Source organism: Aeromonas sp. s6 (assembly GCF_040907815.1).
In the GTDB taxonomy this organism is placed as follows: domain Bacteria; phylum Pseudomonadota; class Gammaproteobacteria; order Enterobacterales; family Aeromonadaceae; genus Aeromonas; species Aeromonas caviae.
The window spans coordinates 1-41,737 of the sequence record NZ_JBFOCN010000097.1 but is presented as its reverse complement, the minus strand read 5'-3'; the positions used below and the strand labels follow the sequence as shown (position 1 = coordinate 41,737).

The following is a 41,737-nucleotide window of genomic DNA, read 5'->3' as shown; positions in this document are numbered from 1 at the left end:
GGTCACTTCATCAGACATTGATATCAAAAATTGTTTTTGATGCTCGATGCTGTGAGTGCCCACACAGATTGCTTGATTCAAATTGTTAAAGAGCGACGCAGATTTTGGCTGCTGCGGGAGTGGCATTCTACTCAACCGCCTTCTCGAGTCAAGCCTTATTTTACGAGGCTTTTCGAGGCTACCGACCGGCTTGTTTGCGTTGCCGCTTGCCCTGTCGATGGAGGCGCATTATAGGGAGCGAATTCGTTCTGGCAACCCCTCCTCTGCAATAAAATTGCAAAAATCGGCACTTTTTTAGTTATTCATATCCAAGCACAGCTTTTATACAAACTTATCCACAGAAACCGGTGTCGTCTTGCTAGAATGGCCGAAAACAAGGAGGCCAAGATGGACTTGCGACTGAGACCCTACAAGGGAAAATGCCCGCAACTGGGCAAACGGGTGTATGTAGACCCCTGCGCAACACTGGTGGGCGATATCGAACTGGCCGATGATGCCAGCATCTGGCCCATGGTGGCCGCCAGAGGGGACGTCAACCATATCCGCATCGGCGCCCGCAGCAATATTCAGGACGGCACTGTGCTGCACCTGACTCGCAAGAGCGCCAGCAACCCGACCGGCTATCCGTTGCTGATCGGTGAAGATGTCACTGTGGGTCACAAGGCGATGCTTCACGGCTGCACCATAGGCGACCGGGTGCTGGTCGGCATGGGTGCCATTCTGCTTGATGGCGTCGTGGTTGAAGATGATGTGATGATCGGCGCAGGTTCGCTGGTGCCACCGGGCAAGCGACTCGAGTCGGGCTTTCTATATATAGGGAATCCCGTCAAACAGGCTCGCCCGCTCAAGCCCGCCGAGATCGCCTTCCTCAAGACCTCGGCCGATAACTATGTACTGCTCAAGGACGAGTATCTGCAAGAAGCCTGATACCCCGCCACCACAAACAGGAAGCCCGGCATAATGCCGGGCTTCGCTTCTTATTATAGCTATATAGCCGTGCAGAACGGCTGACCAGAAATCAGTGGGCCTGATCCCAGTTGTCACCGGTACCCGCTTCCACCACCAGCGGCACATCCAGTTCGGCCGCACCCGACATCTTCTCCTTGATGAGGGCGATGTACTCTTCCAGCTTCTCTTCGCGGATCTCGAACACCAGTTCATCGTGTACCTGCATCAGCATGCGGATCGACTCATCTTCAATCCCGCGGATCCAACCATCCACGTTGATCATGGCGCGCTTGATGATATCGGCGGCCGTGCCCTGCATAGGCGCGTTGATGGCGGCCCGCTCGGCTGCCTTGCGCAGACCGGCGTTGCGGGACTTGATATCCGGCAGATAGAGGCGACGGCCGAACAGGGTCTCGACATACCCCTGAGCTTCCGCCTGCTGGCGGGTACGCTCCATGTACTCCAGCACACCCGGGTAGCGTTCGAAGTAGAGATCCATGTACTTCTGCGCTTCGGCGCGACCAATCCCCAGCTGCTTGGCCAGACCGAAGGCACTCATGCCATAGATGAGACCAAAGTTGATCGCCTTGGCACTGCGGCGCATGTCGCTGGTCACCGCATCAAGCGCGACCCCGAACACCTCGGCGGCGGTCGCCTTGTGGATGTCCTTGCCCTCGGCGAAGGCGGTCAGCAACCCCTTGTCACCGGAGAGGTGGGCCATGATGCGCAGCTCGATCTGGGAGTAGTCCGCCGCCACCAGCTTGTAACCGGCGCACGGAATGAAGGCCTGCCGAATGCGGCGCCCCTGTTCGTTGCGTACCGGAATGTTCTGCAGGTTGGGATCGGTGGACGAGAGCCGACCGGTCGCCGCCACCGCCTGATGATAGGAGGTGTGCACCCGCCCGGTCTGGGGCTTGATCATCAGCGGCAGCTTGTCGGTGTAGGTGGACTTGAGCTTGGCCAGCCCACGGTGCTCCATCAGCAGTTGCGGCAGCTCATAGGTCTCCGCCAGCTCGGCCAGCACCTCTTCCGCAGTGGATGGCGCTCCCTTGGGGGTCTTTTTGATGATCGGCAGCCCCAGCTTGGTGAAGAGGATTTCACCCAGCTGCTTGGGCGAGGAGAGATTGAACTCCTGCCCGGCCAGCTCGTGGGCCTGCTTCTCCAGCTCTGCCAGACGCACTTCGATCTCCTGGCTCTGCTGATGCAGCAGCTTGGGCTCGATGGTGGTACCGAGTCGCTCCATCCGCGCCAGAACCGGCAGCAGCGGCAATTCGATCTCGCTGAATACCTTGGCAAGTCCCGGCTCGGCAGAGAGCTTGCCCCACAGCGCCTGATGCAGACGTAGGGTGATGTCGGCATCTTCCGCCGCGTAAGGAGCAGCCTGCTCCAGTTCGATCTGGTTGAAGGTGAGCTGCTTGACCCCCTTGCCAGCAATGTCCTCGAACGAGATGGTCTCGACGTTCAGATATCTGCGAGCCAGGGAATCCATGTCGTGGCGGCTGGCGGTAGAGTTGAGCACATAGGACTCGAGCATGGTGTCGTAGGCGATACCCTGCAGCTCGATGCCGTGATTGAGCAGCACGTTGCGATCGTACTTGAGGTTCTGCCCTACCTTGAGACGGGTCGGATCTTCCAGCAGCGGTTTGAGCTTGCCGAGTACCACGGCCTCGGTCAGCTGCACCGGCGCCCCCAGATAGTCGTGGCCGAAGGGCACATAAGCCGCCTTGCCCGGTTCGATGGCAAAGGAGACGCCAACGACACGCGCCTCCATATAGTCGAGACTGGTGGTCTCGGTATCGAAGGCAAACAGCGGCGCCGCCTGCAACCGTGCCAGCCACTCATCGAATTCGGCCTCATCCAGGATGCAGCGATAATCGGTTTCGATGGCGGCTACCGGGGCGGCGTCTTCCTCATCACCTGCGGCTTCGCTCTCCTCGCCACCAGACTCCAGCTCTTTGATCAGATTGCGCAGCTCATACTCGCGATAGACCGCCAGCAGGGCCTCCTTGTCGATGGGGCCAAGCTGCAGCTCTTCCAGACTCTGCTCCAGGACCACGTCGGTTTTGATGGTGGCCAGCACATAGGAAAGGCGCACCTGCTCTTCCTGCTCGCGGAACTTGTCGGCAAACGCCTTGGAGCCGCGGAAGCCGAGCGCCGCCACCTTGTCGAGGTTGGCGGCAATCTCGTCGATGCTGCCTATCCCCTGCAACAGGGCCAGTGCGGTCTTCTCGCCGACACCGGTCATGCCGGGAATGTTGTCCACCTTGTCCCCCATCAGCGCCAGGTAATCGATGATGAGCTCGGGCGGTACGCCGAACTTCTCGATCACCCCTTCCCGATCGGTCTTCACATCCTTCATGGTGTCGATCAGGGTGACATGGTCGGAGACCAGCTGCGCCATGTCCTTGTCGCCGGTGCTGATGAGCACAGGCAGCTGTTTCTCGGTCGCCTGACGGGCCAGGGTGCCGATCACGTCGTCGGCCTCCACCCCTTCGACCATCAGGAAGGGGAAACCCATTGCCTTGATCATCTGGTGGATAGGAGCGACCTGGCTGCGCAGATCGTCCGGCATGCTGGCGCGTGTTGCTTTGTATTCGGGATAGATGTCGTCACGGAAGGTCTTGCCCTTGGCGTCGAACACCACGGCCACGTGGCAGTCGGGGTACTGCTTGCGAAGGCTGCGCATCATGTTGGCCATGACACGGACGGCGCCGCTAGGCAAGCCGGTCGAGGTGCGCAGATCGGCCTGCTGCGAGGCAAAGAAGGCGCGGTAAAGATATGAAGAGCCGTCGACCAGAATAAGAGGATTGCTAGAGGCCATGAAAATCGTCCTGCCAAGAATAAACAGCCGCTAGGATGCCACAGGGCCCGCACCACACCAAGGGGACTCCCACCATCACCCCGGCGCACCGGTGGGGCACATTGCTGTGGATAACTCTGTGCTCAAAAATGGCACCATTGCATCACGGCCGTGACAAAGCTGTGGATTAAAACAAAAAATATCTTTTAAAACATTACGTTGAGATCATGAAAACTCAACATGACACACTCATCATGATCTCGATCAATGTGGAAAAAAATTCAAGGGGGGTACTGAGGCAGGATCCAAAACGAAACAATCCTAGCACAGGGAGATGACTTGACCAGCGGAGGTCGAACGATAACCATACAAAAGTACAACAATCTACCCTGGCTCACATTTTCAACAACGAGGAGTCTGTCATGAAAAAAGTGGCCGTGATCTTGAGTGGTTGTGGCGTGTTTGACGGCGCCGAAATCCACGAGGCCGTCATCAGCCTGCTGGCGCTGGCCCGTCAGGGGGCATCCGTTCAATGCTTCGCCCCCAATGTCCCTCAGCTTCATGTCATCAATCACCTGACCGGCGAGGTCAGCGAGGGAGAGAGCCGCAACGTGCTGGTCGAGGCGGCCCGCATCTGCCGCGGCCAGATCAGGGATGTGGCTGAACTGGATGCAGCCGACTTCGACGCCCTGCTGGTGCCGGGCGGCTTCGGCGCCGCCAAGAACCTGTGTGACTTCGCCATCAAGGGCGCAGAGTGCCGCATCCAGCCGGATGTGCTGAAGGCCTGCCAGAGCTTTGCCAGAGCCGGCAAACCGGCCGCCTACATCTGCATCGCACCGGCCATGATCCCGCTCATCTATGGGGCAGGCACCCTGGCCACCATTGGCAACGACGAGGGCGCCGCCAACGCCATCGAAGCCATGGGTGGCAGTCATCTCGACTGCCCGGTGAGCGAGTTCGTGGTGGATCAGGAGCGCAAGGTCATCTCCACTCCTGCCTACATGCTGGCCAACAATATTGTGGAGGCGGCGGACGGCATCGAGAAGACCGTCAAACAGCTGCTGGCACTCTGATTGCCCGGCAGACCAAAACAAGCGGGCCGCTCAAGGAGCGGCCCGCTTTCATTCCGGTCAATCTAGACGGGATCAGATGGCATCGCCCATCTGGTCCATCTTGCCCAGCAGGGCACGCAGACGCTCTTGCCAGGCAACGTGCTCGTTGCGCAGTTGGTGGTTTTCGTCTTGCAGCTTGCTGTTCTGCTCTTTCAGCTCGTCCAGCTCCATCTTCAGCAAGGAGATGTTGTCGACGGCGGATTGTACTTTGGATTCGAGTTGCTCAAGGACTTCTAGTGACATATGCATACCTGTATGTTCAATTGCGATGCCCCACAGAGGGCGATTCAAGCGCGTGGAGCCAGCATACCCTGATGCGCTCGGCACAAACAAGCCAGCACGTTGCAAAATGCGCCCTGCGGCCCGGTATTGCTTAAATATGCGTCGGTTTTTCTCGCAGGCAGCAGGAACCTCGATCCCGGGCGTCCGCCGTGGCACAACCCGCCCTCCTGCCGATGCCGTCATCAGCCATGCAAGGCGATGAAGCCCCCCATCATCAGACAGGCCACGGCGTACATCAACAGGCCGTAGAGCAGGTTCCAGCGCAGCAGCAGCCCGGCGCTCAGGTTGTAGCGGGACGCCAGCGCCAGATTGGAGCCGGAGAGCGGGCTCGTCCCGGTCGCCAGCCCCCACCCCATGAGGAAGCACATGCCAAGCAGGCTGGGATCCGGTGCCAGCGGCCAGAGCAGCGGCGCCACCCCCGAGATGCTGATGAGAGGATGCACGCCCACTATGGCCACCAGGAAGATCAGCAGCAGGGTCAGACAGGCTTCCAGCCAGCCGAAGTGGTTGAACAGCGGCAGGCCGTGGCCACTGCCAAAGTCCAGTACTGACAGCGCGCTGTTGATGCCAGCCGCCAGCAGGCCGGCCCCCAGAAACAGCACAAGCTGGCCACCGATGGCCGGGAAGCGCTCAACCACCTGGCGCTTGAGAGCAGCCCCTCGCCCCGCTTGCGGCATGAACAGCAAGGCCAGCAAGGGCGCCACCAGGGCGATCACCGCCAGAATGCTGAGTCCGGGCCAGAAACGGTGGATCACCAGCACCAGCAGTGCCAGGGTCACCGGTAGCCCCAAGGTCTGGAGCCGCAGCGGATAACCTTCAAAGGTCTCCACGCCGAGTCGCTCTACCTGCCAGGCCGTCAGCCCCATGGCCAGCAAAGCCGCCAGTATGCCAAAAGGCAGTATGCTGCCCAGTTGCAGACCCGGTGCATAGGTGAGGGCAACTGCCATGGCGACGAAGAAGGGGGACCAAAATGCAGCCGCACAGAAGATCCGGCTCAGCACCATGACCTGACGCCGCTCCAGCGTCCCGTTGCGCTCCAGCCGATCGCCGATGATGAAGAGCACCGAAAGATTGATGACGGCCCCCAGCAGATTGAGGCTGGCCATGGTGCTCCACAGCCCCTTGCGACCGGACCAGGAGGCGGTGCCGGTCAAGAGGCCGGAGGTAGCCAGATTGAGGGTGCTCACTGCGGCAAACATGGTCAGCATGTTGATGTTCGGCAAGAGCCAGTCACCTGGGCTGAGGCTGGCCCCCCGCCACCAGGAAAAGAGCAGCAGCAGGAGCGCCGCGCCGTAGAGGGCCAGCGCCTGGCGCCGTGCGGCACCCACCAGCCAGGGCCAGGTGAGCAGGGAGGCGGCCCAGGCCGCGATGGCGGCGGGCCAGGGGGAGAAGTCCAGATAAAGGTGCAGCAGGTTGAGCAGCCACATCCCCAGGATCAGAAAGCCTGACCAGCGCTTGACCATACAACGGCCTCGGTCAGGGGATCAGAGGCACTGATCCATGTCCAGGGAAGGTTTGTCGCACTCGGGGCGGCCCACAATCCTGGCGGGCACGCCAGCGACCGTGGTGTGAGGCGGCACCGGGTTGATCACCACGCTGCCGGCACCGATCTTGGCGCCGACGCCCACCTCGATGTTGCCGAGGACCTTGGCCCCCGCCCCTATCATCACCCCTTCCCGGATTTTGGGGTGACGATCGCCACTCTCCTTGCCGGTCCCTCCCAGAGTCACACTCTGAAGGATGGAGACGTCGTTCTCGATGACGGCGGTTTCCCCGACCACGATACCGGTGGCATGGTCAAACATGATGCCCTTGCCGATGCGGGCGGCCGGGTGTACATCCACGCCGAACACCACGGAGATCTGGTTTTGCAGATAGAGCGCCAGGGCACGGCGTCCCTGACGCCACAGCCAGTTGGCCACCCGATACCCCTGAAGAGCATGGAATCCCTTGAGGTAGAGCAGCGGGGTGGAGAAGAGGTCGACCGCCGGGTCGCGATCCTGCACCGCGCAGATGTCGGCGGCCACTGCGGCCAGCAGCTCGGGCTCGCTGCGCAGGGCCAGCTCGATCACTTCCCGCAAGGCGATGGCAGGCATGGTGGTGCTGTCGAGCTTGTTGGCGAGCTGGAAGCTCAGCGCCGAGCGCAAATCCCGGTGATTGAGAATGGTGGAATGAAAGAAGCTGGCCAGCATGGGCTCCTGGGCCGCCATGCTCTGCGCTTCCTGCTGAATTTTTTGCCAGGTTCTGGCAACCAGATCATCCATGTTGCAGCCTACTGTTGTTCAGGGTGAGTGCTTTGTCGTTCTTTTGTCAGCGCCGAGATGGGGTCCATGTGAATGATCACATCCATCCGCTCGAAGGCCTGGCGGACGGCCAGTTCAGCCTCGTCGGCTATCTGATGGGCCCTGACCAGAGGCAGTTGATCATCGAGTTCCAGATGCAACTGCACGAAACGGGTCGGCCCGGATTGGCGGGTACGCAGGTCATGTACGCCATGCACCCCCTCTACGGCGCAGCAGAGGGCCATTATTCTCGCTTGTTCCTCCTCTGGCAACTGACGATCGAGCAGGGCCTGCACCGATTCGTAGCCGATATGGACAGCCCCCCACACCAGGAACAGACCGATCAGAATGGCAAACAGGCCGTCGGCCCAGTACCACCCCTGCCCCGCCAGCACCAGTGCCACCAGCACGCCGCCATTGAGCAGCAGGTCGGAACGGTAGTGCAGCATGTCGGCCTTGATGGCCACACTGTTGGTCTTGCGGATGACAAGGCTCTGGAAGCTCACCAGCAACAGGGTCAACACGATGGAGCCGACGCTGACCCAGATCCCCGCCTCCAGGCGCACCACGGGCACCTGATTCAGCATCGACGAGATGCCGTGCATCACCAGCAGCAGGGCGGACCCCGAGATGAAGGCCGACTGCACCAGACCCGCCAGGGACTCCGCCTTGCCGTGGCCGAAGCGATGCTCTTCGTCGGCAGGGGCCAGCGCATAACGGATGGCCAGCAGATTGATGAGAGAGGCGCTGATGTCCATGAAGGAATCGGTCAGGGATGCCAGCAGGCTGGATGAATCCGTCATCAGCCAGGCGATCAGTTTGCCCAGGATGAGCAGGGTGGCGGTGGTCACAGCGGCCATGCTGGCCAGGGTGACCCAGCGGGAATAGTGTTGGTGGCTCAAAACCGGCTTTCCTCCGACGCGTAAAAACTTATTATACCCTGACCCGGACGTCAGTTTGGCGTGCAAAATCAACAGAGTGACTCCCAGATGAACAAAATACTCCTGGTCGACGACGATCTCGAACTGACCCAGCTGCTCACCGAAATCCTGACCCTGGAGGGGTTTGAGGTCACCGTCGCCGAGGATGGGGAAGAGGGATTGCTGCGACTGGCAGAACAGGCTTTCGACCTGGTGCTGCTGGACGTCATGATGCCCAGACTCAACGGTTTCGCGATGCTGACCCGGCTGCGCAAGACCCACGACACCCCGGTGTTGATGCTGACCGCCCGTGGCGACAGCCAGGATCGGGTCAACGGGCTGGAGGCCGGTGCCGACGACTATCTCGCCAAGCCGTTCGACGACAGGGAGCTGCTGGCCCGGGTGCGCGCCATCCTGCGTCGAACCCAGAGCCAGGCTCCCCAGCGCGGAGCCCCGGACGAGCTGAGATTCATGGATCTGGTGCTGCAGCCCGGCCTGCAACAGGCTCGCTGCGACGATCAGTTGCTGGAGCTCACCGCCACCGAGTTCGGCCTGCTGGAGTGCCTGCTGCGCAATCCGGGCCAGATCGTCAGCAAAGGCCTGCTCTCCGAGCAGGTGCTGGGCAAGAAGCTCGAACCCTTCGATCGGGCCATCGACATGCACCTGAGCAACCTGCGCAAGAAGCTGCCGGAGCGGGCTGACGGCCAGCCCCGCTTCAAGACGGTGCGGGGACGAGGCTACCTGTGGCTGGAGCAGGCATGAAATCGGCCCGCACCTTCAACGGCCTTTCCACCCAGATCTTCCTCTGGTTCTGGTTCATCCTGCTACTGGTCGTGGCCGCGGTGGTGATCCTCCCCACCCTGGACCCCCGCAACATCATCCCGCTGCCGGCCCACGAGATCACCCGTCTCAACAACAACCTGGCGGCGCTGCAACGGGGCGCGGATCCCGAGCAGGATTTCGATCTGGCCAAGGCCATCGATGCCGCGGGCCTCTTGCCGGTGGACAACATCTATCTACGCGATGCCAAGGGGCAGATGCAGTCCAGCACCCGGCTGAGCAAGTTCGTGATCCGTTTCATGCTCGACTCGGACAACCCGGCCAAGCCCATGCTGGGCAGCGAACACCAGCGCGCCATCGCCGGCCCCTTCCAGATGGTCCATCACGGCCAGACCTATCACGTCTATTTCGGTCTGAACGTCGAAAACTCCTACCTGTTCCTCTTCATCCAGATCCTGGATCACCCCATCCAGATCCTGGGCATCGCCATGCTGGTCAGCACCCCGCTCTGTCTGTTGCTCGCCTGGCGCCTGACCCGCCCCATACTGCAGTTGCAGCAGTCGGTCTCCCAACTCGCCCAGGGCAACCTGGAAATACAGATCCCCAACCTGGGGCGGCGCGACGAGATAGGCCAGCTGGCCGAACATGTCAGTCGCATGGTCGATACCCTCAAGGACATGATCCAGAAGCAGAAGCAGCTGCTCTCCGACATATCCCACGAGCTGCGCAGCCCCCTGACCCGCATCCAGCTCGCACAGGCGCTGATCCGCCGCAAGCAGGGGGACAGCGCCGAGCTGGCGCGCATCGAAGGGGAGATAGCCCGGCTCGACAAGCTGATAGGGGATCTGCTGGATCTGTCGCGGGTGCAGCAACATGTGGAAGCGCCGGTGACACTGCCCCTGGCGGAGCTGCTGGAGCCCATCCTGGACGATGCCATGTTCGAGGCAAACCAGAACGGCAAACAGCTCAGGCTCCCTTCCCTGCCCGCCGAATCCCTCACCATGTGGCCGGAGCTGCTGGCGCGCGCCCTGGAAAATCCCCTGCGCAACGCCCTCAAGTATGCCCGCGAGTTCATCAAGGTGGACTGGTACCGGGAGGGACGGGAATGGGTGATGACCATACGGGATGACGGCCCTGGCGTGCCGGTGGAGCAGCAGCCCCGGTTGTTCCTGCCCTTCTTTCGGGTGGACGATGCCCGCAACGCCAAGACCGGGGGCACTGGTCTCGGCCTTGCCATCGCCGCCGAGGCGATCCAGCGTCATGGGGGGACCATCCGGGCCAGCAGCAATCAGCCGACCGGACTGGTCATCACCATCCGTCTGCCCATGCCCTGACCTCCCCCTTTTCATCGGCACGGGTGCTGGGTATGCTGGCGCCCGTTTCGCACCAGCCCAGGATCCTTCCATGCTCGATATCGTGCTCTACCAACCGGAAATCCCCCCCAACACCGGCAACATCATTCGCCTCTGCGCCAATACCGGCTACCGGTTGCACCTGATAGAGCCCCTGGGGTTCGAGTGGGATGACAAGCGGGTCAAGCGGGCCGGGCTCGACTATCACGAGTTTGCCGACGTCAAGCGCTGGCCTGACTATGAGGCGTTTCTGGCGGCCGTCGCCCCCCAACGGGTCTTTGCCTGCACCACCAAGGGACGCACCGCCCACTCGGCGGCCCGGTTTGCCCCCGGTGACGCCCTGCTGTTCGGGCCCGAGAGCCGAGGCCTGCCTATGGAGATCATCGAGGGCCTGCCATTCGAGCAGCGGCTGCGCATTCCCATGCTGCCCCAGAGCCGCAGCATGAATCTGGCCAACGCCGTCGCGGTGTTCGTCTACGAGAGCTGGCGACAGTTCGACTATTCAGGCTCGCTCTGACCGCTGACGATATTGGCAAGGCGGCCAGGATTCAGACTGACTGCGCCGTCCCCTGCCCCGCCAGCAGCCGTCCATCACGCTCCAGTCGCCAGCAGAGCCAGCCCAGCGTCAGGCCACGACCGGCCATCAGGGCACTCATGGCGGCCCACAGGGCCGCCACACCCCATCCCTGGCAGAGCCACCAGATGGGAAAGAAGCCGGCAAACACCGCCACCAGCATGCTGTTGCGCATCTCCCGGGCCCGGGTGGCGCCGATAAAAACCCCGTCCAGCAGGAAGCACCAGACAGCCAGCAGCGGCATGGCCACCAGCCAGGGGAGCTGACGTTGCGCCTCGGCGATCACCGCCGGTATGTCGGTAATGTGGCGGATGAGCCAGTGGCCCCCCAGGGCAAACGAGAGGGTGAATGCCAGGGCGATCAGCAGCGCCCAGCCCAGATTGAGGACGATGGCCTCCCGCAGCAGCGGCCTATCACGCCGCCCGATGGCGCGCCCTACCATGGCTTCCACCGCATAGGCAAATCCATCCAGCCCGTAGGAAATCAGCATCAGGAAATTGAGCAGCACCGCATTGGCGGCCACCGCCACATCCCCCAGCCTGGCCCCCTGCAGAGTCATGAACACGAAGCAGAGTTGCAGACAGAGGGAGCGGATGAAAATATCCCGGTTCAGGGCGAGCAGCCGCAGCAGGGCCGGCCACTGGCGCCAGCGCTGCCAGGCGTTGTGCCACACCCCGGGGTCAAGTCGGCGCAGATGCCGGCTCACCAGCCAGAACCCCACCCCGAGCGCGCTGTAATCCGCCAGCAGGGACGCTGCGGCCACCCCTTTCACCTGCCAGCCCAATCCCAGCACGAACCAGGCATCCAGCACCATGTTGACGAGATTACCCAGGATCAGCAGCAGCATGGGACTGCGTGCATCCTGCATGCCCAGCAACCACCCCATGATGACCAGATTGCACAAGGCCGCCGGGGCGCTCCAGATCCGCACCGATACATACTGACCGGCATAGGTCTGTACCTCGGAAGAGGCGCCACCGAGGGCGATGATGGCAGGCAGGAACGGCAACAACAGGAGCAACAGCACCATGCCCAGTCCGATCGCCAAGCCCAGGGCCCGCGCCAGGGTGTCGAGCTGCCCTTCGGCATGGGCTGCCCCCTGAGCCTGGGCAGTCAGCCCTGTGGTGGACATGCGCAGGAAGCCAAGCAGCCAGAACAGCAGATTGATGAAGGTCGCACCGACCGACACGCCCCCCAGAAACCAGGCCTGGCCAAGATGACCGATCACCCAGGTGTCCACCAGCCCCAGCAAGGGCGTGGTGACGTTGGAGAACACCATGGGCAGGGCCAGGGCGAAGACGGCTCTGTGGCGGCGAGGATCCTTCAGCCAGGCGGGAATCAGCATGGTACGCGCCGGGATCACTCGCCAGCCAGCCGCACGATGCGCGCGAAGTCGGCCACCATGGCCTGCATGTCCACGTGGGGCACCTCACCCGGTGCCACTTTGGGTCGGAAGGTGGCCACCAGCTTCCCCTCGGGGTTGATCAGCACGATGGAGGCGGAGTGGTCGATCAGGTAGTCCTTGCGATCCCCTTCCACGATGGAATAGACCAGCCCCAGATTGCGGACCAGAGGAAAGAGGGCACTGTGAGGTGCTGTCGCCGCCTTGAACTCGGGCTCGAAGAAGGCGGTATAGCTTTTCAGGCGGGCGCTGTCATCCCGCTGGGGATCCGCCGAGATGAATACCACCTGGCTAGTGGGGGCTATCTTCTTCAACGCCGGATAGACGCTGCGCAGATCCGCCAGCGTGGTCGGACAGACATCCGGGCAGTAGGTGTAGCCGATGAACAGAAAGCTCCAGTGTCCCGTCAGGTTGGCAGGGGTAAAGGGCTGTGCATCCGCATCCGTGAGGGTAAACGGGTTGATGTCTCGCCCCGCCGGGTAGTAATCGGCCTGTTCCGGCACCGCGGGCTGACTCCAGTAATAAGCCGCCGCAATGGCGCCGATGAACAGCAACAGCAGCAGGTAAAAGCGTGGTTTAACCATATAAAACAAAGCCTTGCTTATGTTAGAAGCCCTAGGGGCAAAACCGGTAGGGGTCATTGTAACCCGCCCGCCCCCGCCGCTGGCTAGTCTTGCATCCCGGCGGGAAAGCGTCTGAGCCATGGATCAGCCGCATCGGCGCCAAAACAAGAGCCCCGCTCTGGCGGGGCTCTTGTCTGTACAGGAAGAGGGATCAGGGCCGCAGCCTGTGCTGCGGCTGGGCACGTCTCAGGGGGACGCGCAGCGGGATGACGGGGGCAGTCCAGGGCTCATCCGGCAATCCGATGTCGTGATGACGGCGAAACAGACGAACCAGGCGGACAATCTTGTCTTTGGGGCACCCAAGCCAGATGGTCCAACCATCTCCCTTGTGATAGACCCAGAGCGCATAGAACCATGTCATCCGACTGCCCTTGATGAATCGGGTGATGGAAGATGCGGGCGCTGCGGCCGGCACCGGATCCCACGGCGAGCTTGAAGCCATACCTGTCCTCCTTGCTCAACAGGTCACGCTGACGGGTCTCTTTGTCCCCAACGACGAACCAACCACGGCAGCGTACTGACTGTACGAGTCCCCAGTCTGAGGCGACTCTCCCTTCTGCGCACCGACCCGGCGATCATGCATCCCTGCCATGGCGTACTGCCCGGTGCGACTCCCCCTTCCCTGATCACCGACCATGACAGGGGCCTTATCAAAGGATATATCCGAAATGCATGTCGTGCGGCGAGACTATGTGCACAGGAAGGAGAAGCGAAAAGGTGGGGAGGGAGATGCCATCGGCAGATGAAAATGAAGAGGCCTCCCGCAGGAGGCCTCTTCATCGCATCGGATGCTTACATCCAGTCGGCGTTGCGGATCACGCCGACCGCCAGGCCCTCTATGGTGAGGTGCTGACTGGCGAGATCCACCTCGATGGGGGAGAGCTCTTCGTTTTCCGGCAGCAGCCACACCTGGCTGCCCTTGCGCTGGAAGCGCTTGACGGTGACGTCCTCGTCCAGACGTGCTACCACGACCTGGCCGTTACGTACCTCCTGGGTCTTGTGTACCGCCAGCAGGTCCCCGTCCATGATGCCGATGTTCTTCATGCTCATGCCCTGCACCCGCAGCAGGAAGTCTGCCCGCGGGTGGAACAGCGCGGGATCCACCTGGTAATGGCTCTCGATGTGTTCCTGAGCCAGGATGGGTTCCCCGGCCGCCACCTTGCCGATCAGTGGCAGGCCGTTTTCTTCAGGCTGCACGTCCTCTTCTTCGAGCAGCAGACGAATGCCGCGGGACGTACCCGGCATGATCTCGATGACCCCTTTTTTGGCCAGGGCCTTCAGATGTTCTTCGGCCGCGTTGGCCGACTTGAAGCCAAGCTTCTGGGCAATCTCGGCGCGAGTCGGCGGCATGCCGGTCTCGTTCATGTTCGCCTTGATGAGCTCGAGTACTTCAGCCTGGCGAGGGGTAAGGGGTTTCATAGCATGGGCACCTGTCTTTTTATACAGCACACTGGCAGTATATACAGTGCTGGGGCCAAGGCAAGGCGCAACTGGCATTTGTCGCGACCCGACGCACATTTGTCCCTCCCCCCGCCCTGAAGTGCCGACTCATCGTACCTCTCGGCGACAAGCAGTCGGTGATTTGCTATGCTCACGCCGCATTTTTTTGGAGAGCAGACGCACATGTCCCTTGGACAGAAGATATCCAGAGCCATCCTGCAATGGCCGGTCAGCGGCTTGGTCAATCACAAGAGCCTGCCGGAAAATCCCATCACCGAGCTCAAGCTGGATCCGGCCAGACCCATCGTCTACGCCCTGAAGACCAGCTCGATCACCGACCTGATGACCCTGCAACAGTGCTGCGAGGATCTCGGCCTGCCCGGCCCCTTCACGCCGCTGGAGCTGAACGGTCAACTGCTGCCACGCTACGTCTGTCTGGATCGTCCGCCTCCCCTGTTCGGCACGCGCAACAATCCACTTCCCTTCCTGCAGGAGTTCCACCAGTTGCTGGACCTGCACAAGCAGGATCCGGCGCTGGACATCCAGGTAGTACCCGTCACCCTGTTCTGGGGCCGCGCCCCGGGCCGGGAAGGCGAGGAGGCCTCCGGCTGGAACATCATCAGCAGCCTGGCGCCAAACCGCCTGAAGAAGGCGCTGATCGTGATCCTGAAAGGGCGCGAGAACCTGGTGCGCTTCTCCCCGCCCCTCTCCCTGCGCTACATGGCGGACAAGCACGGCACCGACGAGGCCATCGCCCACAAGCTGGCGCGGGTGGCCCGCACCCACTTCAGCCGCCAACAGCTGGCCGCCACCGGACCCAAGTTGCCGAACCGCAACCTGCTGTTCAAGCAACTGCTGGATTCGAGCGTGATCCAGCAGGCCATCGAGGAGGAGGCCAGACGGGAAGGGATCAGCCTGGAGAAGGCGCAAAAGCGTGCCCACGGCTACATGGACGAGATCGCCTCCAATTTCTCCTATCGGTTGATCCGCCTCGGCGAGAGCTTCCTCGGCTGGCTGTGGAACAAGCTCTATCGCGGCCTCTCGGTCAACGGAGCAGAGCAGGTGCGTCAGCTGGCCCAGGAAGGGCACGAGATCGTCTACGTCCCCTGCCATCGCAGCCACATGGACTACCTGCTGCTCTCCTACGTCATCTACCACCAGGGCATGGTACCGCCCCACATCGCGGCGGGCATCAACCTCAACTTCTGGCCGGCGGGCCCCATCTTCCGCCACGGCGGCGCCTTCTTCATCCGCCGCACCTTCAAGGGCAATCCGCTCTACAGCACGGTATTTCGGGAGTACCTCAACCTGCTGTTCGCCAAGGGCTACTCGGTGGAGTTCTTCACCGAGGGCGGGCGTTCGCGTACCGGTCGCCTGCTGCCCCCCAAGACCGGCATGCTGGCCATGACCCTGCAGGCCATGATGCGCGGGCTGGACAGACCGGTAACTCTGGTGCCCGTCTACCTCGGCTACGAGCACGTGATGGAGGTGAACACCTACCACAACGAGCTCAAGGGCAGCCGCAAGGAGAAGGAGAGCTTCCTGCAGGTGCTCGGCATCCTGCGCAAGCTGCGCAACTACGGCCGCGGCTTCGTCAACTTCGGCGAGCCGCTGACCCTCAACAGCTACCTCGGCGAACATGTGCCCACCTGGAAGGAGAGCATCGGCCGGGAGGAGCGTCCCGAGTGGATGGCCTCCACCGTCAACCAGCTGGCCGAGCTGCTGATGACCCGCATCAACGATGCCGCCGCCGTCAACGGCTTGACCCTGAGTGCCCTGGCCCTGCTGGCCGCCGAGCGCCACGCCCTGACCCGGGACGAACTCCAGGCCCAGCTCAACACCTATCTGGACCTGCTCAAGCAGGTTCCCTACAGCCCGCACAGCACCATGCCGGACGAGGACGCCAGGACCCTGCTGGAGCAGGCGATGGAGCTCAACAAGTTCGAGGTGAGCGAGGACAAGCTGGGCCAGATCATCAGCCTGGAGCGCTATCAGGCGATCCTGCTCACCTACTACCGCAACAACATACTGCACCTGTTCGCCATGCCCTCCCTGGTGGCGGCCCTGATCGAGCGGTGCGAGGGGATCTCCCGCAGCGAGATCGTCGCCCGCTGTGTCGACATCTACCCCCTGCTCAAGACCGAACTCTTCCTGCGCTATGAAGAGGAGGAGCTGCCGGAACTGATCGATGCCCTGCTGGCCGAGCTGTTACGCCAGCAACTGGTCGAGGCACGCGACGGCGGCTACTGGGTCAACCCCGGCAACCAGATGCGCCTGCTGCTCTTGGCCGAAAGCATTCAGGAGACCCTGCAACGCTACGCCATCGTGCTGACCCGCATGCTGGCCCAACCCCACATCGAGGCGGAGCAACTGGAAGCGGACGGCCTGATGATGGCGGAGCGCCTCGGCACCCTGCACGGCATCAACGCCCCCGAGTTCTTCGACCAGAAGCTGTTCAGCACCCTGATCCACACCCTGCGCAGCGAAGGCTATCTGGATCCGGGCTGCAAACCGGATCTCGGCCGCTTCCAGGCATTGGCCGACAACATAGTGCCGCTGCTTAGCAACAAGATCCGCCGCACCATCCAGGCGGGCAACCGGCTCTGAGGCGTCGACACCCAACAAAAAGGCCGCATCATGCGGCCTTTTTTCATCAAGGAAGGGGGCGGGTTAGAGGTAGTGAACCATCACCCCGAGCAGCACCAGCGCCCCCACATAGTTGTTGTTGAGAAACGCCTGGAAACAGGCCTCACGCTGCCGCTCCCGGATCAGTCGCTGCTGGTAGACGAACAGCGCCGCCGCCCCCAGCAGTCCCCAGTAATAACCGGATCCCAACCCCATCAGCTGCCCGACCCCCAGCAGGATCAGCAGGGTCGCCAGTTGCAGCGCGCCGATGATCCGCTTGTCGTGGCGACCGAACAGGATGGCGCTCGATTTCAGGCCGAGCTTGAGGTCGTCATCCCTGTCCACCATGGCGTACTCGGTGTCATAGGCAATGGTCCACAGCAGGTTGGCAAGAAACAACAGCCAGGCTTCCGGCGGCAGGGTATTGGCCTGGGCCGCATAGGCCATGGGAATGGACCAGGAGAAGGCCATGCCGAGCACCAGCTGGGGGATGGGGATGAAGCGCTTCATGAAGGGGTAGCAGACCGCCAGCAGCAGACCGGCAAAGGACAGGCTGATGGTGAGCGGGTTCAACGTCAGCACCAGGGCGAACGAGAGAAGCGCCAGCACAGCGAACAGCACCAGCACTTCCCGCTCGGCGACCCGCCCCATGGGCAGCGGTCGCCCGGCGGTGCGTTTCACATGACCATCGAAGTTGCGATCCGCATAGTCATTGATGACACAGCCGGCGGAGCGCATCAGAAAAACGCCCACCACGAACACGGTCAGGATCCAGGGGTCAGGCAGGCCACCAGCCGCCAGACAGAGCGCCCACAGGGTCGGCCACAGCAGCAGCAGGGTACCGATGGGCTTGTCGATGCGGGCCAACTGCGCATAGGCCAGTCCCCGCTCCTTGGTTAACAGCTTCACTCCAGCTCCTTATCCGATGGCAACGAATGAGACGATAGCGAGGGCAGGAAAAGTTCATGGACCAGCAGTGGCCATTGCCCCAGAAACAGGCGGGAACGACGCCCCCAGACGGTGGCGGCCGGACACCAGGGATTGCTCGCTATCTCGAAACAGGCCAGTTGCAGGTGATCCCGCCGCGCCGGTGCCTCACCGAAAATGCGCTCTCCCAGCGGCTGCTCTCCCAGATCCTGCAAACCGCCCCCCTGCAAGGCCGCTTCGGCAAACAAGGTCCAGCCCAGCACGGCCGGCCCATGATCGCCGTGCAGGATCACCTCGCGGCACATGCCCACGGGGGCCGACACCGCCACCAGCGCCTGCTCGTCCACCGTCAGCGACACGGCGCGATTGCCGAGCAGTTGCACCGAGAGGTGATGATTGTAACGACGCAGGCGCCGGGTCATGGAATCGGTCTCCAGCAACCAGGGACGCAGCGCCTCGGGCAGTTCGCACTCTGCAGGCGCCTGCCACGGGACGAGCTGGACGAGGGGAACAGTCAACTCGGACTTCACAGCTTCACCATCCGGAGATTTCCGTTGTCAGGTTAAAAACCGGTTTATTATCCGTAAATCAATGGCGAATTGTAAGAACATCCGTGCTTGACGGCCCCGATGGCAGCATCAAAAATGGGGCATCCGTCGCTGCCGAGCCATCCAGATGAAGATCTTCAGAATTCTGCTGCTGTCCCTGGGGTGTACCCTCTTGAATACACAGGCCTTCGCCAATGAGGAAGAGGCCACCGATCCCGCCTCCTCCGCCGTCCAGCCGGGATTCGCCTATCACGCTCTGGATCCGGACATCATCACCAACTACCTTGGCGACGGCAAAACCCTCGGCTATGTACGGGTGACGGTAGAGCTGATGGCCACGGACGCTGCCGACCTCAAGTTGCTGGAGCAGCACGACCCCCTGATCCGCGACGCCATCATCCGGCTGATTGGCAGCAAGACGGGCGCACAGATCAAGTCCTTGGTGAACCGGGAAGAGCTGCGCAAGGAGTGTGAGGCCAAGGTCAACGAACTGCTGGTCAAGGAGACGGGCAAGAAGGCGGTCCGCGAGCTCATCTTCACCAAATACCTGTACCAGTAACCACACCGGGAGGGGTCCTGCCCCTCTCACCCGTTGCATTCACTGTCGAGGACGTCATGGGTCACAAGACGCTGTGTGAGTGGCGCCGTCACGAGATCCCCGCCGATCTCAAGACGCTGCGCAAGATTGTGCGCAAACCCAAATTCGTGTGTGGCAAGTGTGCCCGCAGCGCCAATGACAAGGATTACCTGTGCCAGCCGCTGCGGCTGAAGCATAAAGAAGGGTAGGTACCTCTTCTCACGAAGAGGTTCACGCAATATTTCAGAAGAGAGAGGAAGGCTGATTTATTGATCAGTCCAGCCATGGCGACCCTGTTCAAACAGGCGACGGGCCTGCACGTCGTTGGGACAGACGCCGCGATACTCCTCTCCCGACCGTCCTGCCAGATAGAGATGCTCGGGTCGGCAATACCAGGCCAGCCCCTTCTGGCGACCCAGCTCCCAAAGGGCAACGTCCACTTTTTCCCCGCACTGGGTCTGGTGAAAAGCCACCCGATCGCCAGCAAAACCGAGCTTGCCGTCCGCCTCTCCCACGTCGCTCCACACCTTCTCGCAAGGGTCGTCGGAGTTGGAAACACAGCCCCCGAGCAGGGCGGCACAAAACATGATGACGAGTGAGCGCATATTCATCCTTGGCGTCGTTGGAATCGTTGTTGAGCCGCTGCCTGCCTCGTACAGCGTCATTTGAGCAGTTCATTCTAACCAGCCCGCCCCGTTCTCACCAAGGGCTGCCCCCCTCGCCACACAAAAAATCGGGCGGGCACCAGGCCCGCCCTCAGGCGTTACAGGGAGTCACTGATCGTCGAGAGGGTCATAGTCCTGCCAGCTCTCGTCATCCAGCTCCTCCAGCTCGTCTTCCCAGGATTCCGGCTCCCAGTCATCATCGAGATCGAAATCAGGCGTCTGCGTACCCATGCTCATTCTCCTTGGATAGTGCACCGGCCTACAAAGTCTATCCAGAATAATGGGGCTCGCCAGTGGTTCCGATCAGAGCTTCACCAGGGTGCAGCCAGCCACCTGGAGTCATGGCTCCGGTGACATCCACGCTCTGCTCCAACCCGGTGACAGACCGGGCGAACACGTCGGCTGGCAGTTCCCGCGCAGGGCGACGGGGCACCGACCTGGTCTTCGGTCACAACGCCTTGAACATGCTTGCCTCGCCCTGTCGTGGCATCGCTCCTCAGGTGCTCTGACGCTTTTGCAATTGAAAATCCAGGGCGAGGCTCATGCCGGCCACCTCCTCTCCCGCCAGTTGGCGCAGGATCAGCTCCGCCGCCTCCCTGCCCATCTGGTGATAGGGGATCCTGACCGAAGTCAGCGCAGGATGACAGGCGCGCGCCACATCCAGATCGTCGAAACCGGCGATGGCGAGCTTGCCCGGCACGCTCAGATGGCGGCGCTGGCATTCGAACAGCACCCCGGCCGCCAGCTCGTCGTTGACGCAGATCAGCGCATCCAGTTCGGGCCAGCGCAGCAGAAACTCCCCCAGCATGGCCGCCCCCGTGCTAAAACTCGGCAGCTCAGAGGTGTTGATGATGGCGTCCGGGGAGAGGTAGTTGTCCAGCAGCGCCTTCTGCCAGCCCTGCATGCGCTGCTGCAGCATCCACTGCTCCTGGCGGGCACAGAGAAAGCCGATGTTGCGGTAGCCGCGCTCGATGAGGTGGCGGGTCAGCTGGTAGCCGGCATCGAAGTTGGAGACCCCGACGTTCATGTCGATGGGATGGCGCGCCATGGCTCCCACCTCCACCACCGGCAAGCGGGCCGCCTGCAGGCGCTGCCGGATGACCTCCCCGGGATCCCCCCCAAACAACACCACGGCGGCCGGATTGTGCTGCAGGAAATTGCTTAGCAGGCTGGCCTCCTGCTGCTTCAGGTGCTGGGCATCCCCCAGCATGATCTGATAGCCCTCGGCGAGCAGGGTCTGCTGCAGCCCGGCAATCATGTCACCGCAGGCGCGTTCCGCCAGGCTGGGGACGATGACCACTATGGTCTGGGAGGTAGCGGATGCCAGCGCCCCCGCCGCCCGGTTCGGGATATAGCCGAGTTCATCCACCGCCGCCTCGATGCGCTCGCGCATCTTGTCGGACACCAGCTCGGGGGTGCGCAGGGCGCGCGACACCGTCATGGCTCCTACGCCAGCCAACTGGGCCACGTCGTTGAGGGTCACCCGACCCGTGCTGCGGCGTTTTTTCGCTTCTGACATCCTTTCCCTTCCTCGGCATGCGGGCATTCACTTTAAGGCAAAAGCGGGGCACTGACTATTTGCTCAAACCGGATTTTACCTTCTTTGAGGCCGATAAGGGGCAGGATGAATCCCTTCTGTGAGAGAAATGATAGCGCTATCACAGATCAATGTTAGCGCTATCTGGTAGCGCTAACTTTCGCGATCAAGCTCACAGTTATCAAGGGACAAGATCGCTAGATTGGCGTCATTCTATCCAGCCCGGACACTACCATGCTGACCCAATTGCTGACCGAGGAGGTCATTTCCATCGAAGCGGGCGCCCGCGACTGGCGCCACGCCATCGAGCTGGCCACCGCCCCCCTGCTGGCCAACGGCACCATAGAGCCTTCCTATGTGGCGGCGCTCTATCGCTCCCACGAGGAGCTCGGCCCCTACTACGTGCTGGGACCGGGGCTGGCCATGCCCCACGCCCGCCCGGAAGACGGCGTCAACCGGCTGGGACTGGCGCTGACCGTGCTGAAGGAGGGGGTCAACTTCGGCTCCGAGGGCAACGACCCGGTCCGGCTGCTGGTCACCCTGGCCGCCAGCGACAGCAACTCCCACGTGGAGACCATCGCCCAGCTGGCCGAGCTGTTCATGAATGAAGAAGACGTGGCGGCCATCATGGCGGCCACCAGCAAAGACGACATCTTGCGCATCCTGGCGCGTTATTGAGTGGCGCCCTGCGCCCGACAGAGGAAGAGAGCATGAAAATTCTGGTTGTATGCGGACACGGCCTGGGCACCAGCCTGATGATGGAGATGAGCATCAAGAGCATTCTCAAGGAGCTGGCCGTGACGGCCGAGGTGGATCACCGGGATCTCGCCTCTGCCGGCAGCGAGAGCGCCGAGATCTTTGTCGCCACCCGCGACATCGCCGAACAGCTGGTCAGCATGGGGGTCGACGGCCGGCTGGTCTCGCTGGACAACATGGTCGACAAGGCCGCCATGAAAGAAAAACTCGCCATCGCCCTGCGCGAGCTGGGCGCACTCTAACCCCTTTGCGACTGTCTGGGCGGCTGGTGAGCCGCCGCTTCCATCTGCTTGGAGCTGACCATGGAATTTTTCAATTTTCTGATGTTTGACGTGCTGTCGGAGCCGGCCGTGCTGGTTGGCCTCATCGCCCTCATCGGCCTGATCGCCCAGAAGAAACCGGTGACCGAGTGCATCAAGGGCACGGTCAAGACCATCATGGGCTTCGTCATCCTAGGGGCCGGCGCCACCCTGGTGGTGAACTCGCTGGGCGACTTCGCCACCATCTTCCAGCACGCCTTCGGCATCAAGGGGGTGGTGCCCAACAACGAGGCCATCGTCTCCATCGCCCAGCAGTCGTTCGGCAAAGAGATGGCGATGATCATGTTCTTCGCCATGCTGGTGAACATCCTGATCGCCCGGCTCACCCCGTGGAAATTCATCTTCCTGACCGGTCACCACACCCTGTTCATGTCGATGATGGTGGCAGCCATCCTCTCCGCCGGCGGCATGAGCGGCATCCCGCTCATCGCAGTGGGCAGCCTGGTGGTCGGCGTGACCATGGTGCTGTTCCCGGCTCTTGCCCACCCCTACATGAAGCAGATCACCGGCTCCGATGACGTGGCGCTCGGCCACTTCTCCACCTGCTCCTATGTGCTGGCCGGCTGGATCGGTGCCAAGTTCGGCAACAAGGCCCACAGCAGCGAAGAGGTGCAGGTGCCCAAGAGCCTGCTGTTCCTGCGCGATACCCCGGTGGCCATCTCCTTCACCATGGGCATCATCTTCCTTATCACCTCTCTGTTTGCCGGTGCGGATTACGTATCGGAAATCGCCAAGGGCAAGCACTGGTTCATGTTCTCCCTGATGCAGTCCATCACCTTCGCCGCCGGGGTCTACGTGATCCTGCAGGGGGTACGGATGGTCATCGCTGAAATCGTGCCGGCCTTCAAGGGGATCTCCGACAAGCTGGTGCCCAACGCTAAGCCGGCGCTGGACTGCCCCATCGTCTTCCCCTACGCCCCCAATGCGGTGCTGATCGGCTTCCTGTCGAGCTTTGCCGCCGGTCTGGTGGGCATGGTGCTGCTCTATCTACTGGGGCTCACCGTCATCATTCCGGGGGTGGTACCGCACTTCTTCGTCGGCGCGGCGGCCGGGGTGTTCGGCAATGCCACCGGCGGTCGTCGCGGCGCCCTGCTGGGAGCCTTCGCCAACGGCCTGCTGATCACCTTCCTGCCGGTGTTCCTGCTGCCGGTACTGGGGGATCTCGGCTTTGCCAACACCACCTTCAGCGATGCCGACTTCGGCGTGGTGGGGATCCTGCTCGGCCTCATCGTACGCTGATCACTCTTGCCCATCGGGGGCATGGCCGACGGTGCCATGCCCCCGCTCATCCTCCCGTACTGCCAGCCGGGCCCCACCAGCCCGAACAACGTCGAAAATATGTGCAAACACAGTGCGTTGGATCGGATTTTCACCCCATAGCGGCAGCATCTGACAGGGGAGTACGATATGCTGATGCGCTGACGTTCAACCCGACCTCGCTCGAGGCCCTTTCCATGAAATACCTGGTAGTACAAACCAAACAGATAGGAGATGTGCTGATCTCCACCGCACTGTGCAACAACCTCAAGCAGCACGACCCTGCCGGGGAAGTTCACTATCTGGTCATGGATTACTGCGCGGGCATGGCAGAGGGAAACCCCAACATCGATCGGTTGATCATCATCGAGAAGGCGCGCCGCAACGAGTGGCGCTACATGAAGGATTTGCTGCTGGGCATTCGCCGCGAACGCTACGATGTGGTGATCAACAGCCAGGGCCAGATGATAGGCCTGCTGACCTGCCTCTTCTCCGGCGCCCGCCTGCGGATCGGCTTCGACTCTTTCCCATGGCGCCTGGGCCACAACCGCATCGTGCGCTTTCGCCATGACACCGAGCATCAGGGCAACAGCACCCTGGTGGACGATCGATTTTCACTGCTCAAGCCCCTCGGCCTCGCTAGGGAGGATCGCAACTACTACCTCTGGCTGAGTGAAGAAGAGAAACAACAAGGAAGGGATGCCCTGCTGGCCGCTGGCGTCGACCCGACCCGGCCACTCATCGCCATGGGAGTGAACTCCCTCGGCCATTACAAGCGCTGGCCCATCGACTGCTTCGCCAAGGTCGCTCAGTGGCTCATCGAGGAGCACAATGCCCAGATCCTGATCTATTGCGGACCGGGGGAAGAGGAGTACAACCGGGGGCTGAAGCCGCTGCTGCCAGAAGCGCTGCAGGCCAGCGTGTTTGACCATGTTCAGACCCGCTCGGTACGGGAACTGGTGGGGCTCTTCGCCCATTGCCAGCTCTTCGTTGGCAACGACACAGGCCCACGGCATATGGCGCAGGCGCTGGATATCCCCCTGCTCACCATCGTCTCTCCCCTCGGACACTCCGCCATTGCCAATCCCGTCTCTCATCCCCGTTATCGCTTCGTCGACACGGGTCGTCAGGATCCGCAGCAGGAAATTTTGAATGTGCAGGAGATACTGGCCACATTCTGTGCTGAGCTAGGAATAATGAATAAATAATCGGCTACAGAGGTATGCCCCGCCAGTAACGCAATTTATGGTCTGACCTTTAATTCGTTACTGGTTATGGTCATTCCACCCGAAAACGGGCTTCACCACCACCGATATGATCGAATGACTCTCGTATTCGGAACTATAGATTGACGCTAGAAACTGCATTAAAGATAGTAGACTATATGTGATTATTATTTCGCAGTCTGTTAAAATAATTAAATTATATCTCAGCTGATTTTAATGCCACTTTCTATAATTTTTTTTAAAAAAGCTATGCTTTAAGAAAATAGTCTATCTAAACTCATCCATTGTTAAATGATATTAATTTTTTAATCCTCGCTGCTTATGCCTTAAGGAATAAGACAGTGATGGTCTTATGATAATAGCAAAGAATAACTTAAATCTAGTCGGCTTTTTACATGATTTGATGAGTTCCTTGATAATAAATCTAAACTTAAGAGATTTTGCAGATAAAAAATTATAATTTTTATCAAAAAAATAAAATAAAGATCTGTAAAACTCTATTTCTATGTCTAGATTTCTATTCGTACTCCCACCACCATAATGAACTATCTTTGCATCAGGAACAAAGAATATATTCATTTTTTCTTTCTTCATTCTAATACAGATATCTTCTTCCTCACAGTAAAGGAAAAAATTAGGATCTAAACCTCCAACTTTAAAATAGTCGGATGCGCGAAAAAACATTGATGCTCCACTACCCATTTGGACCCTGAATGGTTTTTTATATTCCTTCTTCCTATCCATATACTCTGATGATTTTAACATTCGACATAATCCGTTGCCAAACCATTGATTACCTACTGATGGTAAATAGGCAAAGGATGGATGATATGTACCATCTTTATTATACTGAGATGGTATACACAGCGATACATCTGGATTATCCTCCATGAAGGAATGAAGTATATCAAGCGCGCCCTCATCCACTAGCGTATCATTGTTAAGAACAAATATGTACTCTCCTTTAGATTCTGATATTCCAAGTATGTTTCCAAGAGCAAATCCGAAATTAATATCATTATCTATAAAATGTATTTTATCATTATTTTTAATTTTCAAGTAATCAATAAATATGCCACGTTCATCCTCGCTCGAGTTATTATCAACCACTATTATTTCATAATCTTGAAATGAACCACGCAATATACTATCAATGCAATCCATTGTGTATTTAGACGAATTGTAATTTAAAATTACAATAGAAACAGAAACCCCCATTCTATACCCTCACTGTTAAAGATGACATTATTTATAATAACTAATCACACAAAAAAACAATACCCCCTGTTTATCGCTATCAATTCATTCTGTATCACTCTCCTTAAAAACTATAGATGCAGCTATAACCAGCGATGAGACAAAGAAAGTAATACCAGAATTGTGACCAAAAAATGCCTGACTGAGGCAGTAATCAATCGATGAAAAAACAGCCACAATAACCAACGCGGAACCACAATGCACATCATCATTATGGGGTCGGTGCAAACGACTTTTTACCAAGAATAGGGGGATCAACATCATCAATAGCAACGCACCAAGGCCAACAATGCCTCGTTTGGCCATTTCATCGAGAAACTGGTTATGGGCATGAGAATTGAAATCATAGATAAACTGGCTAATTTCTCCTCGTGCCAGCTGCGCTTTTTGTGACTGCCGAATCCCATGATTTCCCCAGCCAAATAGTGGCTTTTCGGTAAAGCTCTGCCAAGCACTCTGCCAAAGCTGAAGTCTGATCCCAAGCGAGGTGTTGAGGTTGGTTTTGTCGAGATATTGGCTGATATCATTCTGAGCCAGCTCTATCCGTGCTTCCACACCACTCTGCGGTTGGACAATCAAAAAACCACCGCATAACAGTCCACCTACAAGCATAACGAGGGTTGTCTTGCGATACAGGCACTCTTTAAACAGCACCGCAATAGTAAATAAAATAACAGGTAATAATACCCACCCCCCACGCGTTCCCGAGAGGAAACTGGCCCCCATCCCAGCACAACCTCCCAGCAGCATGAAAAAAGAGAAGGCCAATTTTCCCTTTTTTTGTGCCCAAAGAAGTCCACACAGGCAAAATAATCCTAACGACATGGCAATATTACCACTCTGTAGTGGCATCATATCGTTAAATGCCCGCTCATAGCCCAAAATAAATTTATCATGAATGGCTATGCCACATGCGAGGAGAGCACCGACACCACAACCGGAAAGCAGTATAGGAAGGCGCACAGGCACGCAAGCTAGTAAGGGCAATATGACAACAGCCATCAGCGCTCTACTTGCCCTGTCGATTTGGCTGATCTTGCCACCATCAAACCAAACGGAAATAACCATCACCAGAAAATAGAGCGACAAGCCAAGCCCGATAAACTTGAGTTCACGGGGTAATACCCAATTCAAGCGCCTCACAGCGAAGAAACACAGGCTTGCCAGCAACAACAAAGCTGGGCCATAGGAGTAACCACTGGGCACGGATAGTGCCAGAGCTCCAAATAAAAAAGCTGAGAGTTGAACTAGTAGCGGCAACGCTTGGTCATGGACCAGCCCAAATGCGCCCTGATTGGGCGGCGATTCTGTTTGCATCGGCATACGTTCCTCTACAACAACCTTATTTTCTGAAGACATAATTCCCCCTGATCTTGCGCCACAGACCGAACATGTCGGTGCGGGGGAAGATGGCGATCCGGCGGATCTGGAACGGATCCCGGTGCATGGCTCTGGGGCCGCTGTTGGTGGCCACAGCATAGCGATAACCGGCGGCAACGGCCTGGGCTTTTGCACTGTCGTTCAGATCCCCGTAAGGATAGGCAAACGAGATCAGGGGATGGCCGAGCAACTGCTCCAGCCAGGCCTTGTTGGCCTGGATCTGGTGGGCCTGCTCCTCTGGGGGGAGCGTGCTCAGGCGGGGGTGAGTCAGGGTATGGCCCCCGATCTCCACATGACCGGAGGCCACCAGCGCCTTGATTTCGTCCGGGGTCATCAGGGTCACCGGGGTATCGGGGTGAGTCGGGTGCTCCACATCCCAACGATTGTGATCCTCACCGGTCACCACATAGACCACCGCCTTGTAGCCATACTTTTCCAGCAGCGGCAGCATGCGGGTAAGGTTGTCCCGATAGCCGTCGTCCACGGTGATCATCAGGTACTTCTTGCCGTATTGCAGCCGGTGGATGAACCCGTTCTCCGCCAGGTCGGCAAATGTCAGCGTCTCGTAGCCCAGCCACTTCATCAGCTTGAGGTGCTTCTCGAACATGGCGACCGGGAGCCAGGTGCCATGCACTCCCTTTTCGCTCTCGTGCTCGATGAAGCGGTGATACATGATGACCGGCATCTCCCGGCGCAGGGTCTCGACCACGGCGTCCTGATAGACGGATTCCAGCCCGGTCACGACGCCTTGCAAATCATACTCTTGCAGGATCCGTTGGCGCACTGGGTCTGGCACCACCTTGGAGGCCAACGCCGAAGGGATCTGCGCCTTCAGCCCGGCAAAGTCGATGGCCAGATCCCTGGGGCCGATGTCGCCGAAGTTGCTGGCGAGGGCCTCGTCCAGATTCTGCTCCGTCACCAGACCGATGGCCCTGGCTTCGCCGATGGCAAACGCCGGACGACCGCACAGAAGCGCCTCCATCGCCACCCGACCGGCACCGATCACCAGATCGCAGCCCGCCATCAGGGCGGGCACATCGTCCACATAACCGACGAAGTCGACCTTGTCCTGAAAACGGGCAAAACGCGCCGGCACCTGGGTGCCGCTGACGACGCGCACCCGGCAGGCTTCCAGATCCAGCACCTCGTCCAGCAGCCGGTAGCAGAGCTCCCCCTTGGGACCGCTCAGCCGGCCTATGATGGCGATCACCGGTTTGCCGTTGTCCGGTATCGGCACGGGCTGGAACTTGTCGGTCTCGATGCCGTTGCGCAGCACCTGCACCATGGCCGGGTCCACCCCCAGGTTGTCGATGATCTGGCTGGCGATATCCTCGCACACCGCCACCGCCCGGTAGCCCAGCGCATGGAATGCCTTGCGGGAGGCGTGTACCGGCTGGCGCCCGTGCACCGTGGTGATCATGGGGGTGCCGGTCAGCTTGCAGGCGACGTAGCTGCTCCAGCCCGAGGCGCGCGAATGGGCGTGCACAAGCTGGATCCTGTGCTTGCGGATCAGATAGATGAGATAGAAGACGTGCCAGAAGCGGCGCAGGATGCTGCGCTTGTTGAAGCGCAACCGAAAGACCGGTCCCAGAGTCGGTTTGGTCAGGGTGTCAGAGACGTAGAAAACCTGGTGGCCACGGCGGGTCAGCTCGTTGCCGACCGTGGTGGCATAGACCTCCGCGCCCGTCACTTCGAGCTGGGAGAGAGCCATCAATATGTTCATGCAAGCGCATCCGATCGACGGGTGGCCAGAGCCACCCGCCAGAGGGGGATCAAGCCCGGTTCAACCAGGCCATGTAATCGGCCACGCCTTCGGCCACAGTCTTGAACTCGCCGTCATAACCGACGCCGCGCAACTTGGTGAGATCCGCCTGGGTGAAGCTCTGGTAGCGACCCTTGAGGTGATCCGGGAAGGGAATGTATTCGATGGCGCCTTTCTGGTGATGTCTGATCACGGCTTCCGCCACGTTCTGGAACGGCTCAGCCCGGCCGGTGCCGCAGTTGAAGATGCCGGAGTGCTGCGGATTCTGCCAGAACCAGAGGTTCACCTTGCAGACGTCGTCCACGTAGATGAAGTCGCGCATCTGGCCGCCATCCGGGAAGCCGTCACAGCCCTCGAACAGCTTGGGATTGTCACCCTGCTTCACCTGGGTATTGAGGTGGAAGGCCACGGACGCCATGGATCCCTTGTGCTGCTCGCGGGGACCGTAGACGTTGAAGTACTTGAGACCCACCACCTGGGAGTTGATCTCCGGCATCCAGCGACGCACGTACTGATCGAACAGCTGCTTGGAGTAGCCGTAGACGTTGAGGGGCTGCTCGAACCTCGGGTCTTCGATGAAGTTGTCGTTGCGCCCGCCATAGGTCGCGGCGGAAGAGGCGTAGATGAAGGGGATTTCCCGCTCGATGCAGTAGTGGAACAGATCCTTGGAGTACTCGTAGTTGACCTCCATGATGAACTTGCCGTTCCACTCGGTGGTCGCGGAGCAGGCGCCTTCGTGGAAGATCACCTCGATGCCGTCATCCCACTCCTCGAATTCGTCACCGGAGACGATCCGCGCCTGGAACTCGTCCTTGTCCATGTAGTCGGCGATGGTGAGGTCGACCAGGTTGACGAACTTGGTGCCGTCGGTCAGGTCATCAATGACCACGATATCGGTCCGTCCTTGAGCGTTCAGCTGCTTGACCAGATTGCTGCCGATAAAGCCAGCACCGCCAGTTACTACGATCATGGAGTTTGCCTCGCGTACGTTGTGGCCCCGTGTGACTGCCTGTTAAAGCTGTGTATAGTGGGCCAATTTGAAATTGCCGAAAAGTTTATCACGGGCCGCAAGGGGATTCGACCTCGATGACTTTTCCCCTTCGGGCCCGGCAGAGGGACCAGCGATGAAGACCAGAGACAGGATCATCCACAGCGCCACCGAGCTGTTCAACGATCAGGGCGAGCGCAACATCACCACCAACCACATTGCCGCACACCTTGGCATCAGCCCGGGCAACCTTTACTACCACTTCAGAAACAAAGAAGACATCATCCACTCCATCTTCGATCAGTACGCCCGCCACCTGAGCGACAGCTTCACTCCGATCCGCAGCAGCGAGATCCGGCTGGAGGATCTGATGGGCTACCTGGATGCCATCTTCTATTTGATGTGGCAGTTCCGCTTCTTCTACGCGAACCTGCCGGACATCCTGAGTCGCGACGAGCTGCTGCAGCAGAAATACCTCAAGGCACAGGAGCAGCTCCGAGCCACCGTTGAGACGCTGCTCAGAAGCCTGCGCGAAGGCGGTATCATCGCCGTCAGCGATGAAGACCTGCCGGATCTCGGCCAGACCATCAAGATGGTCGTCACCTGCTGGATCCCGTTCCAGATCGCCCAGGCCCCGGCCACCCGCATCACCAAACCCCTGCTCTACCAGGGGGTCTTGCGGGTGCTGTTTTTGCTGCGCCCCTACGTGCAGCCACAGGTGGCCCCCCAGATACATCAACTGGAGCAACATTATCACCAACTGGCCCAACCAGCCGGGTGAGATCTGTTTCACAATTGTTGATTATCAGCATAAAAATTTGAATTTATACGCAGGGATTACAGTAAAATGTCGCCCATTCTAGGGTCTGTCGGCGTTTCGTCGCGACCGTGACGACGCCGAACCGTGTGGGTTGCACGGCCCGGGATCCTGATAACACAGTCGATACAGCAATGAGGACCGAGGATGTCTAACGGATTCTATCGTCACCTGACCGAACAGCTCGAACAGGTCAAGGCGGAAGGGCTATACAAGCAGGAGCGCATCATCACCTCGGCCCAGCAGGCCCAGATTGCGGTGGGCGGCGAGCAGGTACTGAACTTCTGTGCCAACAACTACCTGGGGCTGGCCAACCACCCCGACCTGATTGCCGCCGCCCATCAGGGACTCGACAGCCACGGCTTCGGCATGGCCTCCGTGCGCTTCATCTGCGGTACCCAGGACCAGCACAAGGAACTGGAGCAGAAGCTGTCCGCCTTCCTCGGCACCGAAGACAGCATCCTCTACTCCTCCTGCTTCGACGCCAACGGCGGTCTGTTCGAGACTCTGTTCGGTGCCGAAGACGCCATCATCTCCGACGCCCTCAACCATGCCTCCATCATCGATGGGGTGCGGTTGTGCAAGGCCAGGCGCTATCGCTACGCCAACAACGACATGGCCGAACTGGAAGCCCAGCTCAAGCAGGCCGATGCCGATGGCGCCCGCTTCAAGCTGATCGCCACCGATGGTGTCTTCTCCATGGATGGCGTCATCGCCGACCTCAAATCCATCTGCGATCTGGCCGACAAGTACGACGCGCTGGTGATGGTGGATGACTCCCACGCCGTCGGCTTCATCGGCGAGAACGGCCGCGGTACCCACGAATACTGCGAGGTGATGGAACGGGTCGACATCATCACCGGCACCCTGGGCAAGGCGCTGGGTGGCGCGTCCGGTGGCTACACCTCCGGCAAGAAAGAGGTGATCGACTGGTTGCGTCAGCGCTCCCGTCCCTACCTCTTCTCCAACTCCCTGGCACCCTCCATCGTTTCGGCCACCATCAAGGTGATCGACATGCTGGCCGAGGGTCACGACCTGCGTGCCCGCCTCAAGGAGAACAGTGCCTACTTCCGCGAGCGTATGAGCGCCGCCGGCTTTACCCTGGCCGGTGCCGATCACGCCATCATTCCGGTCATGCTGGGGGATGCCAAACTGGCCGCCGAGATGGCGAGCCGCATGCTGGACGCCGGTATCTACGTGGTGGGCTTCTCCTTCCCCGTGGTACCCAAGGGTCAGGCGCGCATCCGGACCCAGATGTCCGCCGCCCATACCCGGGAGCAACTGGACAAGGCGATCGATGCCTTCATTCGCATCGGTCGCGAGCTCGGTGTGATTTGATCACATGGCTGGCTGATTAAAACGGGGGCCAAGGTTGGGCCCCATTTTATTACCCTCTGTACCCGGCATGGCGCCGTGAGGAATCTGTCATGAAAGCACTCTCCAAACTCAAATCCGAAGTCGGCATCTGGATGACCGATGTCCCGGCTCCCGAGCTCGGCCACAACGATCTGCTCATCAAGATCCGCAAGACCGCCATCTGCGGCACCGACATGCACATCTACAACTGGGACGAGTGGGCCCAGAAGACCATTCCCGTCCCCATGGTGGTAGGGCACGAGTATGTGGGAGAGGTAGTCGCCGTCGGCCAGGAAGTGCGCGGCTTCGCCATCGGCGATCGCGTCTCCGGCGAAGGCCACATCACCTGCGGCCACTGCCGCAACTGCCGTGCCGGTCGCACCCACCTGTGCCGCAACACCATTGGTGTGGGTGTGAACCGCCCGGGATCCTTCGCCGAATACCTGGTGATCCCGGCCTTCAACGCCTTCAAGCTGCCGGACAACATCCCCGATGAGCTGGCCGCCATCTTCGATCCGTTCGGCAACGCCGTGCACACCGCCCTCTCCTTCGACCTGGTGGGTGAAGACGTGCTCATCACCGGCGCAGGCCCCATCGGCATCATGGCTGCTGCCGTCTGCCGTCACGTTGGCGCCCGTCACGTGGTGATCACCGACGTCAACGAATACCGGCTGGAACTGGCCCGCAAGATGGGCGCCACCCGTGCCGTCAACGTGGCCAAGGAGAAGCTCTCCGATGTCATGGAAGATCTCGGCATGACCGAAGGGTTCGATGTGGGGCTGGAGATGTCCGGGGTGCCCAGCGCCTTCCAGGACATGATCGACAAGATGAACCACGGCGGCAAAATCGCCATGCTCGGCATTCCTCCCTCCACCATGGCCATCGACTGGGGCAAGGTGATCTTCAAGGGACTCTTCATCAAGGGGATCTACGGCCGCGAAATGTTCGAAACCTGGTACAAGATGGCAAGCCTCATCCAGTCTGGCCTGGATCTCAGCCCCATCATCACCCACCATTTCCATATCGATGACTTCCAGCAGGGCTTCGAAGCCATGGGCTCGGGCAAGTCCGGCAAGGTGATCCTGAACTGGGATTGAGGACACGCGAGGGGCGCCTGGGCAATCAGCGCGCCCTCTCTTGTTCAGCCTCACGAAACCCGGCGCATGCCGGGTTTTTTGATGTGGGATCACCCCTTCCCGCTCTACCACTTTGTTTTCAGATTGCTTAACACTTCACACACAAGCGTTTAAATGGCTGTAACTATTCGGTTATAATCCCGTCGTTTTCTGGGGATAATAAGAGCCTGCTGGGAGTACATGAGCGTGTTGAAAAAACTGAGCTATTTGCTGGCTGCCGGGATGGCGGCTGCCACTCTGTCCGGCGCCGTCCTTGCCGCCGATGACATGTCGACAGAGGCCATCGCCGAGCGTATTGCCCCGGTTGGCCAGGTTTATACCGCCAAGGATCTGGAAGGCATTGCGACCGCCGCAGCCACGCCTGCGGCAGCCTCCTCCGGCCCACGTGACGGCGAGACCGTGTTCAAGGGTGCCTGCTTCGCCTGCCACGATACCGGTGCCGCTGGCGCCCCCAAGCGAGGTGACAAGGCCGCCTGGGAGCCACGCATCGCCCAGGGCTTCGACACCTTGCGCAAACACGCCATCGAAGGCTTCACCGGCAAGGCTGGCATGATGCCACCGCGGGGGACCTGCGCCACCTGCAGTGACGAAGAGATCGAGAACGCCATTCACTACATGATCGACAAGCTCTAAGTAATTGAAAGGGCTCCTCTTGCAGCCCTTTCAATCCCATCACTTCCGACTACGCTTGAAGGTAAGTTTTTTCGGGAGTGTTGCATGTCAGTTCAGCCCACCACACCGCCAGACTCGCACTCCTTGCTGGCGGTCGTCTCCTCCATCATGGATTTCCCCGCCCCCGGCATTGCCTCCCCCGAGGATTACGCCCGACTGGTCGGTCTGCTGGACACACTCTGCCCTCTGCAACATTTCGCCATGCTGGGGCTGGCCGACGGGGGGCTGAACTGGCGCTACACCTATCAGCTTCCCGACGTGTTCAAGCAACAATTGGGACGGGAAGAACCTCGCCTCACCGAACAGCTCACCCGGCTCGATGAAGGTCAGGGCTGGTGCGTGCAGCCTGTGGAGCATATCGACGTGCAGTGGTTGCTGGCACGCAGCGCCCCGGATCAGGCACCCACCCTGAGGTTGCTGCTGGAGTGCCTGGCCAAACGCCTGCACGAAACCCAGACCGGTACCCAGCTGACGGGGCAGGCTTCCCCTCTCATGCAACGGGATCCCCAGTGGCAGGAGAAAATCGAGAAGATCGGCCGAGTCATGCGCCTGGCTCACAACCTGCCTCAGCATGCCCTGTTTGCCCAGTTGGAAGCTGTGTTGCGCCAGATGCTCTCGGTCAGCGACATGTTGCTGATCCGGCTGGAAAACCAGCGACTGGAGCGACTCTATCCACCACACCTGACATACGACGATGACATCATTCGGGCCATGTGCCACAGCACCAACAGCATAGAGCGCCATGAAGAGGGACTTTACTGGTACAGCCTGCCCCTGCGCCAGCAGCAGCAATACTTTGCCCACCTCATCCTCAACATGACCCGGCCTCTGGAAACCGATGACAGGCTGTTCCTCGATTTCCTGCGCCATCAGCTGACCCTGTTGCTGGAGCTCAAAAGGGTGCGACAGCAACTCGATGAGCTCAACTCGGAGGAGTCCATCAACCAGCGCCTCCAACAGCTGCGCCAAACCAACCTGAGGTTGCAGAAACGGCTCAAGCATCATCAGGAGCTGGAGCGGCGGCTCCAGTTCAATGCCCTGCACGACCCGCTGACCCAGTTGCCAAACCGGGCGCTGCTGATGAATCACCTGCATCATGCCATGACCCGCTACCGCCGCTACCAGACAGCCGGCTTCACCCTGATCTTCGTCGATGTGGATCACTTCAAGCAGGTCAATGACGCCCTGGGCCACAGTGCCGGCGATCAGTTGCTGCAGGAGCTGGGCAGCAGGCTGCAAGGCTGCATCCGGCAAAATGACATGGTGGCGAGGCTCGGAGGGGACGAATTCGTCATCTATCTGGACAACAGCCAGCGGGAAGAGGACATCAGCCCCGTGCTCAATCGCCTGATTGGCCGTATCGGCCATCCGTTCCGGCTCCAGGGCAACGAACTGACCATCACCGTCAGTCTGGGGGTCGCCAGCGTGACGGAGCAAACGGCCGATGTCAGTGAACTGCTGCACCAGGCAGACCTCGCCATGTACCAGGCCAAGCGCAACGGTCGCAGCCGCATCGTCATGTATTCGGAGGCCTGTACCGAACAGGCGGGGTCACCGGAAGAGCGGCTCTTCAGAGCCTTGCGGGAAGGGCGGATTGTGCCCTACTTCCAGCCGGTGATCAGGCTGTGTGACAGCCGCCTGGTCGGACTGGAGGTGATGGCGCGCTGGATAACGGAGGAGGGGGAGCTCAAGGATGCATTCGACTTCATTCCTCTGGCGGAACAGTGCGGCCTCATTCAGGATCTGGACCGCCAGATCCTCAAGCGCACCTGCCAGCAACTGAAGCTTTGGCAACCCGCCTCCGGGGTCGGTCGTTTCAGGATAGCCATCAACCTCTCCGGCAAGCACCTGGCCAGCCACGAGCAGATCATGCAACTGCTCACCATCATGGAGGAGGAGGGTGTCATCCCCGCATGTTTCATCTTTGAGTTCAACGAACGCGAGCTCTCCCGGCAGAGTGCCGACTCCCTCACAGCCTTGCATGAACTGAGGGCGAAAGGGATCCAGGTCAGCCTGGATGACTTCGGCACCGGCTTCTCTTCTCTCAACGCCCTGTTTCACTTCCCGGTGGATTACATCAAGGTGGACGACAGCTTCACCCATCGCATGTTGAACTCACCCAAGGATCTGGCGCTGATCCGCGCCATGCGGGACATCTGCCAGGACCTCGACTTCACCCTGGTGGTCGAGGGGATCGAAAATCAGCAACAGTTGCAAAAGCTCATCGAGCTTGGCTGCGCCCTCGGGCAGGGGCGCCACATCTCCCCCCCGCTGCCGGGAGCCGATATTCCCCCTCTGCTGGGTCAGGCCGCCCGAGAGGCCAAGCCTTCCGGCCTCAATCCTTCTTGAACAGGGCCCGCAGGTTGGCGACACCAACCTGCCCCTTCTGCTGGCGCTCCTCTGCCGTCACCTTCTTCTGGTTTTCCCACTCCAGGTCATCCTGGGGCAGCTCCAGCAGGAAGCGGCTCGGCTCCGGCCGTACCGACTCGCCAAACTGGCGACGCTCCTTGCAGAGGGTAAAGGTCAGCTCGGTCTGGGCCCGGGTAATCCCCACGTAGGCGAGGCGCCGCTCCTCCTCCACGTTGTCCTCGTCGATGCTGGTCTGGTGCGGCAGTAACCCCTCCTCCATGCCCACCATGTAGACATAGGGAAACTCCAGTCCCTTGGAGGCGTGCAATGTCATCAGCTGCACCTGATCCGCCTCATCCTCCCCTTCGTTGCGCTCCATCATGTCCCGCAGGGTGAGGCGAGTCACCACCTGAGCAAGCGTCATCGACTCCTCCAGCTCATCCCCTTCCAGCATCTCGCTGATCCAGCGATAAAGGGTGGAGACGTTTTGCATCCGCATCTCCGCCGCCTTCGGACTGGGGGAGGTCTCATAGAGCCACTCCTCATAGTGGATCTCCTTGATCATGTCCCGCACCGCCTCCACCGGATTGCCGCGCAGCGCCTGATCGCCGAGCCGTACCAGCCAGTTGGTGAAGGCCTGCAGGGCGGATAAACCGCGTCCGGAGAGGTGTTGCTCCAGCCCCAGCTCGAAACTGGCGGCAAACAGGCTCTTGCCACGCTGGTTGGCGTACTGGCCCAGTTTTTCGAGGGTGGTGGGGCCTATCTCGCGGCGCGGCAGATTGACCACCCGCAGGAAGGCGGTGTCCTCATCCGGGTTAACCAGCAGCTTGAGGTAGGCCATGATGTCCTTGATCTCGGTGCGGGAGAAAAATGAGGTACCGCCCGAGATACGGTAGGGTATGCGGTTGGTCATCAGCGCCTTCTCGAAAATGCGCGACTGATGGTTGCCCCGATAGAGGATGGCGTAATCCTTGAACCGGGTGCGGTTCATGAACTTGTGGCCCATCAGCTCGGCGGCGATACGCTCCGCCTCGTGCTCCTCGTTCTTGGCAAACAGCACCTTGAGCTTCACCCCCTCGTCCAGTTCGGAGAAGAGCGCCTTGTCATAGACGTGGGGGTTGTTGGCGATCAGGATGTTGGCGCACTTGAGGATGCGCCGCTTGGAGCGGTAGTTTTGCTCCAGCTTGATGAGCCGCAGATTGGGGAAATCTTCGTTCAGCAGCACCAGATTCTGCGGCTTGGCCCCACGCCAGGAGTAGATGGACTGGTCGTCGTCACCTACCACGGTAAAACGGGCCCGCTCGCCGACGATCTGCTTCACCAGCTCGTACTGGCTGGTATTGGTGTCCTGGTATTCATCGACCAGCAGGTAGCGGATCTTGTTCTGCCAGCGCTCGCGCACCTCCTGGTTGCTCTTGAGCAACAGGGTCGGCATCACGATGAGGTCGTCGAAATCCAGCGCGTTGTAGGCCACCATCTGGCGGTGGTAACGCTCATAGAGCTGAGCCATCAGCACCTCTTCCGGCCCGCGGGCGATGCGCATGGCCCGGGCAGGCAGGATGAGGTCGTTCTTCCAGTTGGAGATTTGGCTGATAAGGGCCAAGAGCTTGTCCTTGTCGTTGTCGAGCTCTGCCTCGGTCAGCTCCTTGAGCAGCGCCAGCTGATCGGTGTCATCAAACAGGGAGAAGTTGGCCTTGAGGTTCAGGCTCTTGTGCTCGCGGCGAATGATCTCGAGCCCCAGGGTATGGAAGGTGGAGACCATCAGCCCCCGCGCCTCCTTGCGACCCAGGGTCTGACCGACCCGCTCCTTCATCTCCCGCGCCGCCTTGTTGGTAAAGGTGACCGCCGCTATGTTGCGTGCGTTGTAGCCGCACTGCTGCACCAGATAGGCAATCTTGTTGGTGATGACACGGGTCTTGCCCGATCCGGCACCCGCCAGCACCAGGCAAGGGCCGGAGACATACTTGACCGCTTCGTTCTGATTGGGGTTGAGCTTCATGGGCCGGATCTCTTGGCTTATGATGAGGGGCGGCATTGTAGCAGAGATCCCGCGGGCAGCCGAAACCGGGCACGGGATCCCGCCACTTCATCTTGTGTTTGCCCGCCATTTTCCGGATCATGACCGACTTTTCCAGACGAGATGAGGGGAGCATGAATCAGAAACAGCACGCCCGGCTGCGCGGCCAGTTTCCGGCCTTGGCGCAGGAGGTGAACGGCCACCCTCTGGTCTATCTGGACAACGCCGCCACCACCCAGAAACCGCAAGCCGTGCTGGATGCGATCAATCACTACTATCGGGCCGACAATGCCAACGTGCACCGCGCCGCCCATGCCCTGAGCGGCCGGGCCACACGCGCCTTCGAAGATGCCCGCGAGACGGTTGCCCGCTTTATCAATGCCCCTCGCAGCCACGAAGTGATATGGACCCGTGGCACCACGGAGGCGATCAATCTGGTGGCCCAGAGCTGGGGGATGAGCGAGCTGAGGGCGGGGGATGAAATCGTGCTTAGCACCCTCGAGCATCACGCCAATATCGTCCCCTGGCAGCTGGTCGCCCAACGCACCGGCGCGGTGATCCGGGTCATCCCCCTCGATGAGCGGGGCGATCTCGATCTGGCCGCCTATCACGCCATGCTGGGGCAACGGACCCGACTGGTAAGCGTGGCCCACGTCTCCAATGCCCTTGGCACCGTCAATCCAGTCAAAGAGATGGTGGCAGCGGCCAAGGCGGTCGGCGCTCTGACCCTGCTCGATGGCGCTCAGGCGGTGGCTCATCTCGAGGTGGATGTGCAGGCCATAGGTTGCGACTTCTACGCCTTCTCCGGTCACAAGCTCTATGGTCCGACCGGCATCGGTGTGTTGTGGGGCCGCACCGAACTACTGGAGCGGATGCCGCCCTGGCAAGCGGGAGGCGAGATGATAGACAGGGTCAGCTTCAGCGGCACCACCTTCAACACCCTGCCCTTCAAGTTCGAGGCAGGCACCCCCCATATTGCCGGCGCCATCGGCCTGGCCGCAGCCATCGACTTTGTGATGAAGCAGGACAGGGACTCACTGGCCAGCCATGAAGCAGCGCTGACCGACTATCTGGTTGCCGGACTGCAACAGGTGCCGGGGCTGCGTCTGGTCGGCGAACCCGGCCAGCGCGCCGGCGCTGTCTCTTTCCTGCTGGACGACATCCACCCGCAAGATGCCGCTACCCTGCTCGACATGCAGGGGATCGCCCTGCGAGTCGGCCATCACTGCGCCATGCCGTTGATGGAGAGCTTAGGGATCGGCGGTACCATGCGCGTGTCCCTGGCCTGCTACAACAATCGGGACGATGCCGACGCCCTGCTGGCCGCCCTGCACAAACTCAGTGACTTCTTCTAAGGCAGACACCCGATGAACAGCCTCGCAACCTACACCCGGATAGGCGTTGAGCCCGACGCAAATACCATCCGCCAGCAGTTTGCGGCAGCAAACGGCTGGGAGAACCAGTACCGACTCATCATCCAGCTCGGCAAGCTGCTACCCACCTTGCCAGCAGAGTGGCAGCAGGAAGAGAACCGCCTGAAAGGGTGCGAGAGCCAGGCCTGGCTCAAGGGAGAGGTAGGTGAGGACGGCAACTGGCATTTTGCCTGCGACTCAGACGCCCGCATCGTGCGCGGTCTTATCGTCATCGTGCTGGCGGCACTCAATCATCAGAGTGCCGACGCTATCCAAGCTTTTGATATGGATGCCTATTTCAGCGAATTGGGGCTCGAGAAACACCTGAGCCCGTCGCGAGGCAACGGGCTCAGGGCAATCGTGTTGGCAATCCGGGAGCAGGCTGCCTAGCCCACCTTGTACAGTGGTCGATCAGGCTTCGCCAATCGACCCTGCGTCTTCATTTCCAGCCTCTTTCTCGGCGCGGGCTCCCCGCTCGGCAATCTTCTTCAATACCCGGGACGCGGCAACCAAGCCAAAAGTGGCCGTCACCGGCGTCACGGCACCGAAGCCGGAGGCGCAATCCATCTTCATATTGCCGTCGCTGGCCGCCTTGGCCTGGCAGGTGCCGCCATTGCCATCCGGATAACTCAGCTGCTCGGTTGAGAAGACACACTCCACCCCGAATTTGCGCGCCGGATTCTTGCTGAAGTTGTGCAGTCGGCGCAGGTCGGAGCGCACCTTGGCGGCCAGCGGATCCTGAATGGTCTTGGCCAGGTCGGCCACGGTGATCTGGGTCGGGTCCATCTGCCCGCCGGCACCGCCCGCCACTATCACCGGGATCTTGTTGCGCTTGCAGAAGGCAATCAGCGCCACCTTGGCCTTGACCGAGTCGATGGCATCTACCACATAGTCAAACTCCCGCTTGATATGCTCGCCCAGGTTGTCGGCGGTGACGAAGTCATCCACCTCGATCACCTCGCAATCCGGGTTGATGGCACGGATGCGCTCGGCCATCACCTCCGTCTTGAGACGGCCGACCGTGCCCTGCATGGCGTGGATCTGGCGATTGGTGTTGGTGATGCAGATGTCGTCCATGTCGATCAGAGTGATCTGGTTGATGCCGGCCCGAGCCAGCGCCTCGGCCACCCAAGAGCCGACACCACCGATCCCGACCACGCAGACTTTCGCCTGGCTGAAGGAGCCAAGGGCACGCTGGCCATAAAGACGGGCAATGCCCCCGAATCGCTGTAGATACTCTGCTTTCATACCACCACCTTGCTTGAGGGCGGCCATTATAGCGGCAACCTCTCTCAGGGGCGATGATCGGATGATGGTGGTGTTGATGTGAGGGGAAATGGGTGCTGTCTCGGGAACGAAAAAAGCCCAGTCTTTCGACTGGGCTTCTGAAGTAGTGGCGGAGCGGACGGGACTCGAACCCGCGACCCCCGGCGTGACAGGCCGGTATTCTAACCGACTGAACTACCGCTCCGCATTCGGTTAGCTTTCGCTAAATCTTTTGCTGCTTGTTTGTGAGGTGTCATCCTCGCAGCCGGTCATGTCTTTCACATCACCGTTTAATTGGGTGCCTGGCAGTGTCCTACTCTCGCATGGCGAATGCCACACTACCATCGGCGCTACAGCGTTTCACTTCTGAGT

At 60.0% G+C, this 41,737-nt stretch carries 39 protein-coding genes and 1 tRNA gene; 19 read left to right on the top strand and 21 right to left on the bottom strand.

Features of this window, described 5'->3' with window-relative positions; translation table 11 throughout:
- Window positions 1-387 precede the first annotated feature (387 nt).
- Complete coding sequence (locus AB5Y50_RS15935) at window positions 388-927, top strand: gamma carbonic anhydrase family protein (RefSeq protein ID WP_069784757.1); 540 nt, start codon at window positions 388-390, stop codon at window positions 925-927.
- A 91-nt stretch (window positions 928-1,018) separates the two neighbouring features.
- Here the strand turns inward: AB5Y50_RS15935 and polA are convergent, their stop codons facing one another.
- On the bottom strand, window positions 1,019-3,769 hold the full coding sequence (polA, locus tag AB5Y50_RS15930) for a DNA polymerase I (RefSeq protein ID WP_069784745.1): 2,751 nt from the start codon (window positions 3,767-3,769) through the stop codon (window positions 1,019-1,021).
- Between the two features lie 401 nt (window positions 3,770-4,170).
- Between polA and elbB the strand changes: the two genes are divergently transcribed.
- Window positions 4,171-4,821 carry an isoprenoid biosynthesis glyoxalase ElbB gene (gene elbB, locus AB5Y50_RS15925; RefSeq protein ID WP_042878992.1) on the top strand — a complete coding sequence of 217 codons (651 nt, stop codon included), beginning with the start codon at window positions 4,171-4,173 and terminating at the stop codon, window positions 4,819-4,821.
- Window positions 4,822-4,893: 72 nt separating this feature from the next.
- On the opposite strand, the gene AB5Y50_RS15920 is transcribed toward elbB, so the two are convergent.
- The 4 genes from AB5Y50_RS15920 to AB5Y50_RS15905 form a co-directional block, all read right to left on the bottom strand.
- Window positions 4,894-5,103: a cell division protein ZapB gene (locus AB5Y50_RS15920; RefSeq protein ID WP_010672454.1), complete on the bottom strand. Its 210-nt coding sequence runs from the start codon at window positions 5,101-5,103 to the stop codon at window positions 4,894-4,896.
- Between the two features lie 221 nt (window positions 5,104-5,324).
- Window positions 5,325-6,605, bottom strand: coding sequence for a hypothetical protein (locus AB5Y50_RS15915; protein ID WP_010672453.1), 1,281 nt, complete (start codon window positions 6,603-6,605; stop codon window positions 5,325-5,327).
- Window positions 6,606-6,626: 21 nt separating this feature from the next.
- The gene (cysE, locus tag AB5Y50_RS15910) at window positions 6,627-7,406 is read right to left on the bottom strand and encodes a serine O-acetyltransferase (RefSeq protein WP_010672452.1); all 780 of its coding nucleotides are present in this window, start codon (window positions 7,404-7,406) and stop codon (window positions 6,627-6,629) included.
- Window positions 7,407-7,414: 8 nt separating this feature from the next.
- Window positions 7,415-8,326 (bottom strand): cation diffusion facilitator family transporter, encoded by a 912-nt coding sequence (locus AB5Y50_RS15905; RefSeq protein ID WP_069784746.1) that lies wholly within the window; start codon window positions 8,324-8,326, stop codon window positions 7,415-7,417.
- A gap of 87 nt (window positions 8,327-8,413) precedes the next feature.
- Here AB5Y50_RS15905 and AB5Y50_RS15900 point away from each other — a divergent pair, with 87 nt between their 5' ends.
- The 3 genes from AB5Y50_RS15900 to trmL all read left to right on the top strand — a co-directional run bounded on the left by AB5Y50_RS15900 (window position 8,414) and on the right by trmL (window position 10,993).
- The gene (locus tag AB5Y50_RS15900; RefSeq protein ID WP_043155668.1) at window positions 8,414-9,106 is read left to right on the top strand and encodes a response regulator; all 693 of its coding nucleotides are present in this window, start codon (window positions 8,414-8,416) and stop codon (window positions 9,104-9,106) included.
- A complete protein-coding gene (locus tag AB5Y50_RS15895; protein ID WP_039041147.1) occupies window positions 9,103-10,458 on the top strand; it encodes an ATP-binding protein in 1,356 nt (451 codons plus the stop codon). The genes AB5Y50_RS15900 and AB5Y50_RS15895 overlap by 4 nt, the downstream gene beginning before the upstream one ends.
- 70 nt (window positions 10,459-10,528) lie before the next feature.
- A complete protein-coding gene (trmL, locus tag AB5Y50_RS15890; protein WP_069784747.1) occupies window positions 10,529-10,993 on the top strand; it encodes a tRNA (uridine(34)/cytosine(34)/5-carboxymethylaminomethyluridine(34)-2'-O)-methyltransferase TrmL in 465 nt (154 codons plus the stop codon).
- 31 nt (window positions 10,994-11,024) lie between these two features.
- On the opposite strand, the gene AB5Y50_RS15885 is transcribed toward trmL, so the two are convergent.
- From AB5Y50_RS15885 to lexA, 4 genes are all read right to left on the bottom strand, one after another.
- The gene (locus AB5Y50_RS15885) at window positions 11,025-12,395 is read right to left on the bottom strand and encodes an MATE family efflux transporter (RefSeq protein WP_069784758.1); all 1,371 of its coding nucleotides are present in this window, start codon (window positions 12,393-12,395) and stop codon (window positions 11,025-11,027) included.
- Window positions 12,396-12,409: 14 nt separating this feature from the next.
- Window positions 12,410-13,036 (bottom strand): SCO family protein, encoded by a 627-nt coding sequence (locus AB5Y50_RS15880; RefSeq protein WP_045522510.1) that lies wholly within the window; start codon window positions 13,034-13,036, stop codon window positions 12,410-12,412.
- A 190-nt stretch (window positions 13,037-13,226) separates the two neighbouring features.
- A complete protein-coding gene (locus AB5Y50_RS15875) occupies window positions 13,227-13,436 on the bottom strand; it encodes a hypothetical protein (protein ID WP_080560358.1) in 210 nt (69 codons plus the stop codon).
- Window positions 13,437-13,867: 431 nt separating this feature from the next.
- Entirely contained in the window at window positions 13,868-14,494 is a 627-nt protein-coding gene (gene lexA, locus AB5Y50_RS15870) for a transcriptional repressor LexA (protein ID WP_010672444.1), read from the bottom strand.
- Between the two features lie 204 nt (window positions 14,495-14,698).
- Here lexA and plsB point away from each other — a divergent pair, with 204 nt between their 5' ends.
- Complete coding sequence (gene plsB / locus AB5Y50_RS15865; RefSeq protein WP_368163076.1) at window positions 14,699-17,122, top strand: glycerol-3-phosphate 1-O-acyltransferase PlsB; 2,424 nt, start codon at window positions 14,699-14,701, stop codon at window positions 17,120-17,122.
- A 63-nt stretch (window positions 17,123-17,185) separates the two neighbouring features.
- Here the strand turns inward: plsB and ubiA are convergent, their stop codons facing one another.
- Together ubiA and AB5Y50_RS15855 are read right to left on the bottom strand one after the other, a co-directional pair.
- A complete protein-coding gene (ubiA, locus tag AB5Y50_RS15860) occupies window positions 17,186-18,049 on the bottom strand; it encodes a 4-hydroxybenzoate octaprenyltransferase (protein WP_039041141.1) in 864 nt (287 codons plus the stop codon).
- On the bottom strand, window positions 18,046-18,597 hold the full coding sequence (locus tag AB5Y50_RS15855) for a chorismate lyase (protein WP_069784749.1): 552 nt from the start codon (window positions 18,595-18,597) through the stop codon (window positions 18,046-18,048). The genes ubiA and AB5Y50_RS15855 overlap by 4 nt, the downstream gene beginning before the upstream one ends.
- A gap of 145 nt (window positions 18,598-18,742) precedes the next feature.
- On the opposite strand from AB5Y50_RS15855, the gene AB5Y50_RS15850 reads away from it, so the two are divergent.
- Together AB5Y50_RS15850 and AB5Y50_RS15845 are read left to right on the top strand one after the other, a co-directional pair.
- Entirely contained in the window at window positions 18,743-19,174 is a 432-nt protein-coding gene (locus tag AB5Y50_RS15850; protein ID WP_010672440.1) for a flagellar basal body-associated FliL family protein, read from the top strand.
- 56 nt (window positions 19,175-19,230) lie between these two features.
- Window positions 19,231-19,401, top strand: coding sequence for a hypothetical protein (locus AB5Y50_RS15845; RefSeq protein ID WP_010672439.1), 171 nt, complete (start codon window positions 19,231-19,233; stop codon window positions 19,399-19,401).
- 57 nt (window positions 19,402-19,458) lie between these two features.
- On the opposite strand, the gene AB5Y50_RS15840 is transcribed toward AB5Y50_RS15845, so the two are convergent.
- From AB5Y50_RS15840 to AB5Y50_RS15830, 3 genes are all read right to left on the bottom strand, one after another.
- Window positions 19,459-19,797 (bottom strand): DUF2799 domain-containing protein, encoded by a 339-nt coding sequence (locus tag AB5Y50_RS15840; protein ID WP_010672438.1) that lies wholly within the window; start codon window positions 19,795-19,797, stop codon window positions 19,459-19,461.
- A gap of 168 nt (window positions 19,798-19,965) precedes the next feature.
- Window positions 19,966-20,088, bottom strand: a complete 123-nt coding sequence (locus AB5Y50_RS15835; protein ID WP_010672437.1) for a hypothetical protein — start codon at window positions 20,086-20,088, stop codon at window positions 19,966-19,968.
- A 265-nt stretch (window positions 20,089-20,353) separates the two neighbouring features.
- The gene (locus tag AB5Y50_RS15830) at window positions 20,354-21,376 is read right to left on the bottom strand and encodes a LacI family DNA-binding transcriptional regulator (RefSeq protein WP_039041139.1); all 1,023 of its coding nucleotides are present in this window, start codon (window positions 21,374-21,376) and stop codon (window positions 20,354-20,356) included.
- A gap of 252 nt (window positions 21,377-21,628) precedes the next feature.
- On the opposite strand from AB5Y50_RS15830, the gene AB5Y50_RS15825 reads away from it, so the two are divergent.
- The 4 genes from AB5Y50_RS15825 (at window position 21,629) to AB5Y50_RS15810 (ending at window position 24,935) form a co-directional block, all read left to right on the top strand.
- Window positions 21,629-22,072, top strand: coding sequence for a PTS sugar transporter subunit IIA (locus AB5Y50_RS15825; protein ID WP_005307534.1), 444 nt, complete (start codon window positions 21,629-21,631; stop codon window positions 22,070-22,072).
- A gap of 32 nt (window positions 22,073-22,104) precedes the next feature.
- Window positions 22,105-22,392 (top strand): PTS sugar transporter subunit IIB, encoded by a 288-nt coding sequence (locus AB5Y50_RS15820; RefSeq protein ID WP_016349013.1) that lies wholly within the window; start codon window positions 22,105-22,107, stop codon window positions 22,390-22,392.
- Window positions 22,393-22,452: 60 nt separating this feature from the next.
- Window positions 22,453-23,709, top strand: coding sequence for a PTS ascorbate transporter subunit IIC (locus AB5Y50_RS15815; RefSeq protein WP_042864639.1), 1,257 nt, complete (start codon window positions 22,453-22,455; stop codon window positions 23,707-23,709).
- Window positions 23,710-23,924: 215 nt separating this feature from the next.
- Window positions 23,925-24,935 carry a glycosyltransferase family 9 protein gene (locus tag AB5Y50_RS15810; RefSeq protein ID WP_082189220.1) on the top strand — a complete coding sequence of 337 codons (1,011 nt, stop codon included), beginning with the start codon at window positions 23,925-23,927 and terminating at the stop codon, window positions 24,933-24,935.
- Window positions 24,936-25,250: 315 nt separating this feature from the next.
- Here the strand turns inward: AB5Y50_RS15810 and AB5Y50_RS15805 are convergent, their stop codons facing one another.
- The 4 genes from AB5Y50_RS15805 to rfaD form a co-directional block, all read right to left on the bottom strand.
- Window positions 25,251-26,171, bottom strand: a complete 921-nt coding sequence (locus tag AB5Y50_RS15805) for a glycosyltransferase family 2 protein (RefSeq protein WP_080767867.1) — start codon at window positions 26,169-26,171, stop codon at window positions 25,251-25,253.
- 84 nt (window positions 26,172-26,255) lie between these two features.
- Window positions 26,256-27,569, bottom strand: coding sequence for an O-antigen ligase (locus AB5Y50_RS15800; RefSeq protein WP_231959404.1), 1,314 nt, complete (start codon window positions 27,567-27,569; stop codon window positions 26,256-26,258).
- Window positions 27,553-29,313: a polysaccharide deacetylase family protein gene (locus tag AB5Y50_RS15795; RefSeq protein ID WP_069784750.1), complete on the bottom strand. Its 1,761-nt coding sequence runs from the start codon at window positions 29,311-29,313 to the stop codon at window positions 27,553-27,555. Before AB5Y50_RS15795 ends, AB5Y50_RS15800 begins: the two co-directional genes overlap by 17 nt.
- A 49-nt stretch (window positions 29,314-29,362) precedes the next feature.
- Window positions 29,363-30,322, bottom strand: a complete 960-nt coding sequence (gene rfaD, locus AB5Y50_RS15790; RefSeq protein ID WP_039041134.1) for an ADP-glyceromanno-heptose 6-epimerase — start codon at window positions 30,320-30,322, stop codon at window positions 29,363-29,365.
- 154 nt (window positions 30,323-30,476) lie between these two features.
- Between rfaD and AB5Y50_RS15785 the strand changes: the two genes are divergently transcribed.
- The 5 genes from AB5Y50_RS15785 (at window position 30,477) to AB5Y50_RS15765 (ending at window position 36,670) form a co-directional block, all read left to right on the top strand.
- A complete protein-coding gene (locus tag AB5Y50_RS15785; RefSeq protein WP_010672429.1) occupies window positions 30,477-31,121 on the top strand; it encodes a TetR/AcrR family transcriptional regulator in 645 nt (214 codons plus the stop codon).
- A gap of 183 nt (window positions 31,122-31,304) precedes the next feature.
- Window positions 31,305-32,495, top strand: a complete 1,191-nt coding sequence (locus AB5Y50_RS15780) for a glycine C-acetyltransferase (protein WP_010672428.1) — start codon at window positions 31,305-31,307, stop codon at window positions 32,493-32,495.
- Between the two features lie 89 nt (window positions 32,496-32,584).
- The gene (tdh, locus tag AB5Y50_RS15775) at window positions 32,585-33,610 is read left to right on the top strand and encodes an L-threonine 3-dehydrogenase (protein ID WP_010672427.1); all 1,026 of its coding nucleotides are present in this window, start codon (window positions 32,585-32,587) and stop codon (window positions 33,608-33,610) included.
- 219 nt (window positions 33,611-33,829) lie between these two features.
- Window positions 33,830-34,282 carry a cytochrome c5 family protein gene (locus AB5Y50_RS15770; protein WP_069784752.1) on the top strand — a complete coding sequence of 151 codons (453 nt, stop codon included), beginning with the start codon at window positions 33,830-33,832 and terminating at the stop codon, window positions 34,280-34,282.
- A gap of 84 nt (window positions 34,283-34,366) precedes the next feature.
- Window positions 34,367-36,670 carry a bifunctional diguanylate cyclase/phosphodiesterase gene (locus AB5Y50_RS15765; protein ID WP_069784753.1) on the top strand — a complete coding sequence of 768 codons (2,304 nt, stop codon included), beginning with the start codon at window positions 34,367-34,369 and terminating at the stop codon, window positions 36,668-36,670.
- Here AB5Y50_RS15765 and rep read toward each other — a convergent pair.
- Entirely contained in the window at window positions 36,657-38,669 is a 2,013-nt protein-coding gene (gene rep / locus AB5Y50_RS15760; RefSeq protein ID WP_069784759.1) for a DNA helicase Rep, read from the bottom strand. The two genes, AB5Y50_RS15765 and rep, sit on opposite strands and share 14 nt — an antisense overlap.
- A 152-nt stretch (window positions 38,670-38,821) precedes the next feature.
- On the opposite strand from rep, the gene AB5Y50_RS15755 reads away from it, so the two are divergent.
- Together AB5Y50_RS15755 and AB5Y50_RS15750 are read left to right on the top strand one after the other, a co-directional pair.
- The gene (locus AB5Y50_RS15755) at window positions 38,822-40,042 is read left to right on the top strand and encodes a cysteine desulfurase (RefSeq protein ID WP_069784754.1); all 1,221 of its coding nucleotides are present in this window, start codon (window positions 38,822-38,824) and stop codon (window positions 40,040-40,042) included.
- 12 nt (window positions 40,043-40,054) lie between these two features.
- Complete coding sequence (locus AB5Y50_RS15750; RefSeq protein ID WP_069784755.1) at window positions 40,055-40,489, top strand: SufE family protein; 435 nt, start codon at window positions 40,055-40,057, stop codon at window positions 40,487-40,489.
- Between the two features lie 21 nt (window positions 40,490-40,510).
- Here the strand turns inward: AB5Y50_RS15750 and tcdA are convergent, their stop codons facing one another.
- Window positions 40,511-41,347: a tRNA cyclic N6-threonylcarbamoyladenosine(37) synthase TcdA gene (tcdA, locus tag AB5Y50_RS15745; RefSeq protein ID WP_069784756.1), complete on the bottom strand. Its 837-nt coding sequence runs from the start codon at window positions 41,345-41,347 to the stop codon at window positions 40,511-40,513.
- 146 nt (window positions 41,348-41,493) lie between these two features.
- A tRNA-Asp gene (locus AB5Y50_RS15740) sits at window positions 41,494-41,570 on the bottom strand.
- Window positions 41,571-41,737 lie beyond the last annotated feature (167 nt).

Coding starts and splice junctions, on each gene's coding strand:
- AB5Y50_RS15935 (WP_069784757.1), top strand. CDS start 388: ATGGACTTGCGACTGAGACCCTACAAGGGAAAATGCCCGCAACTGGGC.
- polA (WP_069784745.1), bottom strand. CDS start 3,769: ATGGCCTCTAGCAATCCTCTTATTCTGGTCGACGGCTCTTCATATCTT.
- elbB (WP_042878992.1), top strand. CDS start 4,171: ATGAAAAAAGTGGCCGTGATCTTGAGTGGTTGTGGCGTGTTTGACGGC.
- AB5Y50_RS15920 (WP_010672454.1), bottom strand. CDS start 5,103: ATGTCACTAGAAGTCCTTGAGCAACTCGAATCCAAAGTACAATCCGCC.
- AB5Y50_RS15915 (WP_010672453.1), bottom strand. CDS start 6,605: ATGGTCAAGCGCTGGTCAGGCTTTCTGATCCTGGGGATGTGGCTGCTC.
- cysE (WP_010672452.1), bottom strand. CDS start 7,406: ATGGATGATCTGGTTGCCAGAACCTGGCAAAAAATTCAGCAGGAAGCG.
- AB5Y50_RS15900 (WP_043155668.1), top strand. CDS start 8,414: ATGAACAAAATACTCCTGGTCGACGACGATCTCGAACTGACCCAGCTG.
- AB5Y50_RS15895 (WP_039041147.1), top strand. CDS start 9,103: ATGAAATCGGCCCGCACCTTCAACGGCCTTTCCACCCAGATCTTCCTC.
- trmL (WP_069784747.1), top strand. CDS start 10,529: ATGCTCGATATCGTGCTCTACCAACCGGAAATCCCCCCCAACACCGGC.
- AB5Y50_RS15885 (WP_069784758.1), bottom strand. CDS start 12,395: ATGCTGATTCCCGCCTGGCTGAAGGATCCTCGCCGCCACAGAGCCGTC.
- AB5Y50_RS15880 (WP_045522510.1), bottom strand. CDS start 13,036: ATGGTTAAACCACGCTTTTACCTGCTGCTGTTGCTGTTCATCGGCGCC.
- AB5Y50_RS15875 (WP_080560358.1), bottom strand. CDS start 13,436: ATGACATGGTTCTATGCGCTCTGGGTCTATCACAAGGGAGATGGTTGG.
- lexA (WP_010672444.1), bottom strand. CDS start 14,494: ATGAAACCCCTTACCCCTCGCCAGGCTGAAGTACTCGAGCTCATCAAG.
- plsB (WP_368163076.1), top strand. CDS start 14,699: ATGTCCCTTGGACAGAAGATATCCAGAGCCATCCTGCAATGGCCGGTC.
- AB5Y50_RS15850 (WP_010672440.1), top strand. CDS start 18,743: ATGAAGATCTTCAGAATTCTGCTGCTGTCCCTGGGGTGTACCCTCTTG.
- AB5Y50_RS15845 (WP_010672439.1), top strand. CDS start 19,231: ATGGGTCACAAGACGCTGTGTGAGTGGCGCCGTCACGAGATCCCCGCC.
- AB5Y50_RS15840 (WP_010672438.1), bottom strand. CDS start 19,797: ATGCGCTCACTCGTCATCATGTTTTGTGCCGCCCTGCTCGGGGGCTGT.
- AB5Y50_RS15835 (WP_010672437.1), bottom strand. CDS start 20,088: ATGGGTACGCAGACGCCTGATTTCGATCTCGATGATGACTGGGAGCCG.
- AB5Y50_RS15830 (WP_039041139.1), bottom strand. CDS start 21,376: ATGTCAGAAGCGAAAAAACGCCGCAGCACGGGTCGGGTGACCCTCAAC.
- AB5Y50_RS15825 (WP_005307534.1), top strand. CDS start 21,629: ATGCTGACCCAATTGCTGACCGAGGAGGTCATTTCCATCGAAGCGGGC.
- AB5Y50_RS15820 (WP_016349013.1), top strand. CDS start 22,105: ATGAAAATTCTGGTTGTATGCGGACACGGCCTGGGCACCAGCCTGATG.
- AB5Y50_RS15815 (WP_042864639.1), top strand. CDS start 22,453: ATGGAATTTTTCAATTTTCTGATGTTTGACGTGCTGTCGGAGCCGGCC.
- AB5Y50_RS15810 (WP_082189220.1), top strand. CDS start 23,925: ATGAAATACCTGGTAGTACAAACCAAACAGATAGGAGATGTGCTGATC.
- AB5Y50_RS15805 (WP_080767867.1), bottom strand. CDS start 26,171: ATGGGGGTTTCTGTTTCTATTGTAATTTTAAATTACAATTCGTCTAAA.
- AB5Y50_RS15800 (WP_231959404.1), bottom strand. CDS start 27,569: ATGTCTTCAGAAAATAAGGTTGTTGTAGAGGAACGTATGCCGATGCAA.
- AB5Y50_RS15795 (WP_069784750.1), bottom strand. CDS start 29,313: ATGAACATATTGATGGCTCTCTCCCAGCTCGAAGTGACGGGCGCGGAG.
- rfaD (WP_039041134.1), bottom strand. CDS start 30,322: ATGATCGTAGTAACTGGCGGTGCTGGCTTTATCGGCAGCAATCTGGTC.
- AB5Y50_RS15785 (WP_010672429.1), top strand. CDS start 30,477: ATGAAGACCAGAGACAGGATCATCCACAGCGCCACCGAGCTGTTCAAC.
- AB5Y50_RS15780 (WP_010672428.1), top strand. CDS start 31,305: ATGTCTAACGGATTCTATCGTCACCTGACCGAACAGCTCGAACAGGTC.
- tdh (WP_010672427.1), top strand. CDS start 32,585: ATGAAAGCACTCTCCAAACTCAAATCCGAAGTCGGCATCTGGATGACC.
- AB5Y50_RS15770 (WP_069784752.1), top strand. CDS start 33,830: ATGAGCGTGTTGAAAAAACTGAGCTATTTGCTGGCTGCCGGGATGGCG.
- AB5Y50_RS15765 (WP_069784753.1), top strand. CDS start 34,367: ATGTCAGTTCAGCCCACCACACCGCCAGACTCGCACTCCTTGCTGGCG.
- rep (WP_069784759.1), bottom strand. CDS start 38,669: ATGAAGCTCAACCCCAATCAGAACGAAGCGGTCAAGTATGTCTCCGGC.
- AB5Y50_RS15755 (WP_069784754.1), top strand. CDS start 38,822: ATGAATCAGAAACAGCACGCCCGGCTGCGCGGCCAGTTTCCGGCCTTG.
- AB5Y50_RS15750 (WP_069784755.1), top strand. CDS start 40,055: ATGAACAGCCTCGCAACCTACACCCGGATAGGCGTTGAGCCCGACGCA.
- tcdA (WP_069784756.1), bottom strand. CDS start 41,347: ATGAAAGCAGAGTATCTACAGCGATTCGGGGGCATTGCCCGTCTTTAT.